The organism is Stenotrophomonas sp. (assembly GCF_050737075.1).
Lineage (GTDB): Bacteria > Pseudomonadota > Gammaproteobacteria > Xanthomonadales > Xanthomonadaceae > Stenotrophomonas.
Genome location: NZ_JBOHXV010000012.1, coordinates 1 through 57,671, shown reverse-complemented (window position 1 = coordinate 57,671; position 57,671 = coordinate 1). Strand labels below are relative to the sequence as shown.

Genomic DNA, 57,671 nt, shown 5'->3' with positions numbered 1-57,671 from the left:
CCGGGGCTGTGCACCAGCGTGCCACTCCAGCGGCCCCACAGCAGGCTGCCGTCGGCGCGGCGGAAGCGCAGCTCGCCAGGCCGCAGTTGGCGTGGCCAGTCGATGGCGCCGGCCTCGTCCAGCACCAGCTCGCCCTCCTCCAGCAGTGCACCCAGTTGCATGCCGGGCAACGCGTCGCGACGGTAGCCAAGGATATCGGCCATGGCCTGGTTGGCTTCGACGATGCGACCGCCCGCGTCCAGTTTGAGCATGCCCACCGTGGCCTGGTAGAAGGCTGCGCGGAAGCGGCTTTCCTTGTCGATCAGGTCGTTGCGCACGCGCCGCGCCAGCAGCACGGCCACCAGCGTGATGAGCAGTACCGACAAACCACCCACGATCAGAGTGGCCATGCGCACGATCGATGCGGTATTGAGCAGCGCCAGCGAGAACGCCTTGGCCTGCGCCTCCAGGCTGCGGTCCAGTGCCTGCAGCTGCACCAGCAGTGCCTCACGCACGGCCGGCGACGGCGTCCCCGACGCATGCATCGCCTCGGCGGCATCGGCCAGTTGTACGAGTTGACTCAAGCCGTGATCGGTCTGCTGCCACAGGCGCACCGCATCACGGAAGTAGCTGACGTGGCCCAGGTAACGGAAGGACACGATCAGCCGGTTGATGTCACCGGGCGCATTGCCGCCCTGCGTGAAACCGCGTCGGGCGCGCGCCAGGTCCAGCTCGTCCTGCTCCAGTGCGATGCGGGCATCGCGATCACCCAGCGGTACTTCCAGCGCGCGTCGTGCCTCGGCCAATGCCGCCGGATCGCCCGAGGCGATGTAGCGTTCCAATGCGAAGCTGGCGCGCTGCTGCGCGCGCGACCAGTGGCTCTGTCCCACGATCCACGCCGTGGAGGCGCCCTGCAGCTCCTGGATCAGCGCTGACAGCGCGACCAGCCCGATCGCCATGCCCGTAAGCAACACGAACCGCAGGGTCAGGCCCCGGGTCACGTACGGTACGGCGGTACTGCCAACGTCCTTGCTGCCTCCCAGCATCGCGTCGCCTCCGGTGCCATCGTGGGGTGCGGTGTGTCCTACCCCTGCAGGCTAGAACCCGCCCTGTTGAGATGGCGCGAAACCGGCGTGACTGCCTTCACCGCGTGAAAACGACAACGCCAGCCCGAAGGCTGGCGTTGTCAGTACTCACCGCGATGTCATGCCGGCCGTGGGCCGGCGGCGGCTCAGCTGCGCGGACCGCGCGGCTTGAAGCCGTCACGGCGCGGCGGGCGGTCGTTGCCGCCCGGGCCGCCACGATGGCCACCCGGCGCACCCGGGCCACCCGGCTTGCCGCCACGTCCGAACTTCGGCTTGAACGGCGGGCGTGCCGACGGGGTCAGGTCTTCACCCGGCTCCACCTTGCGCATCTGAAGCTGCTGGCCCGAGACCCACACCTTCTTCAGGTGGGTGAGCAGGTCGCTCGGCATTTCGGCCGGCAGGTCCAGCACCGAGAAGTCGTCGTGGATGTCGATGCGGCCGATGAAGCGGCTTTCCAGCCCGGCTTCGTTGGCGATCGCGCCGACGATGTTGCCCGGCTTCACGCCGTGCACATGGCCCACTTCGATGCGGAAGGTTTCCATGCCCTGCTCCGGGGCACCGCGCGGGGCGATGTCGCGGCGCGGGGCGCGTTCGCCACCGTCGCTGTTGCCGAAGTCGGATTCCGGACGCGGCGGACGCGGGCCACGGTCGTCTTCACGACGCGGGCCACGCTCGAAACGCGGCTCGAAACGGGCCGGGCGTTCGCCACGGTCATTGCCACGCTCGTTGCGCTGATGCGGCGCACGCTCTTCACGTGCGCCACGCACCGGCGGGGTCAGCAGGAACGGCGAATCGCCCTGCAGCAGCTTGGCCAGTGCAGCGGCGATGTCGATCGCCGGCACGTTCTTCTCGCCTTCCAGCTTCTGCAGCAGGTCGCGGTAGAAGTCGGTGCCGCCGGCGTCCAGCGCGTCGCTGATGCGGCTCATGAACTTGGTGATGCGGGTGTCGTTGACCGCGTCCACGCTCGGCAGCTGCATCTCTTCGATCGGCTGGCGGGTGGCGCGCTCGATCGCACGCAGCATGCCCTTCTCGCGCGGGGTGGCGAACAGGATCGCGTCACCGGTGCGGCCGGCACGGCCGGTACGGCCGATGCGGTGTACGTAGCTTTCGGTGTCGTACGGGATGTCGTAGTTCAGCACGTGGCTGATGCGTTCCACGTCCAGGCCGCGCGCGGCCACGTCGGTGGCCACCAGGATGTCCAGCTTGCCTTCCTTCAGCATGCCGATGGTGCGCTCGCGCTGCGCCTGCTGCATGTCGCCGTTGATGGCGGCAGCGGCCAGGCCGCGGGCCTGCAGCTTTTCGGCCAGTTCTTCGGTGGCCGCCTTGGTACGCGAGAAGATGATCATCGCGTCGAACGGTTCCACTTCCAGGATGCGGGTCAGCGCATCGAGCTTGTGCATGCCGCTCACCCACCAGTAACGCTGGCGGATATTGGCCGACGTGGTGGTCTTGCTGACGATGGTGACTTCGGCCGGGTTCTGCAGGTAGGTCTGCGCGATGCGGCGGATCTGCGACGGCATGGTGGCCGAGAACAGCGCCACCTGGCGGGTTTCCGGCAGCTTCTTCAGCACCGCTTCGACGTCGTCGATGAAGCCCATGCGCAGCATTTCATCGGCTTCGTCGAGCACCAGCGTCTTCAGCTCGGACAGGTCCAGGGTGCCGCGCTCGAGGTGGTCGATCACGCGGCCCGGGGTGCCCACGATCACGTGCACGCCACGGCGCAGGGCCTGCAGCTGCTGGCCGTAGGGCTGGCCGCCGTAGACGGGCAGCACGCGGAAGCCCGGGATGCCCGAGGAGTAGGTCTGGAACGCCTCGGCGACCTGGATGGCCAGTTCGCGGGTCGGCGCCAGCACCAGCACCTGCGGCTTGGTCTGGTTGAAATCGAGGTTGGACAGCACCGGCAGCGCGAAGGCGGCGGTCTTGCCGGTACCGGTCTGGGCCTGGCCCAGCACGTCGCGACCTTCCAGCATGGCCGGAATGGTGGCGGCCTGGATCGGCGACGGGGTCTCATAGCCGACGGCGGCAACGGCCTTCATCACAGCGTCGGAAAGGCCGAGGTCTGCGAACAGCAGCGGCGTGGGGGATTCTTGGGACATGGGGAACTCCGAAGGCACTGCCATTCACATGGGCAGTGCGATAAAAAAAGGGATGGTCCGCGCTTTGGGCGCCCTTTCTTATCGCGTGCCCTGGCGCTGCTCGGTCTGGAGGAGAATTCACTCGCTCAGGGCGCGATGATACCGCATCGTTCCTGAACAACGTGTACAGATTCCCGCATCAATGCCGTGCTGGCGCACAATACGCGCCCTCTTCCGGCCCGGCCGCCCGCCGGCGCCCCTTCACAGGATACCCGCTCCATGCCGACCCTCGAATTTGAACTGGACCGCGACTACGTCGAGCTCAAGCAGCTGCTCAAGCTGGCCGACCTCGTCACCAGCGGCGGCGAAGCCAAGACCGTGATTGGCGACGGCCAGGTCCTGGTCGACGGCGAGGTGGAAACGCGCAAGGCTTGCAAGATCCGCGCGGGCCAGCAGGTCCAGTTCGGCGACACCGTGATCAACATCCTGGCCGATTCCGAGGCCCCGTGATGGCGGGTGTCACGACCAACGGTCGTGACCTACCCCGATGATTGCGTCAAATGGGCCGCAATCAACTGCCGGAACGGCGCCACCCCATGGGCCAGCCGCAGCCCGGCCCGGCGCAGCATGCGCGCCGGCAGGCGGTCGTCGGTGTAGAGCGTAGCGATCGCATTGGTCGCCTCATACAGCGGCCGCGAAGCCAGCCGGTGGCCACGCTCGTAAGCGGCCAGGCCCGCTGGCGCCGCGATGTCGGCGCCCCGCTCCGCCGCCCGGCGCAGCACCGCCGCCAGCCGGTCCTGGCTCTGCAGGCCCAGGTTGAACCCGTGCGCCGTGACCGGATGCATGCCCACCGCAGCATCGCCGATCAGAGCGCAGCGTTCACCCACGAAAGCATTGGCGTACACGCCGACCAGCGGGTAGGCGATGGGACGCGCGGCCGGCGTCATCGCGCCCAAACGGTGGTCGAAGAAGGCGCTGATGCTGCGGCCAAACGCGGCTTCATCCTGCGCCAGCAGCGCCTCGATCTGGCGCGGCGGCAGCGTGATCACCGCCGAGGCCTGGTCGCCGTTGAGCGGCAGCAGTGCCATCGTGCGGCCGTACCCGAACCACTCCCAGGCCGTGTGCTGGTGCGGCACCTCGATCTGCATGCGGCACACCAGCATCGACTTGCCGAAGTCACGCATGCGCGCGCCGATGCCGAGCATGCGCCGGGTCGAGGAGAACCGGCTGTCGGCCGCCACCACCAGGCGCGCATGGAAGCGCCGCCCGTCCGCCAGGATCACCTCGCTGTGCGGGCCCGCGGGCACGATGCCGCGCACGCTGGCCTGGTCCAGCACCTGCAGTCCCTCCTGGCCCTGCACGCTGTCCCACGCCGCGCGACGGATGAGATGGTTGGGTACCAGCCAGCCCAGGTCTTCGCCCGTTGCCGCAGCGGCGGCAAAGGTGAGCGCGAACGGCGAATGGCCGTCCATCACCTTGGCGTCGCGCAGCGCGGAGATCTCGGCAGGATCGAGCCGGTCCCACACCCCCAGCTTCTCCAGGATCTGGCGGGACGCATGGGTGAGTGCGATTTCGCGTCCGTCGAAGGCGGCCTCGGCCAGCGCGGCGCGCGGCTGCTGCTCGATCAGGGTCACGCTCAGGCCGCTGCCGGCCAGGGCGCGGGCGAAACACAGGCCTGCCGGCCCCGCCCCGACCACCACTACATCCACTTCCGTCGCGCTGCAGTGCTGCGCGTCTTCGTCCGTCGTGCGCCCGTCCGGCATGATCCGTTCCTGCGGTTGCTTGTCCACGGACGAGCTTACCCCCGGCAGCGGCACGCGTTCTTGATCTGGATCAGCCGCGTCGGCGGCGGTTCACGCCACGCCGTGCAGCAGCGTCCACAGCAGCAGCGCGATGCCCACCATCGACACCACCCAGACCAGGCTGCGGATATACGGAATGCCGGCGGCATACAGCGGCACGTAGACCAGCCGCGCCCAGAAATACAGCTGCACGGCCAGCGCCGTGGTGCTGTCCTGGCGCTGCGTCAGCACCACCGCCAGCACCGCCGCAGCGAAGAACGGGAATGTCTCCAGGAAGTTGGCCTGCGCACGCTGCAGGCGCCCGGCCAAGGGTCCCGGCGGCGGCGCGGCGCCGTCGCGGGCGGAGGCGTTCCAGGCCAGGCCGCGTTCGCGTGTGATGGCGCCGGCGGTGATCAGTACCTGCGCCAGGCCGAGCACGATCGCCCAGGCCAGCATCTGGATTTCGATACCCATGGAACGCTCCTCGGCAGATCAGGGGGTGGCGGCACGCACGCTGTAGCCGGCCAGGCGCCAGACGCGGTCCTCATCGAGACGGAACGAGACCAGCTCACGCACCGGCTGGGCGCTGTTGGCGAAGCGGGTGGGGAAACTGACGTTGATGTAGAGGCCTTCCGGCACCGTGGCGCCGGGGCCGTACTTCACCCGCGTCACCACCGGCTGGCCGCGCGAGGTGAGCGCGCCCAGGCGCTTGCGGTCGGCGCTCAACTGGTTGACGAAGGCCTGCTCCGTGACCGACTTGCGGGCGACGGCCGATGCGCCTTTCCAGGCCTCGGGGGCGCGGTTGGTGTCCACCAGCTGCGCCACCTGCAGGCCGGCGGCGGCCATTTCGGCATCCTGCTTCTGCAGCTGCGCCTGCTGCGCCGGACTGAGCGCAGGCCGTGCCGGTGCAGCCGGTGCAGCCGGTGCGGTCGGTGCCGGCCGCGCGGGTGCCGGCGCAGGCGTGGCCGGCGGCGGGGTCTGTGCGAGGGCGACGGCGGGAAGCAGGAGCGACAGCAGCAGCGGAACACGCATCGGGACACCGTGGGCTGAAGTGGAGTGCGCTCCAGTCTACGGGAAGCCCGTGAGTGGACCGTCAGTTGCGTTCGGCCGCCTCCGGCGTGGGCTGGTCGGCGTCGCTGGCGGTGCGTTCGGCCACGCCATCGCGCGGCGCGGTCACCGCCGGCGGCAACAGCGTGGAGACATCGATCTCCGACAGCGGGCTCTCGTCAGGACAGGTGGCGTCCGGGAAGCCGAAGCGCTGCTTGAGCGTCTGCCCGCAGCGGGTCACCGCCTCCAGTTCGCTGCCGTCGCGCTTGCACTCCTGGTCGAACGCGATCAGGAAGGCATCCTTGCGCCGCACGAACTCGTCGCCGCACTTGCGCATCTGCTTGATCCGTTCCAGGTCGTCCTGGACCGCATTGGTGCCATCCAGGCCGAACTGGCGCAGCTCGTCGCTGGTCAGCAGGCGCAGGCTGCGGTTGGGCACGGTCATCATCAGGTCGGCCACGCCCACGGCCACGCCGTTGCGCTGCAGGTAGTCCTTGACGTTGTCGTACACCTCGTGGAGTTCGCGGTTGAGCTCGGCGCGCGAGGTCGCCTTGGAGCTGATCCGCATCATGCGGTGGATGCCGACCTTGCCCGACACCAGCCGGTTGTCGCCGGCGGCCAGCACGAACACGCAGGCGCTGTGGCAGACCGAGCCTTCGCGCACCCATATGGTCCAGTTCGACTCGCCGATGCGGTCGCCGGCCACGATCGCCGCTTCGACCTGGCCGCCACTGGAGTCCAGGTCCAGGATCCGGCGCGAGATGCGCTGCGCGTCGGCGACCAGCGCCACGCGCGCGACCAGTTCGGAGAAGCCGGGGTTGATCTTGCCCACGTAGCGCACGCGCAGCAGGCCGCGTTCGGCGCACGGGGCGAGGGCGGCATCGAGGGTGGCGCGGTCCAGCGCCTCCAGCGCGGCGCCGTCGCCGCCTTCCGCGGCGTAGTCGGTGTCGCAGCTGATCCAGGCCTTGCCGTTCTCCAGCGCCATCGCCGGCCAGCCTTGCTCGCCGCGGCGCGGTGGCGGTGGCGCCGGGGGCGGCGCGTCGGCGGCGTTGATCGACACCATGTTGTTGCCGTCGACGGCCTGCGCCCGCACCGCCTTGTCGGCGGCGGTGACATTGCCGGGATTCTCCAATGCGCCGCACGCGGCCAGCCCCAGGCACAACAACGACAACCAGCACGACTTGAGCAACATGGAGTCCCAGGGTTCCCACCAGAGCGTGCGCAATGCGACACGTGAAGACACAGTCTAGTGTGACTCGAGCGGCGTGCGGGAACCGGCCCTGAACCGGGCGGACCCGGCGCTGCATTGATGTCCGAAAACGGCGAGCCACGCGCCCGGCCGGCGCATAGACTGGCCCCCATGGACACCGCCCTGCCCCTCGACCACGCCGCCTGCGAACAAGCCCGCCTGGCCCGCGATGCGCGCTTCGACGGGGTGTTCTTCACCGCCGTGCGCAGCACCGGCATCTACTGCCGCCCCGTGTGCCCGGCGCCGGCGCCGAAGCCGGCCAACGTGGACTACTACCCCACGGCAGCGGCCGCGGCGGCGGCCGGGTTCCGCCCCTGCCTGCGCTGCCGTCCCGAACTGGCCCCGGAGGCGCAGGACGCGCTGAGCGACGAAACGCTGCAGCGCGCGCTCGCGCTGATCCACGACGGCTTCCTGCAGGACGAGGCGGTGGGCGCGCTGGCCGCGCACGTCGGCCTGAGCGCCCGCCAGCTGCAGCGCCTGTTCGTCGCGCGGCTGGGCGCCGCCCCCGCGCAGATCCACGCCACCCGCCGCCTGCTGCTGGCCAAGCAGCTGCTGACCGAAACCGCGCTGCCGGTGACCGACGTGGCCATGGCGGCCGGCTACAACAGCCTGCGCCGCTTCAACGCCGCCTTCCTGGACGGCTGCGGCATGCCGCCCACCGCCATCCGCCGCCAGCGCGGCGTGCTGGCCGAGGGCGCCCTGACGCTGCGGCTCGGCTACCGGCCGCCGCTGGATTTCGAGGCGATGCTGGGCTTCCTGCGCCGCCGCTGCATTCCCGGCATCGAGCAGATCGACGGGCACAGCTACCAGCGCGTGATCGGGCCGGCCGAACGGCCGTCGATCATCCGGGTCACGGCCGATCCGCGCCGCCCGGAGCTGCTGCTGCAGCTGGGCCAGGTCGACCCGCGCGCGATCCCCGGCATCGTGCGCCGGGTGCGGCGCATCTTCGACCTGGACGCGGACCTGCGCATCGTCCACGCCACGCTGGCGCAGGAGCCGGTGCTGGCGCGCAGCATCGCAGAACGCCCCGGCCTGCGCGTGCCCGGCGGCTGGGACGGATTCGAGGTGGCGGTGCGCGCGGTGCTGGGCCAGCAGGTCAGCGTGGCGGCCGCCATCACCCTGGCGCGCCGCGCGGTCGACCGGTTCGGCACGCCGCTGGAGGGCATGCCCGAAGGCCTGGACCGCCAGTTCCCAAGTCCCGAACAGCTGGCCGACGCGCCACTGGAAGGCATCGGCCTGCCGCGCACGCGGGCGGCGACGGTGCGCGCGGTGGCGGCGGCGGTCGCCGACGGCCGCCTGGACTTCAACGCCGGGCAACGCCTGGACAGCTTCATTGAACGTTGCGTGGCGCTGCCCGGGATCGGGCCCTGGACGGCCCACTACATCGCACTGCGTGCCCTGGCCTTGCCCGACGCCTTCCCTGCCGGCGACCTGGTACTGCAGCAGGTCCTGGGCGGCGACAGCCGCCTGAGCGAACGCGCCACCGAGGCCCGCTCGCAGGCCTGGCGACCCTGGCGTGCCTACGCCGTGCTGCACCTGTGGCATCTGGCCACGTCCGCTTCGGAGTCCACCGCATGAACCTGCTCTACGACACCTTCGACAGCCCGATCGGGGCACTCACCGTGGCTGGCAACAGCCAGGGCATCCACCACATCCTGTTCGAGAACAACCGCTACGACGCCAAGGGTCGCGAGCACTGGCAGCGTGACGCCGACGCGCTGCGCGATGCGCGCACGCAGCTGCTGCAGTTCCTGCACGGCGACCGCACCGGCTTCGAACTGCCACTGGCGCCGCACGGCACGGAGTTCCAGCTGCGCGTGTGGAAGGCCCTGGCCGATATTCCATTCGGGGAAACCTGGAGTTACGTGCAGCTGGCGCGGCACATCGGCCAGCCCAGCGCGAGCCGCGCGGTCGGTGCGGCGAACGGGCGCAATCCGCTGCCGATCGTGCTGCCGTGCCACCGCGTGATCGGCAGCAGCGGTGCACTCACCGGTTTCGGTGGCGGGCTGGAAACCAAGGCGGCGTTGCTGAGCCTGGAAGCGCGCGGGCATTCGCTGTTCGCCTGACCGTGCCATTGGTTGTCTTCGCTGCGTCACTGCGGCGAACTATGATGACCGGATGATTTCCGTCCGCTTTTCGCTGGCGCTTGCCGCCGCCCTCACGCTGACCAGCTGTGCCAGCGCCCCCTCCACCTCGCCGGCCGCCGGTGTCGCGCCGACCGCGGCGGTCAGCGCACCCAAGCTGCTGCTGGTGTCGATCGACGGACTGCGCGCGGATGCGCTCGATCGTGGCATTACGCCGAACCTATCGCGCATCGCTCATGAGGGCGTACGCGCGCGGTGGATGACGCCGTCCTACCCGTCGCTGACGTTTCCCAACCACTACACGATCGTGACCGGGCTGCGCCCGAACCACCACGGCATCATCCACAACAGCATGCAGGAAGAGTCGCTCGGCCGGTTCCAGCTCAATCTGCGCGACGCGGTGACGGACTCGCGCTGGTGGGGTGGCGAACCGATCTGGGTCAGCGCGGAAAAGGCCGGCGTGCACAGTGCAACGTGGTCCTGGCCCGGCAGCGAAGCGGCCATCCAGGGCGTCCGCCCGAGCCAGTGGCGCATCTACGACGAGGCGGTCGCGCTGTCGGATCGCGTTGACACGGTGCTGGACTGGGTCGGCCAGACCGATGCGGACGCACCACGGCTGGTAACGCTGTACATGGAGCAGGTGGACAAGGCCGGCCACCACTTCGGCCCCGATTCGCCCGAGTATGCCGCCGCGATCGCACAGGCCGATGTCGCAATCGGCCGCTTGCTGGATGGCCTCACGGCCCGCGGCCTCGCCGCCAGCACCAATGTCATCGTGGTCTCCGACCACGGCATGGCGACGGTACCCGAGGGCCACGCGATCGCGGTCGAAGACATGGTCGATCCCACCCTCGCCAGCAACGTCTCGACGGGCCAGTCGATCGGTTTCGCGCCGTTGCCGGGCAAACAACAAGCGGCCGAAAAGGTCCTGCTGGGCGCGCACGCCAACTACGACTGCTGGACGCGGCAGACGCTGCCGGCGCGTTGGGAATACGGCTCCAACCCGCGCATCCCGCCGATCGTGTGCCAGATGCACGAAGGCTGGAACGCGTTCACCCGCGAGCGCCTGTCCAAGCAGGAGCCCGGCGACCGCGGCTCGCACGGCTACGACAACGCCCTGCCCTCGATGCGCGCGGTGTTCATCGCCCGCGGCCCCTCCTTCAAGCAGGGCGCCACGCTGCCAGGGTTCGACAACGTAGACGTCTACCCCCTCATGACCCGCCTGCTCGGCGTTCCCGCCGCACCGAACGACGGCAACCCCGAAACCTTGCTGCCCGCGCTGCGGTAAGGCCGCGCTGTTTCCTGCATTCCTGTGTCTGATTGCACGCAATCTGGTGGTGCCGGGCTTTGCCCGGCTTCATGCATTTGGGCGGACAGCCGGTGGCCAATGATTCCACTGGTTTGGCGGGACGGTGCCGGTTTGCGGGGGACGCCGTGAACCCATCCATGGGGGCTCAGTCGCCGCATCCATGCGGCTCATGCCCCCGCAAACCGGCCCCGACCCGCCTTTGACAGTGTGCCGTTGCCATGGGACAAGCGGTAGCGCCGGCCGTTGGCCGGCTCTCGTGGTCTCGCCAAATCACACGCGTCACCGGACGTTGCTCGGTTCACGGCAGTTGTCTTGCGACCAACCCTACCGACAGTGGGACAGTGCGCGCGGTCAATGGCGCGTGCGGTCGCCCCGCTTTTCTCTTGGCCACCAGCGCACTGTCAAAGGCGGGTCGGGGTGGGTTTGCGGGGGCATGAGCCGCATGGATGCGGCGACTGAGCCCCCATGGATGGGTTCACGGCGTCCCCCGCAAACCGGCACCGTCCCGCCAAATCAGAGAAACCGCTGGCCATCGGCTGTCCGCCCAAATTCATGAAGCCGGGCAAAGCCCGGCGCAACGTCAGCCCATGCAACCCATGCAATCCAACACGTTGATTGCAGGCAAAAAAAAACGCGGCGCAAGCGCCGCGTTTTTTCGTCAGGCTGGCTGAGAAATCAGCTGGCCTTGGCGACGGCCTTCTTGGCCACAGCCTTCTTTGCCGGGGCCTTGGCCACGGTCTTCTTGGCGACCGGCGCAGCTGCGCCCACGGCCACCTTGCTCACCACGTGCAGGCGCGAATTGCCGTAGCTGGCATTGAAACGCTTGCCCTTGGCGGTCCTGCGGTCACCCTTACCCATGTCGTCAACTCCTTAGTCTGAATTCTGATTACCCCGTACTGACACGGGTTCGGCGGGGCCGTCTTTGCAAACGCCCCCGCGCACGATCAAGAAGCCTACCACAGCGCCTCAGTGCGCACAGCTCGCGTCATGGATATGGCCGTGGTTCAGGCGCAGGTTCACCAGGTGGGCAACGCCCACCAGCACGCCGCCCAGCGTCATCACCACCGCGTGCGGCACCGGCGAATGGTGCAGCGGCGCGTACAGCAGCCCTGCCCACAGCGCTGCCAGGCCCGGCACCAGGAACCCCAGCGCGCGCAACGCGCCGTGCCGGCGGTAACCCCAGACCAGGCTGAACAGGCCCAGCAGCGTGACGAAACTGACCAGCGCCAGCTCAACCCCGTCGCCCAGCCACACCGACAGGCCCAGTGAGGGCGCCGCCGCCAGCAGCACGGGCAGCACCGCGCAATGCACCGCGCACAGCAGCGAACCGGTGGCACCGAAGCGATCCAGCAGATGACGGAGGCGGGCAAATACGGGCATGACTTCCAGCAGGGTCGTTCAATCGTTATGGAATAATATAACATCAATCCCGACGCGCACTCCCCTCCCCCCGTTCCGCCCTGGCAACACCCCGTTCCGATGGGATTCGCGCGCCCCACCATTGATATATTGTAACAATTCGACTGACGGACCTATTGCCCATGCGCTCTCCCCGCCCCCTGCTCACGCCGCACGCCCTGTCCCTGGCCCTCGCCGTGGTCCTGATTCCCTCGATGGCCCACGCCGCCGATGACGACGCCAGCCACCGCGACGGTCATCTCACCGAACTGTCCACCGTGAAGGTCACCGCCTCTCCCCTGCAGGGCGACGCCGAATCGCTCGCCCGCCCGGTCGACGTCCTGGCCGGTGAGCGCCTGGACGAACAGAAGGCCGGCACCCTGGGCGACACCGTGGCCAAACTGCCCGGCGTGCAGAGCACCTTCTTCGGCCCGGGCGTAGGCCGCCCGATCATCCGCGGCCAGGAAGGCCCGCGCGTCGCCGTGCTGTCCAACGGCATGGGCAACATGGATGCGTCCACCGTCAGCGCCGACCACGCCACCAGCATCGAACCGTTCCTGGCCGATCAGATCGAAGTCCTGAAGGGTCCGGCCACCCTGCTGTTCGGCAGCGGCGCCATCGGTGGCGCCGTCAACGTCGTCGACGGCCGCATCGCGCGCGACCTGCCCGACCGCCCCCTCAGCGGCCGTGCGGAACTGCGCGGCAACTCCGTCAATGACGAGCGCAGCGGCATGTTCCGGCTCGACGGCGTCAACGGCAACTGGGTGCTGCATGTTGATGGCCTGGTTCGCAACGGCGACGACTACCGCATTCCCGGCTACGCCGTCATCGATGGCCTGGAAGACCACAGCGGCCACGACCATGACGCGGGCGACACCGACGAACCGCGTCGTGGCACGCTCGACAACAGCTCCGTGCGCACCCGCGCCGGCGGCGTCGGCGCGACCTGGCTCGGTGAAGGCGGCTTCTTCGGCGCCTCGGCGAGTACCTACCGCACCAACTACGGTATCCCCAACGGCGCCCACGTGCATGCCGACGACGACCATGACCACGACCATGGCGATGAAGAAGAGGAAGAAGGCGAGCACGATGTCCGCATCGACATGGTGCAGAACCGCTTCGAGGCCAAGGGCGGCATCTACAACCCGGTCTCGTTCCTGAAGAACGTCAACCTGCGCACCGCCTACACCGATTACGAGCACACCGAACTCGAATCGGGTACGCCCTCCACCCGCTTCACCAACCGCGGCATCGAAGGTCGCCTGGAAGCCGTGCAGCAGCAGATCGGTGGCTGGGACGGCGCGTTCGGCCTGCAGTTCGGCAACAGCGACTTCGGTGCGAAGGGCGAAGAGGCCTTCGTGCCCAATACCGGTACGCGCAACATCGGCCTGTTCGTGCTGCAGGAAAAGCAGTTCGGCCCGTTCAAGCTGGAATTGGGCGGTCGCCACGACCAGGTCAAGCTGGACCCGACCGGTGATTACCGCGCGCGCACCTTCGATGCCACCAACCTGTCCGCCGCCGGCATCTGGAAGCTCAACGATGCGGTCGACCTGCGCTTCGGCGTGGACGGCTCCGAGCGCGCCCCGACCACCGAAGAGCTGTACGCGGCCGGTGCGCATATCGCCACCCGCTCGCTGGAGATCGGCGACGCCAACCTGCAGACCGAGCGCGGCCAGCGCGTCGAGCTGGGCATCCATACGCACAGCGACCGCCTCGACTTCTCCGCCTCGATCTACCAGACGAAGTTCAAGAACTTCATCTACCTGGCCGACACCGGCGTGGTCGAAGACCTGCCCGTGCGCCTGTGGACCCAGCAGGACGCCACGTTCAAGGGCGCCGAGGCCGAAGCCCTGGTCCACCTGTTCGAAGGCGGCAGCGGCGACTGGGATCTGCGCGTGTTCGGCGACTACGTGAAGGCCGAGCTCGATGGCAGCGGCAGCCGCAGCGTGGACATCGCGGTGCCGCATGGCGACCACGACCACAACTACACCGTGGACATCGCCAACAGCGGCTACCTGCCGCGCATCTCGCCGGCGCGCGTGGGTGCCGACCTGCGCTGGTCGCGCGATGGCTGGCGCGCCTCCGTCGGCGCAGTGCGTTACAGCAGCCAGAAGGACACCGCGCAGAACGAGGAGCCGAGCAACGGCTACACCCTGGTGGACGCGCACTTCGCCTACCGCTGGGACCGCACCGACAGCAACAGCTACGAGGTGTTCCTGGACGGCAGCAACCTGACCAACCGCGAGGCACGCCCGCACACCTCGCTGCTGCGCGATTACTCGCCGCTGCCGGGCCGTGGCGTGGCGTTTGGCATCCGCGCGTTCTTCTGATCCCCGCCGGGGTCGATCGTTTCACCTTCGGGGGCCGCAAGGCCCCCGTTTTTTTGGAGCGGCTTCACGCCTCGTTGACCAACCACAGCGGCTTCATACCGGGAACCCCTCGACGGCTTCCGGTGCGGACATTTTTGTCCGAAAATGATCCATGCCCAGTCAACGTGCCGATGCGGCCGCCCGCCGCGCCCTGATTCTCGATGCCGCCGACGCCGTGTTCGGCCAGCATGGCGTCACCGCGCCCCTGGACCTGGTGGTGGAACGCGCCCAGGTGGGCCGCGCCACCCTGTACCGGAATTTCCCCGACCGTACCGCGCTCGTCGAAGCCCTGCTCGAGCGCACCGTCGCGCGCATCCGCCGGCAGGTGGAAACCCTGGGCGACCGCGACGATGCCCTGTTTGAAGTCCTGCAGGGCATGGCCTCGCGCATCGTGCAGTCGCCCGCGCTGGCCGACTACTGGCGCGCCGTGGATCCCGACGAACCCAGCATCAAGGCCGCCCGCCAGACCATCCATGCCCTGCTCAAGGCCCCGATCCAGCGCGCGATCGACGCTGGCCTGTGCCGCGCCGACCTGCAGGTGGGCGACATCACCCTGATTTCCGGCATGCTCGGTGCCGCGCTGCGCGGCAAGACCCGCGATGAACGCGCCCGCCTGGCCACCCGCGCCCTGCAGCTGCTGCGCGAGGGCCTGCGCGGAAACGCCGACGGGGCCGGCTGATGGCCGAGTACCTCAAGCCCGTTCCCGACTGGGAGGAGCACGAAAAGCCCACCCTGCCCGGCTCGGCGTCCATGCCGTGGCATCCGCCGCATCGCCGGCTGGCCTACGCGCTGGTCGCGCTGCTGGTGGGCATCACGGGCGGGCTGGGCAATGCACTGGTCACCGCCAACCTGCCGTTCCTGCAAGGGCAACTGGGCCTCACCCCTACCCAGGGCAGCTGGCTGGTGGCCGCCTACGCGATGGTCAATGTCACCGCCAACCTGATTGCCTTCAAGTTCCGCCAGCAGTACGGCATCCGCCTGTTCGCCGAGATCGGCCTGGGCCTGTATGCCGGCCTGGCGGTGCTGCACCTGTTCGTCGGCAGCTTCGAGACCACCCTGCTGATGCGCGCGGCCAGCGGCTTTGCCGGTGCCGCCTGCAGCACGCTGGGCACCCTGTACATGCTGCAGTCGCTGCCACGGCGCTTCACCGGCAACCTGCTGGTGATCGGCGTGGGCATTTCGCAGATGGCCCTGCCGATCGCGTGGCTGGTCTCACCGGAGCTGGTCGACACCGGCCAGTGGCACAACCTGTATCTGTTCGAGGCCGGGCTGGCGCTGTGCGCGTTCGCGGCCGTGGTGGTGCTCAAGCTGCCGCCGGGCGCGCAGATCAAAGTCTTCGAGCCGATGGACTTCCTGAGCTTCGCGCTGCTCGCCCCCGCGGTGGGGCTGCTGGTGGTGGTGCTGGCCCAGGGCTATCTGCGCTGGTGGCTGGACACCCCGTGGCTGGGCTGGGCACTGATCGCCTCGATCGCGCTGGGAACCACCGGCTTCGTCGTCGAACACTACCGGCGCAACCCGCTGCTGCAGACCCGCTGGCTGGCGAGCCCGGCCACCCTGCACTTCATTGTCGGTGCGTTCCTGCTGCGCTTCCTCACCACCGAGCAGTCGTATGGCGTCATCGGCCTGATGCGCCAGCTGGGCATGGGGCCGGACCAGATGCGGCCGCTGTTCGCGGTGATCCTGGCCGGTGTGATCACCGGTATTGCCACCAGCTCGCTGACCTTCGGGCCCAAGCGCATCATCGCGCAGCTGCTGATGGCCATCCTGCTGCTGGGTACCGCGGCGCTGCTCGACCAGAGCCGCACCAGCCAGGATCGCCCGCACGACTTCTTCGTCAGCCAGTTCCTGGCCTCGATGGGCGCCGGCATGTTCATGGGCCCGTTGATCATGCTGGGCATTACCGAGGCGCTGAAGCAGGGCACCGACCACATGATCACCTTCCTGGTCACCCTCTCGATCACCCAGACCCTGGGCGGGCTGGCCGGCTCGGCGGTGCTGGGCACCTACCAACTGCATCGCGAGCAGGTCTATTCCAGCGCGCTGGTGAGCCAGCTCGATCCGTCCGACGGCGTGGTCGCGCAGCGCCTGAAACTGCAGCAGCAGCTGTACACCCCGCTGATCACCGACCCGGTGCAGCGCAGTGCCCAGGGCACCGCGCAGCTGGCCCAGATCACCCGCCGCGAGGCCAACGTGCGCGGCTTCAACGATGTGTTCTCGCTGAGCGGCCGGGTTGCACTCGGCTTCCTGTGCTGGCTGCTGCTGTTGTCGATCCGCACCGCCGTCCTCAAGCAATGGCGCAAGCGCCATCCGCGCGCGCCCGCCGTTCCCCCCGTCACGCCCGCCGGCGTCACGCCCCGATGAGTCCCGACATGCCCACTACCCCGCCGCGCGACGACGCCCCCGACGACGTCAACCCCGCTCCGCCCACCGACGCCGCGCCGGCGCCGACTGCCGCGCCCGCCGCTGCGGCGGCCGCGCCCAGCGGGGTGCCGAAGTACCTCAAGCCCAGCACGCGTGCCGTGGTGATCATGATCGCCATCGCCCTGATCGGCATCGCGCTGATCCTGCGTGCCTGGGCGCTGTGGCCGTTCAACAGCAGCTGGGTGAGCACCGACAACGCGTACGTGCGCGGGCAGATCACCGTGCTGGCGCCGCAGGTCAACGGCTACGTGACCGAGGTGCTGGTCAAGGACTTCCAGCACGTGAAACAGGGCGCGCCGCTGGTGCGTATCGACGACCGCATCTACAAGGAAAAGGTCGCGCAGGCGCAGGCCAACCTGGACAGCGCCATCGCCTCGCTGGCCAACTCCGATCAGGCGCAGGCGCAGAACCGCGCCCAGATCGCCGCCGCGCAGGCCACGCTGTCGGCCGGGAAGTCCGAACTGTCGCGTTCGCAGGGGGAACTGAAGCGCTACGAGGAACTGGCCGCACAGCAACTGGTGGCCATCAACGACCGCGACAAGTTCCGCGCGAGCACACAGGCGGCGCAGTCCTCGGTGCTGGAGTCGCAGGCGCAGATCCGCATCGCGGAAGAGACGCTTACCTCCACCCAGGTCGCGCGCAAGAGCCTGGAGGCAGGCGTGGAAACCGCCAAGGCGGCGCTGGAGCTGGCGCGCATCGACCTGGCCAACACGGTCATCCATGCCCCGCGCGACGGCCAGGTCAGCGAGGCCTCGGTGCGGCTGGGCCAGTACGTCACCGCCGGCTCGCAGCTGCTGTTCCTGGTGCCGGACACGCTGTGGGTAGTGGCCAATTTCAAGGAAGGCCAGACCTGGCGCATGCGCATCGGCCAACCGGCCTCGTTCGCGGTGGATGCCTTCGACGGTGAACGCCTCACGGGCCACATCGAGCAGATCGCCCCGGCCACCGGTTCGGAGTTCAGCGTGCTGCGCCCCGACAATGCCAGCGGCAACTTCACCAAGGTGGTGCAACGGCTGCCGGTGCGGATCGCGATCGATCCGGATCAGGAACTGGCGCCGCGGCTGCGCCCCGGCATGTCGGTGGTGGTACGGGTGGATACCGCCGCGCGGTAACTTACCCCGCGCAGCGGGCGCACAACCCGTGCACTTCCAGCGTCTGCGCCTGCGGCTGGAAACCCAGTTCCTTGGCGCGCTTCTCGAGCTGGCTGACGATCTCGCGGTCTTCCAGCTCCACGGCGCTGTGGCAGCTGTTGCAGATCAGGAACGGCACCGAATGCTGCGCGCTGCTCGGATGGTGGCAGGCCACGAAGGCGTTCACCGATTCGAGCTTGTGCACAAAACCGTTCGCCATCAGGAAGTCCAGCGCGCGGTACACCGTGGGCGGTGCATCGGCGCCCACGCCCTTGCCGTTGCGTACCCACTCGAGCAGCTCGTACGCCTTGACCGGCTTGCCGGCCTCGGCGATCAGGCGCAGTACGTTGGCGCGGATCGGCGTCAGCCGCAGTCCGCGTTCCGTGCACACCCGTTCGACCACCTTCACGAAGTCGGAGGCGTCGTGAACATGGTGGTGCGGGGCGGTACAAGCGGCTTTAGCGGACATGCGCGGTCTCCAGGGGTCAGGCCGACGGTACCTTAGTGAGTGCGACATCGATGCGTTTCAAGGCCTCTTCACGCCCGGCCAGGTACACGGTCTGCGAAATATCCGGGCTCACCTGGGTGCCGGTGATCGCCACGCGCAGCGGCTGCGCCACCTTGCCCATCCCGATTTCCAAGGCCGCGGCGACATCGTGAAGCGCGGCCGACACGCTTTCCACGGTCCAGACGCTGGCCGCCGCCAGCAGCTCGCGGGCCTTGCCCAGCGCCAGTTCCGCGCCGGGCTTGAAGTGCTTGGCCACGGCGGCCTCGTCGTATTCAACCAGCGGCTGGTACCAGACCACCGCCTTTTCGGCCATTTCCTTCAGCGTCTGCACGCGGTCGCGCAGGGCCACCACCACGTCGGCGGGCGCCGGGCCTGCGGCCAGGTCCAGGCCCAGCTTGTTCAGCTGGTAGACCAGGTGCGGCGCGATGCCGGCCGGGTCTTCGGTCTTCAGGAAGTGCTGGTTCACCCAGCCCAGCTTCGCCATATCCAGCCGCGAGGCCTTGGAATTGCAGTGGGTGACGTCGAACAGGTCGATCAGCTCCTGCCGGCTGAACAGCTCCTGGTCGCCGTGCGACCAGCCCAGGCGGGCCAGGTAGCTCAGCAGCGCGTCGGGCAGGTAGCCGGCGTCCTTGTACTGCATCACATCGGCCGCGCCGGTGCGCTTGGAGAGCTTGGCGCCCTGCTCGTCCAGGATCATCGGCATGTGGCCGAACTTCGGCACCGGCGCGCCGATGCCCTCGTACAGGTTGATCTGGCGCGGGGTGTTGTTGATGTGGTCGTCGCCGCGGATGACCTCGGAGATCTTCATGTCCCAATCGTCCACCACCACCGCGAAGTTGTAGGTGGGGAAGCCGTCCGGGCGGAAGATCACCATGTCGTCCAGCTCGCTGTTGGCGATTTCGATGCGGCCCTTGATCAGGTCGTCGAACACCACCGTGCCCTCGAGCGGGTTCTTGAAGCGGATGACGCGGTTGGGATCGTCACGGTACGGCAGGCCCTGCTCGCGCGCGGCGCCGTTGTAACGCGGCTTTTCCTGCTTGGCCATGGCGGCCTCACGCATCGCGTCGAGCTCCTCGCGGGTCTCGTAGGCGTAGTAGGCCTTGCCGTCGGCGATCAGCTGTTCGGCCACTTCCTTGTAACGGGCCACGCGCTGGGTCTGGTAGAACGGACCCTCGTCGTAGCCCAGCCCCAGCCAGTCCATCGCCTCCAGGATGGCGTCGATCGCGCCCTGGGTGCTGCGCTCGCGGTCGGTGTCCTCGATGCGCAGCACGAACTCGCCGCCACGATGGCTCGCCTCCAGCCAGCAGTACAGCGCGGTGCGGGCACCGCCGATGTGCAGGTAGCCGGTCGGGCTGGGGGCAAAGCGGGTGCGGCAGGTCATGGAAGGCTCGGAGCGGGAAACGGGAATGGGGCAATTTTACCTGCCCCGGCGTCGATGGTGGCCGCCGGTGCGTTCATGGACTGGAAATCCGGTACAGGAGCTGGTTCCAGCGGCGCTGCACGGCCTGCTGGCGCAGCACGTCGGTGCCGACCTGGCGCAGCCCGAACTGCACCTCGCCGCGTTCCGACACGGGGTAGGCGCCGTAGAGGTCGCCCAGGCTCAACGGCCGCGTGGCGGCAGAACCCGGTATCTGGGTGACCGGGCGCAGCTCGAAGTATGCCGGCAGCCAGCGCTCGAACTCGGCGAAACTGGTGAACTCGACCAGGCCGAAGTTGGGGTCGTAGAGGCTGTAGGTGCGGCGACCGTTGCTGGCGACCTTCACCGCACAGGCCATGCTGTGGGACGCGCCGGACAGGACGAACTGGCTGCTCTCGCCCACCCCGCCCAGCAACTGCGCCAGTTCGGCGGCGTCGACCCGCTCGGAGGCCGACAACGCGTAGCGCGGCAGCGCCGCCCCCTGCGCATCGAGCGCCATCTCGCGCACGGTCGTGGCAAGCGTGGAACCCGGGCGGCTGATGGCCGCGCGCAGATTGCGCACCAGCTGCACCTGCGCGTCCTCGCCGAGTGCCACCGCCATGATCCGCGACAGGCCGGTACACACGCCGGCGCCACCGACCGGGAGGTCCTCGAACAGCAGCCCCTGCGACACCGGCATGAAACCGCCGCCCGCGCGATGCACCAGCTTGTCGATGCTGAAGCTGAGCCGGGCGTACCAGCCGTTGCGCTGCAGCGCTTCGAGCCGCGCGATGATCTCGGACATCGCCCCCTTCTGCACCATGTCCAGCCCGCCCTCGAGGAACTGGCGCTTCAGGTCCGCCACCGACATCTCGCCATTGGAGAGCCGCACCCGGCGCCAGTTCACCATGCCCCACCTGAAGTCCGCGGTGGCCGCATCCGTGGCGCCCTCGCGGACCTTGGCCAGGTGGGCGTTCAGCGCGCCACGGTAGCTGCTTTCGATGGACACGCTGCGGGAGACCTCCGGCGCGCGACCACCGCCGCGCAGCCCCACGTCCGGATTCACTTCCCAGGCCCCTTCCGCGTTGAGCCGGACCGGCTGCTCGTAGTGCAGCCCCGCAGCGGGTTGACGCAGCCGCCAGGTATGCGCGGCATCGTCGAAGAACACCTCGTAGGTGTGCTCGGCCTGGCGGATGTACTGCTTTCCCGCGTAGTGGTAGACGCCGTTCTCCGCCGGCCGCACGCCGTCGATGCGCCCCGGCAGCGCGTAGCGCTCGGCCATTCCCCGCAGCGGGTCCACCGCGGCGTCGTCGATCACCACCTGCGCGGTCCATTCCACGCGCGCACCATCGGCCGCCGCCAGGTTGACCAGGCGCGATACCGCGAGCGGGGCCAGCCCGATCGCCGCGCCGGCGACCGAACGCGCACCGGCGCTGCGTTCGGCCTCGGTGCGGCCGTCGATGGCCTGCTCCGCGCCCAACCCCAGCTCGGCCACCGTGCCCACGGCCACCACCGGCAGCAGCGGCGGCAGCACGACGCTGGCCAGCCCCGCCACGACGTTGAAGCGCTGCATGCGCGCCAGCCAGTGGTGCCGGAACGACTGCCAGTTGGACGTCATCAGCACCCGGGCATCGCTTTCGGTACGCGCCTGCAGCCGCGTCACCAGCGCCGACACCAACCGGTTGCCCTCGATCGGCCGCGATGTCCCCTCCACCGGAAACTGCTCGCCATGGGCCAGCCCCAACACGCTCTGCACGCCGCTGTAGAACCAGCCATCCTGCAGGTCGGCAAGGTCGAAGGCAGGCTCGATCCAGGCGCAGCCCGCATCGGTGGCCGTCTGGCCGCGCAACCAGGTGACCATCTCCTGCGGATGGGCGAACTCGTAGAAGCGGTTCTGCTCGTTGGGGTAGTAGAGAATGGTCTCCGGCCCCTGCGTGTCCTGGATCTGGAGGATGGTGGAGGCGATGCCGTACACCTCCAGCCATCCGGCACGGATGCCCGGCCCCATCGCGGGATCATCGCCATGGCCGCCGGTTGCATTGACCGTATCGCCCCCCGCCATCAGCGCAAGTTGCAGACCCCGGTCGGAGAGCGAGCCGTCGCCGTACTGCTGCCAGGCCGAGAACAGGTAGGAGCCGCGCACCGCGTGCTCCACCTCGCGGCGCTGCTGCGTCCAGAAGTCCGCCAGCGCGGCCAGGTACGTGCCCTGCAGGTCCAGTTCGCGGGCGATGGTAAGAAACTGGTCCGGACCGATCTCGGTGGCCTCGGTCTTCTGGTCATACACCTCCTGCTCTGCGGCGAGATACAGGCCACAGGATTCCAGCATGCCATCGCCCTCCGGAAAGCCTTCGGCCTTGCTGAGCGCGCACTCCACCAGCGATTGCGCGCCGGTGCGCTGGGCGGCGTTGTGTACCCAGCCACTGCGCGCCTCGTTGCTGCGCGTGCCGCCTGAGAAGGTGACGATGGAGTAGCGGCTGCTGTCGAAGGCCACGCCATGGCGGGCGAGAACGGCATCGTCGAGCGCCTTCTCGACGAACCGGGGCAGCAACGGGTATTCGCGCTCCAGCAGGCTGCGCGACGCGTTGAGGTCATACAGCGCGCGCACGCCGTCGAAATCGATGTTGCGCAACGCCGCGCCCGTGCCGTTGCCGGCGCCGACATCCGCCAGCCAGTGCACCGGCGTGGCGGCGGCGACCTGCGCCGCGGCCTTCAGGATCGGCAATGCCACCGCAGTGGGCTGCCGCGACATCTGCTGGTCCAGCGCATTGAAGTCGCGCCGGGCCACGGCGGCCGGGCCGCGCAGCAGGTGCTGCAACTGCTGCTGCCGTAGATCCAGCTCCTGCTGGAACAAGCGCTCCATGAAGTCGCCGCGCAGCGGCGCCGCGGTGCTCACCGCCGCAGTCCGGTTCTGCTGCCAGTGGTGATGGTGCTGCATGGCCACCCAGCGCTCCAGGCGTCGCGGCAGCTCCACTTCCAGCTGGGCGAGTGCCTCGTCCATCGACTCAAACTCCTCCACGGCCGGCGTGCGCGAGGTACTGACGACCACGGTGGCGCCGCCGCCTTCGATCACGTCGGCAAGCAGCAGCACCCCGTGCAGGGGCTGCGCCGGACCGCCCGCAGGCGTGGCCTGCAGCGAATACGCATGCAGCACCTTGCCGGGCAGCTTCAGCGCGCGCCCGTTCTCCGGTGCGCGATCATCGAACTGGGCCGGATGCAGCAGCATCGTGCTGACCAGCCAGGCCCCCGCCGGGCTCAGCCGGCCGCCGGCAATCATCAAAATGCTTGCGCCAATCAGCCGCATGGTGGTGCCCCGGCAGAACAGCGACCGGTCATGATCGCGCCCGGTGTCGTTGGCGCCCGCCACGTAACGACCATGCAGGTGGGCGAACTCCTCGATGAACCTGCGCCCGGCAATCGCGGCGTTGAACTGCGCCAATGTGGGACGCTGGCATTCCTGGTTGGGGAAGTAGCTGCTCTGCCCACTGCGGAAGTACAGCGCGGTGCGGTCGCTGTCGCGTTCCGGCGGCAGCACGGCCGCCTCCACCAGGGTGTAGGAACTGGTCAGCCCGCTGCGCACGCGCTGGCCAGGCCTGGCCCGCGGCCGGTTGCCGGGCTGTTCCCGCAACGAAGGTGGCCGAGGGTGCGAGGATTCCCAGCGCTCCCAGACCTCGCTGCGCTGGAAGGTGTTGCGGTAAATCTGGCGCGGATCCACGCGCTCGCCCAGCGTGGCATTGAACGTGGCCGACAGCATCGCCGCGATGTGGTCGTCCAGATGCGGCAGCCCTGCGAGCGCCTGCGCCAGGACCACCTCCGAATCGGCCAACTCGTTCAGCGCCTCCACCATGGCCTCGCGGGCGTCCAGCGGTGCGTCGAGGCTGTTTCCCCAGAAGCTGATCATGCCCGACGCCTCCGCGTCGGGAAGCCCATCGCCCGGCTGGAAGTGGATGGCACCGGGGACGTTCACCGCAGGCTGGTTCTGCTTGGCCGCCTCGATCAGGCGCCGGCTCACGTCGGCAAGGCGCGCCTCGTCGGCCACCTCCTGTTTGACCCGGGCCGCCGGCGCTGCGACGGGATTCAGGTCATGGGCGTTGCGCCGCGCGCGGATGTGCCGGTCGGCAGCGGCGTGTGGGGCGACAGACGCGTTGGCATCCCGCGCGGCCAGCAACCGGTCGGCCACGCCGTTGGCCAGCAGCAGCGCCTCGACCTCGGCCACCAGGTCGTCGCTGCCTGTGGCGTCGTCTGCGGCCTGTACCCGCGAGCGGATGTCATTCCAGACCGTGTCGCGTCCCTGCACGTCCATGACATGGTCGAGCAGGGTTACCAGCGCATCGGTCGTGGCGTGCGACTCGACGTCGCGCGCGCCGTCGCCTTCCGGACCATTGGGGAACGCCCAGGACCAGCCCAGCCGCATCAGGGACACACCGCTGACCAATGCACCGGCGGCGACGCCCAACAGCGCCCCGTCACTGCAGCGTCCCGCCGACGCGGCAACCGGCAAGGGGGCGTCACGCCAGGCATCGTCGCGAACGGGTACGGCGGCGCTGGCGGTCGCGGCCCTCTGTGCCTGTGCCTGTGGCCCGGTGCCGGCGGGCGTCAGCGTCGCGTCAGGGCGTGTGGGCTGCGCCCCCGCTGTACGCGCGCCCAGCCATCCCAGCCAGTGCGTTGCGGCCTCCAGCGTAGCCAGGACCACCGCGGCACGCCCGCCTGCCTGCTGCTGGGTTGCGGCAGGATCCAGCGCTGCGCGGCTGGCGATGTCCAGCAGGCGATGGCCGAGCCGGGAGCCGTCCGAGCCCGCAACCGCCAGCAGCGGGCTGCCCTGCCCGTTGCGCCCCGGGCACTCCAGCTCTGCCAGCGCGTACAGGACGTGCCCGCGTTGAGTGTCGCTGACCGCAGGCCGATGGTCCGCGTCGACCCGATCGAACAGCTCCGCCAGCACATGACGGGGATCCACAAGGCCGTCCTCGCGCGCGGCCCGCGCCACCTCCTGCGTCACCGCTGCCGGGTCGTGCAGCAGAGGTGCCACACCGCGCAAGGCGGTACGCAACCATTCCTCGGCTGCGACCGGGTCGGCATCCGTGCCGGGCGCGTGCAGTGTGCGCGCAATCACGCGGCAATCGGCCACACCGCGCGCGCGCTGTTCGGACAACAGCGCCAGCCACATCGCACTGGGCAGGTCGAACGGCCGGTACAACGCATCGCGGATCGCCTGCAGCGTGCGCGAGCTCCACGCGACTTCTGCGCTCAAGGACGCGCGCAACGGCAGGCATGCCACTTCCCAGCCGGCCCGCGAGCAGATCAGCAGGGAGGCAACGGTCTGCTGCCATGCGTCGCGCTCGGCGCTATCCAGTCCGGGCGGCAGCAGCGTCGCCAGTCCGTCGTTGACCAGCCCTTCGGCCATCGGCGCAGCCAGTGCCGTGTGCGCGAACCTTCCCTGCAGCGCCATGAGAAAGGGCCCGTCCACCGGACCCTCTGCCAGTGCACGCGCCAGGGCGTCGAGTTCACTCTGCGGAACATGGGACAGCTGCAGCACGCGTGCCGGCGCCGGCTTCAGGGCATTGTCCACCGACTGTGGCACGCTGCGAGCGGCGCTCGAGGTTGTTGTACGGGGGGGCGCCGCGCTGCCCGCGGCAGCACGCGGAGGAGACGGTGACAACGGGGGAATCGGAGACATGGGGGCGTCGCACGTAAGGGGGGGGCGAAGCGTAGCCAGCGCCGCCTGCGAACATCTGTGCGGTGCGTGCAGCATCAGAATTCTCGTACCCCGTAACGCGCTGCATGCGTCAGGCCCAGAGCGTTGACGTCCTCCTATCATTTGCGCCGCGAATCAAGAATGCTGGCTCCGATTGATGCGACAGCCAGCACCATGCAGCGCGCCAACCGGACCGCATGGACCCGGCTGGCGCGTTTGGGCAGGCGATGCCGCCCCTCCGTTACCGCAGTCTTACTTCAGGCTCGCGCCGAGCTCGTACCAGTCGATACGGCGGGTGATCCACATCGCCGCAGCCAGCACCGCGAACAGCAGCAGCGAGCCCATCAGCAACGCATTGTTCTCCGATACCAGCAGACCGTAGAGCGCGCCGTAGAGCACGGTCAGCATGCCGGCAAAGCCCAACCCGCGTACCCAGCTGCGCAACACCCCGGACAGGTACACCGCCTGCAGCCCGATGCAGGCCACTGCGGAGACCACGTAGGCGACCCAGAACGGAATGTGTTCGGACAGGCTGAGCAGCAGCAGGAAGAAGATCGCCAGCGCCAGGCCGACCATCAGGTACTGCAGGGGATGGATGCGCAGGCGCTTGATCAGTTCGAACAGGATGAAACCGACGAACGTAAGCAGGATGAAGAGGATGCCGTACTTGCTGGCGCGATCGGCCTGGGTGTAGATGTCGACCGGATTGACCAGCTCCACGCTCACGGTTTCCGGTTCCACGTCGCGGTCGCTGCGCAGCTGGCGCTGTGCCTCGGAGGCCAGCGAGGACACTGCCCACTCCGCATTGAAGCCGCTTTCGCCCACCTTGCGCTCGTTGGGCAGGAAGCTGCCACCGAACAACGGATGCGGCCACGGCGAGCGGATGGCGATGCGACTGTCATCGCCCACCGGCACCACCGCCAGCGAGCGGGTGCCGTCCAGCACCAGGCCCAGCTCGACCTTGCTGGCCTTGAGCTGCCCACCGGCCCTGTCATCGAAATCACGCAGGGGCACATGCAGGCCCTTGCCGATGCCGGTCACATCGCCGATGCCCGGCTGCAGGGTCAGCGCCTGGCCGTCGACCTTGAGGTCCGGGGAACCGACCAGCCCGCGCACATCGGCGATACCCACCGCCAGGTAGGGCGTGCCATACAGGCGGCCGGCCTTGACCGGATAGTCGTCATCGCTGAACTCGGCGGTGACCTTGGCCTTCCAGGTGTAGACCGGCACGCGGAACAGGCCGACCTTGCGCTCGTCGGGTGTCATGCCGCCGTCCACCACCAGCCGCGACGGCATCTGCAGCCAATAGCTCTGCTCCACATGCGTCTCGATCTTCTTGGTGCCCGCCGCGTCCACCACTTCGACCTGGCGGGTCTCGGTCCACGGCACCACCCGGATCGGACCGGTCAGGGTCTGTGCCCCGGCGCGGCTCTGCGCGACACGCAGATAGGCCTGGTCGCGGTACGCCTCGCGCTCGCTGATCACGCCCTTGATCATCATCAACGGAATCAGCAGCAGCAGGATCAGCCCGCCAACGATGGCGAACCGCAACAGCATCTTCAGGGATTTCATCACCCGTCCTCGGTTTGGGAAGGGTGCCAGCGTCGCGCCTGTCGGTGAGCAGGGTTTGTGTTCTATTTGAAGTGAATGTGAAGCGACGCGACGGCCCCACCGCCCTCACGATTGGTCAACGCGACCCGCCCGCCATGCAAGCGGGCCACCTCACGCACGAACGACAAGCCCAACCCCGAGCTGCGCAGGCCGGTGGCGGGCCGCGCCAGCGAATAGAAGCGCTCGAACACCCGCTCCAGCGCGTAGTCGGGAACGCCGCTGCCGCGGTCGGCCACCTGCAGCACCACGCCCTCGCTGTCGGCCACGGCGCCCAGCTCGATCCGGCTGCCGGCACCGGAGAAGGCGAGCGCGTTCTCCAGCAGGTTGTTCAGCGCCTGCCGCAGCAGATAGCCATCGCCCAGCACCTCCAGGTCCGGCGCGACCTCGACCTGCAGGGAAATACCCGCTGCCTGTGCACGCACCGCGACGGCGTCGGCGGCGCCCTGCAGCAGCGGCGCCAGCACGATCCGTTCGCGCTTCTGCAGCCAACCGTGCTGTTCCACTTCGGCCAGCGCCAGCAGCTTGTCGATGGTCTCGGTCAGGCGCTGCTCCTGGCCCTGGATGCTGCGGGCGAAATGCACGCGATCGGCATCGGGCAGCGGCTCCTGCAGCAGTTCGGCCGCGCCGCGGATGGCGGCCAGCGGGCTCTTCATCTCATGGGTCAGCGACTGCACGTACTGCTCCACGTAGGCCTTGCCCTCCAGCTTGCGGCGCATGGTCTCCAGTGCCTGCCGAGGTCGCCGATCTCGTCGCGGCGCGGCTTCGGCGGCGGCACCGGTTCACCGGCACTCACTGCCTTGGCGTAGCGGTTGAGCCGGTTGACCCCGTGCATCAGCCAGCCGGTCATCAGCAACCCGACCAGCGCCGACAGGCCGATCAGCCACGCCCCGCGCTGCAGGATGGCGCGCTGGCTGGCGGCGATGAACGGATCGATGCTGCGGTTGGGCTGGGCCAGGCTGAGCACCCCGATCAGCCGCTTGGGGTCGGCCGGATCATGGATCGGCGCGGCCACGTGCATGACCGAGTGGACCTCGTCACCCGGCGTTTCCGGGCTGGAGCGCGCGCCGTATTCGCCGCGCAGCGTGCGGTAGACATCGTTCCAGCGCGAATTGTCGCGGCCAAGCGCCTGCCCGCTGGAGTCGTACACCACGATGCCGCGCGCATCGGTGATGGTGACCTGGTAGTCCAGCGTGCGCTTGGGGAAACGCCATACCATCGCCTTGGGGTCGCGGCGCTGCGCGCGGGCCAGGTTGGCCACGAACTGGCCATCGCGGATGTGCCCCGCCTTGAGGTCGGCGGCGGCCATCTCCGCCAGCACGTTGGCCGCATCCACCAGCGTCGACTCCATCGCCTGGCGTACGCCTGGCTTCACTTCGTTGACGAAGACGCGCATCACGAAGAATGCGGCAATGCCGACGATCAGGAACACGCCGAGGAACAACTTCAGGCCCAGGCGCACGCTCACACCTCCAGGGCGTAGCCAACACCGCGATGGGTGCGGATCGGGTCGGGTTCGGCGCCGGCGGCGCGCAGCTTGGCGCGCAGCGTCTTGACGTGGGTGTCCACGGTACGGTCGGCGCTTTCGGCGGTGATGTCCCAGCCGCGGTCCATCAGCTGGGCGCGGCTGAGGATCGCGCCGGGGCGCTGCAGCAGCGCTGCCATCAGCGCGTACTCGTATCGGGTCAGCTCCAGCAGCTGGTCGCCGAAGCGGATGCGGCGGCCGTCGCGGTCGATCGCGAAGCGCCCCTGCTGCTGCCAGCCGTCCTGCCCGGCCGCCACCGGCGCGGTCGCGCGGCGCAGGCGGGCGCGCACCCGCGCCACCAGCTCGCGCGGCGAGAACGGCTTGGCCATGTAGTCATCGGCGCCCAGCTCCAGCCCCAGCACGCGGTCGAACTCGTCATTGCGTGCGGTCAGGAAGATCACCGGCACCTCGCTGAAGGTCCGCAGCGTGCGGCACACCTCGAACCCGCTCATGTCGGGCAGGCCCACGTCCAGCACCACCACGTCGAAGGGCTCCTGCCGCAGCGCCTGCAGTGCCTGCCCACCGAGCAGGCAGTGGCGGGCGCCATAGCCCTCGCTGCGCAGCGCATACAGGACGGTATCGGCGATGGCGGCTTCGTCTTCGACGACCAGGACGTTGTGCAGGGGGCGGTTCATGCGCGCAGCATAGCCGCTGGGCCCGCCGCCCCGTACACTGCGCCGATGAATTACCGCCACGCCTTCCACGCCGGCAACCATGCCGATGTGCTCAAGCACATCGTGCAGCTTGCCCTGCTCGACACCTTCAAGCGCAAGGACAGCCCGTTCTTCGTGCTGGATACCCACGGCGGCGCCGGCCGCTACCTGCTGGCCAGCGAGGAAAGCCGCAAGACCCTGGAGGCCGAAGACGGCGTGATGCGCCTGATGGCGCAGCCGCAGCTGCCGGCCGTGGTCGAGCGCTACCTGAAGGCGGTGCAGGCCGACAACCCGGTCGGGGCCATGATCAGCTACCCCGGTTCGCCGCTGCTCAGCGCCCAGACCCTGCGCGAGCAGGACCGCATGGCGGTGTGCGAGCTGCAGGACGCCGAGGCGGCCTCGCTCAAGGCACTGTTCGCCCATGACAGCCGGGTGGCGGTCCTTCACGCCGACGGCTACGCCCAGAACAAGGCGCTGCTGCCGCCGAAGGCCAACGGGGTGAAGATCGGCCGCGGGCTGGTCCTCATCGACCCGCCCTACGAGGGCCAGGATGCCGAGTACCAGCGCATCCTCGCCTCGGTCACCGAGATCCTGGCGCGCTGGCCACAGGCCAGCTTCGCCATCTGGTTCCCGATCAAGCAGCGCCGCACCATCCTGCACTTCCTGCGCAAGGCCTGCGCGTTGCCGGTCAAGTCGGTGCTTACAGTAGAACTACTGGTTCGACCGGACGATTCACCGCTGCGCCTCAACGGCAGTGGCATGCTGCTGCTCAACCCGCCGTGGCAGTTCGACCAGGTGCTGGCACCGGCCATGCCGGTACTGAAGCAGCATCTGGGCGAAACTGGCGCCAGCACCCGCCTGCAGTGGCTGAAGCAGGCCGAGTAAGCCGCGTACCCGGGGATGGACCCCGCCGCCGGCCGCCGCGTCCCGGCACGGCGGATCGGTGTGAGTGTTTCGTTCACGGAACACGCACCCGGGGATGCGAGAATCCAAAGACCACCAAGGAATCACCGGTATGGCTACCCGTAACCGCATGCCGCCCTGGCACGAAAATTTCAAGGCACCCAGCGGTCATGAACTGCTGATCCGCCCGATCCGTCCGGAAGACAGCGAGCCGCTGAAGGCGGCCTTCAGCCTGTTCGGCCCGGAAGAAATCCGCGACCGCTTCCTGCAGTCGGTGACGGAGCTGTCGGCAGAAACCGCGCAGCGCCTGACCCACCCCAACCCCAAGAGCGAGATCACGCTGGTCGCAGCCGAGTCGCTGCCGGCCGGCGAAGCCGTGGTCGGGGCGGTGGCGCGTGCGTCCATCATCCAGGGCACCCGCGAAGCCGAGTACGCCATCCTGGTCAGCCGTTTCCTGGTTGGCCAGGGCCTGGGTCGCCAGCTGATGCGCAAGCTGGTCAAGTGGGCGCGTGGCAAGTATCTGGATCGCCTCTATGGTGACGTTGCCGAAGAGAACGAGCCGATGAAGCAGCTCGCTGCATCGCTGGGGTTCAAGCCCATCGCGCATCCGCAGGGTACGCCGGGCCTGGTGCGCATGGTGCTGGAACTGGATTCGTAGCGCCGGTTTCGTAGCGCCGGGCTCTGCCCGGCGGGTTGCAATGTTTCCGGCCAACGGCCGGGGCTACCCGCCGCGGTTGCGGTACGCGTTGTTGCCGGGCAGAGCCCGGCACTACAATTGGCGGTTCATGGCACTTTCTTCATTCCCTGCTCCGCCGCTGCCGCGTTCCGGCCAGCTCCGCGCCTGGTGGCGCGCTCCCGCATCGGCCACGGCGCTGGCCTGGTATGTCGCGCGCGCCGCGCAGGCCCATGACGGGCCGTTGCTGGTCATCGCCCGCGACAACCACGGTGCCAACCAGGTCGAGACCGATCTGCGCACGCTGCTGGGTGCCGATGCAGACCTGCCGGTGGTCGCGTTCCCGGACTGGGAAACCCTGCCCTACGACGCCTTCAGCCCGCATCCCGACATCATTTCGCAGCGCCTGGCCGCGCTGCACCGGTTGCCGACGCTCAAGCGCGGCATCGTGGTGGTGCCGGTACAGACCCTGCTGCAGCAGCTGGCGCCCCTCAAGTACATCATCGGTGGCAGCTTCGACCTGAAGGTCGGCCAGCGCCTGGACCTGGACGCCGAGAAGCGCCGTCTTGAAGCCGCCGCGTACCGCAACGTGCCGCAGGTGATGGACCCGGGCGACTTCGCCGTGCGCGGCGGCCTGCTCGACGTGTTCCCGATGGGCGCCGATGCACCGCTGCGCGTGGAGCTGCTGGACGAGGACATCGACTCGATCCGCGCGTTCGACCCGGAAAGCCAGCGCTCGCTGGACAAGGTCGACGCGGTGCGCATGCTGCCCGGCCGCGAAGTGCCGCTGGACGAACTGAGCGTATCGCGGGTGTTGGCCATCCTGCGCGAGCGCTTCGATGTGGACACCCGCCGCAGCGCGCTGTACCAGGACCTCAAGTCCGGGCTCGCGCCGGCCGGTGTCGAGTACTACCTGCCGCTGTTCTTCGACCAGACCGCTACCCTGTTCGACTACCTGCAGCCCAATGCGCTGCCGGTGGTCGCGGCAGGCGTCGGCGAAGCCGCAGCGGCCTTCTGGGCGCAGACCCAGAACCGCTACGAGCAGCGCCGCCACGATGTGGAGCGCCCGCTGCTGGCACCGTCCGAGCTCTACCTCAGCCCGGAAGCGTTGAACACGCGCTTGAACGCGTTGCCGCGGATCGAGGTCTGGAACGCGGACCACCCGCGCATCGCCGAGGCGCAGCCGCTGGGCGACCAGCCGTTGCCGCCGCTGCCGGTGGCCGCGCGCGACGCGCCGGCCGGTGAAGCGCTCAAATCCTTCATCGGCCACTACCCGGGCCGGGTGCTGATCGCCGCCGATTCGCCCGGCCGCCGCGAGGCCCTGCTCGAAGTGCTGCTTGCGGCAGAGCTGAAGCCACCGGTGGTCGCCGACCTGCCCGCCTTCCTGGCCGACCCCGCCCTGCGCTTCGCGATCACCGTCGCGCCGCTGGAAGACGGCTTCGCCTTGGACACGCCGGCGCTGGCGGTGCTCACCGAACGCCAGCTGTTCCCCGAGCGTGCCGGCCAGACCCGCCGCAGCCGCCGCGTTGGCCGCGAGCCGGAAGCGATCATCCGCGACCTCGGCGAGCTCAATGAAGGCTCGCCGATCGTCCACGAAGACCACGGCGTGGGCCGCTACCGCGGGCTTATCGTGCTGGACGCGGGCGGCATGCCCGGCGAGTTCCTGGAAATCGAATATGCCAAGGGCGACCGGCTGTATGTGCCGGTAGCCCAGCTGCACCTGATCAGCCGTTACTCCGGCGCCTCGGCCGAAACCGCGCCGCTGCATTCGCTGGGGGGCGAGCAATGGACCAAGGCCAAGCGCCGCGCTGCCGAAAAGGTCCGCGACGTGGCGGCTGAACTGCTGGAGATCCAGGCGCGACGCCGCGCACGTGCCGGTCTGGCGCTGCATGTGGACCGGGCGATGTACGAGCCCTTCGCGGCCGGCTTCCCGTTCGAGGAAACCCCCGACCAGCTCGCCGCGATCGATGCCACCCTGCGCGACCTGGCCAGCAGCCAGCCGATGGACCGCGTGGTCTGCGGTGACGTCGGCTTCGGCAAGACCGAAGTCGCCGTCCGCGCCGCGTTCGCGGCCGCCAGCGCCGGCAAGCAGGTCGCCGTGCTGGTGCCGACCACGCTGCTGGCCGAACAGCATTACCGCAACTTCCGCGACCGCTTCGCCGACTGGCCGCTCCGGGTGGAAGTGCTGTCGCGCTTCAAGACCACCAAGGAGATCAAGGCCGAGCTCGAGAAGGTCGCCGCCGGCACCATCGACGTCATCATCGGCACCCACCGGCTGCTGCAGCCGGACGTGAAGTTCAAGGACCTCGGCCTGGTGGTGGTGGACGAAGAGCAGCGCTTCGGCGTGCGCCAGAAGGAGGCGCTGAAGGCGATGCGCGCCAACGTGCACCTGCTGACCCTGACCGCCACGCCGATCCCGCGCACGCTCAACATGGCCATGGCCGGCCTGCGCGACCTGTCGATCATCGCCACGCCGCCGCCGAACCGGCTGGCGGTGCAGACCTTCATCACCGCCTGGGACAACGCGCTGCTGCGCGAGGCGTTCCAGCGCGAACTGGCCCGTGGTGGCCAGCTGTATTTCCTGCACAACGATGTGGAAAGCATCGGGCGCATGCAGCGCGACCTGGCCGAGCTGGTGCCCGAAGCGCGCATCGGCATCGCCCACGGGCAGATGCCCGAGCGCGAACTGGAACGGGTGATGCTCGACTTCCAGAAGCAGCGCTACAACGTACTGCTGTCGACCACGATCATCGAGTCGGGTATCGACATCCCGAACGCCAATACCATCATCATCAATCGCGCCGACCGCTTCGGCCTCGCCCAGCTGCACCAGTTGCGTGGCCGCGTCGGCCGCTCGCACCATCGCGCGTATGCCTACCTGGTGGTGCCGGACAAGCGCTCCATGACCCCTGACGCGGAGAAGCGTCTGGAAGCGATCGCCTCGATGGACGAGCTCGGCGCCGGCTTCACGCTGGCCACGCACGATCTGGAGATCCGCGGTGCCGGCGAGCTGCTGGGCGAAGACCAGAGTGGCCAGATGGCCGAAGTGGGCTTCAGCCTGTACACCGAACTGCTCGAACGTGCGGTGCGCAGCATCCGGCTGGGCAACCTGCCCGACCTGGACGCCGGCGAAGAGGCGCGCGGCGCCGAAGTGGAACTGCATGTGCCCGCGCTGATCCCCGATGACTACCTGCCGGACGTGCACACGCGCCTGACCCTGTACAAGCGGATCAGCAGCGCGCGCGACAACGAGCAGCTGCGCGAACTGCAGGTGGAAATGATCGACCGCTTCGGGCTGCTGCCCGATCCGGCCAAGCACCTGTTCGCGGTGGCCGAACTCAAGCTGCGGGCCAATGAACTGGGCATCCGCAAGCTGGAGCTGGGTGAGAATGGCGGTCGCATCGTGTTCGAGGCCAAGCCGCGTATCGACCCGATGTCGGTCATCCAGATGATCCAGAAGCAGCCCAAGCTGTACACCATGGACGGCCCGGACAAGCTGCGCATCAAGGTGCCGCTGCCGCTGCCGGAAGACCGCTTCAACGCGGCCAAGGCCCTGCTTGCCACGCTGGCCCCGGGCTGACCCCCGCAATCACCCCGCGCCGCCCCCCGGCGCGGTCGGACTACCATCTTGCCCGACGCCGTACCCGCTCCCGACCTGCTGCACGCGCAGGCCTGCCTTATCGACGCGCTATCGCTCACGTTGCAGATGCGCGACGCCTATACCCGCCACCACTGCGACCGGGTCGCGCTGCTCGCCCGTCAGGTTGCCGTGCAGTGCGGGCTGGATACCGCCGCATGCGAGGAAGTAGCGCTCGCCGCGCGCTTCCATGACATCGGCAAGATCGGCATTCCCGACGCGGTGTTGCTCAGTGAAGCGCACCTGGACGATGACCAGCGCGCGATCATGCGCGAGCATTCGACACGTGGCGAGCACATCTTCCTCGCCACGGGTCGCAGCGATGCCGCCGCTGTGGCGCGCATCATCCGTGCCCACCATGAAGCCTTCGACGGTAGCGGCTACCCGGACGGACTGCGTGGCGACGCGATTCCCCTCGGCGCGCGCATCGTCGCGGTGGCCGATGTCTACGACGCGATGACAACCACCCGCCCATACCGCGGTCCGATGGAACATGAAGCGGTACTGCGACAGCTCCAGTCGCAGGCCGGCACGTTGTTCGACCCGGTGGTGCTGGGTGCCTTCGAGGCAATGCTGGGGCGGAACGGACAGCACCGGTGAAACTGGAAACGTCACCTGCGCTTGCGCCGCCGCGCCAATCCCGGGATTCTAGTCGCCGGCCCCTATGGCCATCACCGCCTCCCAGGAGATTTACCCATGAAAGGACGTCTTTGCCATGCGGCCCCGCTCGGGCTGCTGCTGCTCAGCCTGACCACCGTCGCTCACGCCCGCCAGGACAGCATGAAGGCCCCACCCGCCTGTCTGTCCCGCGCCGAGATCACCGCAGCCGTCACGCCTGCGGCGATGATGGCCGCCCTTCCCCGCTGCGTGCAGGAGGGTCGTACCCAGGACGCCATCGACCTGTACAACATCTCCGGGGTATTCGCCCACTTCGATCGCCAGCGCGTGGCCGACCAGTCCGCGCATGGCGCCTACCAGGCGATGAAGATGGCCGCTGGCAGTGCCATGGATGAAGAGACACTGGCCCGCTTCGATACCGCGCTGAAAGCACAACTTGCGCCGGACAAAGCACCGGCCTACGTCGCGGGCATCTGCACCGACGTCAAGCGTCTTGGTCCGCCGACGTACACGCCCACCTACATGCTGTCGCACGGCATGTCGAACTTCACCGGCACGGGTGGCGGGCTGGTGCCGGACTTCAAGCCGGCCGAAGCATGGAAGACCACACTGACGCAGTACCTGAAGTGTCCTGCCTGAGGTGGTAACGAAAAGGCCCGGCAATTGCCGGGCCTTTCAGTTCCATCGGTTGCGCTGAGTTACCAGATCACCACGCGCTTGTCGTCGGCACGCACCATCGCGTCGCCCGGCTTGCATTCGAACGCCTGCGCGAACGCCGGCATGTTCGACGGCGCGCCGTTGGCACGGAAGTTCGCCGGTGCGTGCGGGTCGGTGTTCAGGCGCACGCGCAGCTCGCCATCGGTGAAGTTGCGGCGCCACACGGTGGCCCAGTTCATGAAGAAGCGCTGGTCCTGGCTGTGGCCGTCCACCGCCACATTGGCCTTCGGGTTCTCCTTCAGCGCCATCTGCAGCGCGTCGTAGGCCACGGTCAGGCCGCCCAGGTCGCCGATGTTCTCGCCCAGGGTCAGCTTGCCCTTGACGTTCACGCCCGGCAGCGATTCATAGCCGTCGAACTGTGCCACCAACTGGTCGGTGCGGCCGGTGAAGGCCTTGCGGTCGCTGTCGGTCCACCAGTTGTCGAAGTTGCCGTTGGCGGCGAACTGGCTACCGGAATCGTCGTAGCCGTGCATCATCTCGTGGCCGATCACCGCGCCGATGCCGCCGTAGTTCAGCGCCGGGTCTGCCTTTGCGTCGAAGAACGGTGCCTGCAGGATCGCGGCCGGGAACACGATCTCGTTCTTGGTCGCGTTGTAATACGCATTGACCGTCTGCGGGGTCATGCCCCACTCGGTCTTGTCCACCGGCTTGCCGACCTTGTCGAGCATGTAGCGGTAGTTGAATGCACGCGCCGCCTGCATGTTGCCCAGGTAGCTGTCGGCATTGGTCTCCAAGCCCGACCAGTCACGCCACTTGTCCGGGTAGCCGATCTTGGGGGTGAAGCTGGCCCACTTCTCCAGCGCCTTCTTGCGGGTGTCTTCGCTCATCCACTCCAGCTTTTCCAGGCGCGCCTTCAGCGCAACCGAGAGGTTCTCCACCAGGTGCTGCATCTGCACCTTGGATTCGGCCGGGAACACCGCGTCCACGTACAGCTGCCCCAGGCCTTCGCCGATGGAGCTGTTGACCGATTCCAGCACCCGCTTCCAGCGCGGCTGCATTTCCTTCTGGCCGCGCAGCGTGCTGCCGTAGAAGTCGAAGTTGGCCTTCTCGAACGCGCTGCTCAGGTACGGCGCCGCGTCGTCCACGGTGTGGAAGCGCAGGTAGGCCTGCCAGGTCGAGGCCGGCACCTCGGTCAGCATCGTGTTCACTTCGCTGAAGAACGCGGGCTGGGCCAGCGAGAACTTCTCAGCTGCCGGCACCTTCAGGGTGTCGAACAGCGCGGTCCAGCTGAAGTTCGGGGTCAGCTTGTCCGCTTCGGCGGCGCTGACCGGGTTGTAGCGCTTGGCCGGGTCGCGCAGTTCGATGCGCGACAGCGAGGCCTTGGCCAGGCGGGTCTCGAAGTCCATCACCGCCTGCGCCTGGGTCTTGGCCTGCGCGGCGTCCACGCCCGACAGCGTCAGCGCCTGCGCGATATAGGCCACATAGGCCTCGCGGATCTTCGCCTGCGATGCGTCGAAGTAGTAACCCTTCTCCGGCAGGCCCAGGCCACCCTGGCCGACGTAGGCGATGACGTTGCCCGAGTCCTTGTAATCGGCATTGGCGAACAGCGAGAACAGCACGCCCTGGCCCTGCGCCTGGCTGTCGCGCAGGTAATGGGTAATGGCGGCGGTGTCGTTCAACGCGGCGATCTTGTCCAGCTGCGGCTGCAGCGGCGCGATGCCGGCCGCTTCGATCTTGGCCTCATCCGAACCGGTCTTCCAGATATCGCCGATCTTCGCTTCCACCGAGCCGGCCTTGGCCTGGCTGGCGGCCGCCTGTTTCACCAGCGCGTGCTGCACTTCCAGCGAGCGCTCGCGCAGGATCTCGAAACTGCCCCAGGTGGTCTGGTCGTTCGGCACCGGGTTGGCCTTCAGCCAGCTGCTGTTGACGTAGCCGTTGAGGTCCTTGCATGCCGCGATGGACGGATCCAGGTCGGCGCTGTTGAGCGCGATCAGCGGGGTCTTGATCTGCGACAGATCGAACGCCGGCTTGGCCTCGGCGGTGGTGGCCGCAGGCGCGGTCTCGGTCTTGCCACAGGCCGCCAGCGACGCGGCGATGGCAACGGTCAGGCCCAGCGGGGCCAGCTTGGACAACTTCATTCGACTCTCCGGCTACAGAAGGGTGCATCGCCCGGAATGCGGGCAATCTGTGAGCGTAGCGCGGGAGGGCGGGCTCGGGACCCGCCAAAGGTCACAGGGGAGTTCTGGATGTGCGCAGAAGGCGTGGAAATGCAAAACCTTGCACGCGTACGCAATCCTGCCGAGCCCAGGGCTGTTTGCGACACCCAACCGCGGCCGGGCAGAGCCCGGCGCTACGGCGTCGTGCAATCAGACGACCATTGAGCAATACCTACCAACGGTGGGTATTTACCGCGCCTTGCCCTGGTTCGCCACGGCCTCGGCGGCCTTGCGCGCCGCTTCCGGGTCGCCCAGGTAACGGAACGACTGCACCGTCAGGTCATCGTTGAGTTCGAACAGCAGCGGGATGCCGGTCGGGATGTTGAGCTCCAGGATCGCTTCCTGCGAGACGTTGTTGAGGTACTTGTACAGCGCGCGCAGCGAATTGCCGTGCGCGGTGACCAGCACCGTCTTGCCGTCCTTCAGCTGCGGCGCGATCGCATCGAACCAGTACGGCAGCACGCGTTCCAGCGTGGTCGCCAGCGACTCCGTGCCCGGCAGCGCATTGCGGTCCAGCGTCGCGTAGCGGCGGTCGTGGATCGGGTGGCCCGGATCTTCGCGGTCCATCGCCGGCGGCGGGATGTCGTAGGAACGGCGCCAGATCTTCACCTGGTCCTCGCCGTGCTTGGCAGCCGTTTCGGCCTTGTCCAGGCCCTGCAGCCCGCCGTAGTGACGCTCGTTCAGGCGCCAGCTCTTGCTTACCGGCAGCCAGTCCTGGTCCAGCTCGGCCAGCGCGCCCTGCAGCGTGTGAATGGCGCGCTTGAGCACCGAGGTGTGCGCCACATCGAACTGCAGCCCCTCCTCGCGCATCAGGCGGCCAGCAGCGGCAGCCTCGCGACGGCCCTGCTCGGTCAGTTCCACGTCCACCCAACCGGTGAAGCGGTTGTCCAGGTTCCACTGGCTCTGGCCGTGGCGCAACAGTACGAGTTTCCGGGTCACTGCGGTTTCTCCGAGGGGATGGCAAGGCAGACTGCCATTGTAGCGGCAACCCTGCCGCCGCTGCCCTGCCTGCCCACGGCCGCCGATTCAGGGATGCGGATGGCCGTGGTGGCCCTGCGCATCGGGACTGCTGCGGCGCGGCTCGTGTACGTGCCCATGCGCGTGCCCGGCATGTGCCGCATGGTCATGGTCATCCTCGGCCTGCCGCGAAGGCGCCGCAGGCGTTCCATCGCCACAATCATCGCCGCAGTGATCGGCTTCGATCTGCAACGTCACGTGGTCGATACCGAAGTCCTCATGCAATGCAGACCCCAGCCGCCGGCGCAGCACGTCCGGATCCATGCCCTCGGCAATCACGACGTGTGCGGTCAGCGCTGGCGTGCTTGAAGCCAGTGCCCACACGTGCAGGTCATGCACGTCGAGCACGCCATCGTGCGCACACAGGCGCGCGCGTACTGCGTCCACCTGGATGCCCTTGGGCACGCCCTCCAGCAGCACATTGATCGCCTCACGCATCAGCACCCACGTGCGCGGCAGCACCCACAGCCCGATCAGCACCGCCAGGATCGGGTCGATCGGCTTCCAGCCGGTCCAGCGGATCAGCAGCGCGCCGGTGATCACCGCCACCGAGCCGAGCATGTCGGCCCACACCTCGAGATAGGCGCCCTTGACGTTGAGGCTCTCGCCGCTGCCGGCCCGCAGCAGCCGCATCGAGATCAGATTGATCACCAGCCCGAACGCGGCGATCATCAGCATGCCGGTGGAGGCGATCTCCTGCGGCTGGCGGAACCGCGCGACCGCCTCCCAAAGAATGTAGGCCGCCACCACGAACAGCATGCCGCCATTGATCATCGCGCCCAGCGCTTCCAGGCGCGCGTAGCCATACGTGCGCCGCGCGTCGGGCGGGCGCCGGCTCAGGCGTACCGCCACCAGCGCGATCATCAGCGCCAGCGTGTCGGTGGCCATGTGCGCCGCGTCCGACAGCAGCGCCAGGCTGTTGGTCCAGAAAGCACCCAACACCTCGACGACGAGGAAGGTGGTCGTCAGGCCCAGCGCCCACCACAAGGGTTTTTCATGGCGAATTTCGCTGGGCAGGTGATCGTGGTCGTGACCCATGGAAACGGCTCCTGTGCAATGGGACAAAGCCTACTGCGGCGGCGCAGGGGAGACTATTACGCTGTTTATAACATTGCAGTCCGTGCCACATCCGGCAACGTGGGCTGACCAATGGGGCATACCCGCGGCCGGAGCCGGCGGGTAGCATCGGGCGGGCGGTGCATTGCCGCCTGCCCCGTTCCGCTGGAAGTTCCCGATGCCGCCACGCCTTCGTTCCGCTCCCGCCCGCCTGATTCTGGCCGGGCTCGTTCTGGTTCCCCTGCTTGCCGCCGCCCGCGAGGTTCCGCCGCCGGCCGAGCATGTGGATGCCGACGGCCCCTACGTGTTCATGACCAGCAAGGGCCACCAGGCGCAGTGGATCTGCAATGACCACGTGGTGGAACGCGACCTACCCGCACGCGGCGACAGCACCGTGGTGCTGCCCGAATGCGGCTACCCGCATCCGCTGACCGTGGCCGCGCCGCAGCAACCCACCGCCGCACGCTACCCGGCCGCGCCGCGCATCGTGGCGGTGTCGGACATCCACGGCCAGTACGGGCTTCTGGTCAAGCTGCTGCGCGCGCATCAGGTGATCGACAACGATGACCAGTGGTCACTGGGCACCGCCACGCTGGTGGTGGCCGGCGATGTGTTCGACCGTGGCCCACAGGTGACCGAGGCGTTCTGGTTGCTCTACAGCCTGCAGCAGCAGGCTGCCGCGGCCGGTGGCGCGGTGCACTTCGTGCTGGGCAACCACGAGACCATGGTGCTGTACGACGACCTGCGCTACGTCAACCCGAAATATCTCAAGAGCGCGGAACTGCTCGGCCGCAGCTATCCGGCGCTGTACGGTGCTGATTCGGTGGTGGGCCAGTGGCTGCGTACCCGCCCGGTGATGCTGCAGATCGGCGATACTCTCTTCCTGCATGGCGGCATCGCACCCGAGAATTTGGACCTGGTGCGCAACCTGGAGGCCACCAATGCCCTGTACCAGGCCTCGGTCGGCCTGCCCCGCGACCAGGTCAAGGCCGCACCGGATACCGCCCGCCTGTTCGACGGCAAGACCAGCCCGATCTGGTTCCGTGGCTACTTCGACGGGCAGATGGATACCGACCAGGTCGATGCGCTGCTCAAGCAACTGGCGCTCAAGCGCATCGTGGTTGGCCACACCTCGATGCCGCACGTGAGCAGCTTCCATGGCGACCGGATCATCGCCATCGACAGCAGCATCAAGAATGGCGAAAACGCCGAACTGCTGTTCATCGAAGACGGCGCGGTCAGCCGTGGCCTGCTGGATGGCTCGCGCGTGCCGCTGGCCGAGGGCCAGATGGGCCTGGAGGACTGACCGGCCGTCGCGGACCGGTCAGTCGAGCGTTCTATCTGCTGCGCTTGGCCAGGTTCTCGCGCAGGGCTTCAAGCCGGCCCTGCAGGTCCTTCAACGCGCTGCTGCCCTTGCCCACCAGCCACGACGCTTCATCTTCCAGCACCGCGCCCAGATTCCGCTCGTTGTCGGGCAGCGGCGGCAGGATGTGCGCGAAGTAGGTCTTGTCCAGTACCCGGTGCAGCAGCCGCTCGCCCGGGAAGGGCTCACCATTGTTGAGTGCACGTGCCGCGCGGATCAGGTTGCGCACGTCGTACTGCACCGGGCTCAGGTCGGGCACCTGCTTGGCCAGGTCCAGCAGCGTGTACACCGCCACCCGCGCGGTGCGCACCGAGCTCTCCATGGTGAACACCACATCGTTGCGGGTTTCCACGAACTGGCCGAGCAGGCCCAGGTTGGTGCAGCCCGTCGGCACCACATGCGGGCGGTCGCCTGCCGCGCGCGGCATGAACTGCGCGGTGATATAGGGCATCAACGCGGTGCGCACCTTGGTGTTGGCCGCGATCGCGTCGAGCTGGTCGGCGATGCCCAGGTGGTAGCAGAGCTCGGCGAGGATCTCGCGGCCGGTACAGGCCGGCATCGGCTTGGCCACGTGGTTGCCGTTCTGGTCCATCAGCAGCGCGTAGACCCACACCACCAGCACATCCCCGGGCTGGCCGATGAAGTGCGGCTGGCGGTTGACGGTAAAACTCAACACCCAGTTGGAGTCGGTGAAGGTGATCACGCCGCCGGTGGCCGTCTTGCCCGAATACGGATCATTGACCGACAGTTCCCGGATCTTGTCCGTCAGCGGCGATGGGCGGCAGGTCAGCGTGGCCGACTCCCACATCGAGCCGTCCACGTTGCTGTAGAACTTCTCCGGCTTGCCGAAGACCGGCGACTGCGCGGCAAGGTTGCGCCACAGCGTCCAGTCGCTGTCCTCGCCCGGGGTGCTGGGCCCGCGCTGCAGCACCGGTGCCGTGTCGAGATCACCGTAGGCGGTGCCTTCGGTGATGGACCCGGTCAGCGCGAACACCAGGTCACCCTCGGCGACCGGCAGCAGCGTGTCCTTGCCGCCGACGCGACAGCGCAGCCCGGTGACGGTGCGCGATTCACCCTCCACGCGCATCTCCATGTCGACCACGCGCGTTCCGAAGGTCACCTGCACGCCCTGCCCACGCAGCATGTTCACCAGCGGTTTGACGAAGCTCTCGTACTGGTTGTACTTCGGGAAGACCAGCGCGGACATGTCGTTGAAGCCATCCAGCGCGTCCAGGAAGCGATGCATGTACAGCTTCATCTCCAGCAGGCTCTGCCAGTTCTCGAAGGCGAACATCGAACGCCAGAAGAACCAGAAGTTGCTCTGCAGGAAGCCCTTGCTGAAGTAGTCCTCGATGGTCACATCATCCAGGTCTTCCTTGCGCTTGAGCAGCAGCTTCACCAGCTCCCACTGCTGCGGCTTGCTCAGGCCGAAGCTGGAGAAGTCCTTGATCTTCCCCTGCTGGTGCATCAGCCGGGCCTTGGAGAAGTTGGGGTCGGCGTCGTTCACCGCCCGGTACTCGTCGAGCACGCTGTAGCCCTCGGGCAATTCCAGCGCGGGCACGTCCTGGAACATGTCCCAGAAGTTGTCGTAGTTCCAGTTCATCTCGCGGCCGCCGCGGATCAGGTAGCCCTGCTCCGGGTTGCCCGCACCGTCGAGCGAGCCGCCTTCGATGTCCAGGCTGTCGATCAGGGTGATGTTCGCGGCCGGCATGCCGCCGTCGCGGATCAGGTAGAAGGCGGCGGCCAAGCCGGCGATGCCGGTGCCGATGATCCACGCCTTGCGCGTGGCGATGCCGTCGGGGGCCAGCGGGCGGTTGCGCATGTAGGCGCCCATGGTATCGGGCGGTGGCAGCGTATTCAGCGGCCGGTTGGACCAGTAGCCGGCCGTGGCATCGGGCTCTTTCTCGATGACGGGTGCGCGCCGCGCGCCGTTTTTCTCGACAGCCATATCAACACTCCTTCGTGGGGATGGGACCTACGCTGCTTCAGCATGGTACCCACCCCACCCGTGAAGGCGGTTGATCGTCGTCAATGCGGGCGGCGAGCCGTTACGCGCCCTGTTCGGCGGTCACCAGCGGCTTCACCCGTGCCGGGCGGCTCGGGAAGGCGTGGCGCACGATCCGCCACATCACCTGGCCGAACTGCTTCGGCAGCGAGCCGTTGTTGTAGTGCTGGCCGTAGCGCGCACAGATGTCCTTCACGTCCACGGCGATCGCCGCGTAGCGGTTGGCCGGCACGTCCGGGAAGAAATGGTGTTCGATCTGGTGGCTCAGGTTGCCGGTCATCAGGTTCATCACCTTGCCGCCGGCAATGTTCGACGAGCCGCGCAGCTGGCGCAGGTACCAGTGGCCACGCGTCTCATCGCGCACGCAGTCCTTCGGGAAGGTTTCCGCATCGGCGGTGAAGTGGCCGCAGAAGATCACCACATAGGTCCACACGTTGCGGATCAGGTTGGCCACCACGTTGCCCAGCAGCACCGGCAGGAAGAACGGGCCGGCCAGTGCCGGGAACAGCAGGTAGTCCTTGAACACCTGCGTACCCATCTTGCGACCCACCGGGCGCGCCTGCGCCAGCAGCTGCCGGAGCGTGATCTTTCCGGCGAACAGACGGCCCACGCGCAGGTCCTGGATGGCGATGCCCCATTCGAACAGCAACGCGAATACCACCGCCACCACCGGCTGCATCAGGTAGAACGGACGCCAGCGCTGCTCGGGGAAGATCCGCAGCAGGCCGTAGCCGATATCGTCGTCCAGCCCGCGCACGTTGGTGTAGGTGTGGTGGCGGAAGTTGTGGGTCTTGCGCCAGTTGTCGGCGGTGCCGGCGATGTCCCATTCGTAGGTGCTGCCCTGCAGCTGCGGATCGCCCATCCAGTCGTACTGGCCATGGATGACGTTGTGCGCCAGCTCCATGTTTTCCAGGATCTTGGACAGCGCCAGCAGTACCACGCCGGCGATCCACGCCGGAATCAGCACGCTGTGCACGAACGCGCCCAGGAACAGCAGCGCGCGACCGGCCACGCCGGTCCAGCGCACACCGGCAACCACGCGGCGGATGTAGCGCGCATCGGCCGCACCCAGCGTTTCCAGGTGACGCGCGCGCACGGCGTCGAGTTCATTGCCGAACGACTCCAGTTCGGCGGCGGACAACACGCGGTTCTGCACGGCAGGCATGCTCAGAGCTCCAGGATCAGGTCGGTGCTGGCGCTGTTCACGCACAGCTTCACTTGCGTGGCCGGTTCGGCCGCGTATTCGCCGGTCAGGGTGTGGCGGGTTACGCCACTGGCCTTGCCGCATACGCAGGTATTGCAGATGCCCATGCGGCAGCCGCTGGCCGGGCGCAGCCCTTCGGCCTCCAGCGCCTGCAGCAGCGAGGTGCCGCGCGGCAGTTCCAGCGTGCGGCCGCTGCGGCGCAGCTCTACCCGCACCGAGCCGGTTTCCGCATCCGGCAGCACCGGCGGGGTAAATGCTTCGGACTGCAGCAGGGCCACCTGGCCATGCAGGCGCGCCTGCGCGGCTTCGACGAACCCGCCCGGGCCGCAGACCATCGCGTGTGCGCCGGCGAGGTCGCCCAGCGCGCTGAAGTCATAGCTGCCCACGCGTGCGGCCGGCGCGGCCGGATCGCGGGTCAGCGCCAGGTGCACGCGGAACCCGGGATGGCGCGCGGCGATGTCGGCCAGTTCCTCGGCAAAGCACAGCGCGTCGCGCTGCTGCGCCCAGTACACCAGGTCGACCTGCACCGGCATGCCGGCGCTCTCCATCTGGCGCACCAGCGCGCGCATCGGGGTAATGCCGCTGCCAGCGGCAAGCAGCAACACGCGCGCGGCGGGCGCCGCCGGCAGAGTCATCTCACCGAAGGCCTGGCCCAGCTCGAACACCTCGCCCACCCGGGCGTGCTGCGCCAGGTACTGGCTGACCTTGCCGCTGGCGACCGTCTTGACGGTGATCGCCAGGCAGCCGTCATCCAGCAGCGTCGGGCTGTAGCTGCGCGACAGGCGGCGCCCATCGACCTCCACCCCCAGGTTCACGTGCTGGCCCGGCGCCACGCCCCGGAAATGCCGGTTCGGGCGCAGCACCAGGGTCACCGCGTCCGCACTGGCAGCGTGGCGGGACACCAGCCGCGCGCGGGCGCGGCGCAGGGTCCACAGCGGGTGCACCCGGCCGGCCCAGAAGTCGAAAAGCTCCTCTGACACCCACTGGCGGGGCGAGAGGGACGAACGGCGGGCGGCGGGACGAGGGAGTGCGCTCATGCCGCCACTATACGGCCGAGCATACATATGTGTATACACTTGTATATTGCCCAGACCGGCTATGATTCAGGGACTTGACTGTCTGGCCTCTGGATGACCCCGCCCGATTCGCACCTGACCGTCCCCGACGACGCCCTGCCGGCCCGCAAAGCCTCGATTTCACGCGAGGATCTGCTGGCCGCTGCCCTGACCCTGATCGGCCCGCACCGCAGCGTGTCGACCCTGAGCCTGCGCGAGGTCGCACGCGAAGCCGGCATCGCCCCGAACTCGTTCTATCGCCAGTTCCGCGACATGGACGAACTGACCGTGGCCCTGATCGACCTGGCCGGCCGTTCGCTGCGCACCATCATCGGCGAATCACGGCAGCGCGCCGCATCGTCGGACCGCAGCGTCATTCGCCTGTCGGTGGAAACGTTTTTCGAGCAGCTGCGTGCCGACGACCGCCTGCTGCACGTGCTGCTGCGCGAAGGCAGTGCCGGCTCGGACGCCTTCAAGCAGGCTGTCGAGCGCGAACTGAACTACTTCGAAGAAGAGCTCTGCGTCGACCTGATCCGCCTGGCCCACGCAGACAATGGCGCCGTGCTGCATGAGCCGCACCTGGTGGCCAAGGCGATCACCCGGCTGGTGTTCGCCATGGGCGGCACCGCACTGGACCAGCCGCCCGAGCGCGACCCGGAGATGATCGAACAGACCGCCCAGATGCTGCGGATGATCATTACCGGCGCACGGACGATTGCGGGATATCCGCCGACGCGTTGATGGCTCCACGTGCCCGGGGCGCGCTGGGGCACCCCGGCGCCCATCACGCACAAGAAACTCTTGGCCGAATAGGATCAGGGCCGAAATCGGGGGATTTCATCAACAGACATGTAGATGAGGCCCGCCATGATGAGCGCACGCTCCTCCATTTTCATTCTCGCTGCCGCCTTGGGTATGTCCGCAGTCGGATGCCGGGGGGTTGCCGAACGTCCTCCGACGCCATCCACATCATCCACATCGGCCGGAACACAACTGGCCGAGCGCTTGAACGCACGCTACTTCGACACGCGCACTGCGTGCACGAACGGAGAAGCTGCGTACCACTGCAACGGCATCCTTGTCCGCGGAACGGAAGCCAGCGAGAGCCACCATGCATGGAATCCCAGTGCACATTCCGTTGCAAACGGCGCAACCGCCTTCTCCTATCTCCGCTTCGACGTACGCAGCCGATTCCTCTTTCGTGCTCAAGGCATCATCTTCAGGCCACTGGGCATGCTCACGCCGGACGAGTACCCGCTGATACTTCGCTGCATCTATCCAAAGGACGCCGGTACGGCCAACGAAAAAAGCCCGTGTACATTTAGAAAAGTGTGCGTAATGGAAGGCGTGACCACTGTTGATGCGTGGCTGGAGTTTGTGAACGTACACCTCAACAGTTGCGCATTCACCAGCGCACCTGAGCAATTCCAGTTGAGCATCGATGTCAGGCCGTCCTCGACCCAGCCTCACGCCTTCAACGAAGCAATTGTGGGTACATGGCCCCAGAACATTCCACAGCGGTTGCCGCTGGAAGCCCTCTTCTACCGGAACGATATGGAAGGCGGGCTGGAAGGCGCGCGGTTCATCCAGCGGGACCTGCTCAACGCCATGGGATCTACAGTGCCCATCGTTGCCTATAACCCGAAGGCCGAAAGAGAGGAGCTTCCTTTCTCCTACCGCGAAGAAGATCAAGCTGTTGAGGTGACTTCGGGGGGCCGGCAACCCCGACGCTGAGCGCCCAGTCCGCCGACCCAACCAAGAGAAAGGGCCGGCCCATGGCCAGCCCTTTCGTATTGCTTACTGCGGATTCAATACCGTCGCATCAGCGGCGATAGCACTGGCGTTCGACGACACGGTCGCCGTTCTTGCTCTGCGAGTTGCCCTGGATATGGCGACCGGCTGCGCCGCCGGCGACCGCGCCGGCCACGGTGGCCACCTTCTTGCCGTTGCCGCCGCCGACCTGGTTGCCCAGCAGGCCGCCGACGATAGCGCCGGTGGCGGTACCCGCGATGCGATTCGGGTCCTTGCTGTTGCGCTGCACCTCAACGTTCTTGCAGACCACCTTGGTGCCGTCATTGAAACGGCGTCCTTCGTCCTTCGGCCCGTAGGTCTGGGCGCTGGCGCTGAACGCCGATGCCATCAGGGCGGCCGCGCACAGCAGGTTGCGGGTGGAAAGATTCATGGTCGGCTCCTCGCTTCATCACGTGCAGCCAGTGTCTGCGCCCACCATGGAAACTCCCGTGAAATGGCGTCGACGTCGCGTCAACGCCGTAATGCCTGTTCAGTCGGCAGCCATGGGAGCGGATCCGGTACGTCGATCAGTGGTTCGCCCCGGCATATTTCTTCTCGCCGGCAAGCACCGCCAATCGCGTGCGTTGCCCGTTGGCGTCCTGCAGGGCCAGACGGTTTTCCGGTGGCGGCAGCGGGCAGGTGGCGAATTCCGTGTAGGCGCAGGGCGGGTTGTGGGCACGGTTGAAGTCCACCACCACCGATCCGTCTGCCGCGACCGGATCGGTGCGCAGGTAGCGCCCCACCCCGTAGGTGAGCCGACCCGTGGTCTGGTCCTGGAACATGAGGTTCAAGCCTTTGGCCGGGTCACCCAGCGCCTCCAGCCGCCACTCATGCCCTTCTTTCTCGAACACCACATAGCCGGGATTGGGGTTGTCGGCGACCTCACCGAGCACGTTGACGATGGGGAGCGTCCTGCCGGCCGGGTGCGGCACGAAGCGCGCCTGCACGCGCCAGCGTTCATCGGCCGGGAAGAAGCTCAGACCCGCGAAATCACGGCGCGCCGGCGCATCCGCGTGGCGCACCCGCAGGGCAAGGCGCTGACTGCGTTTGATCGCGGTGATCTGGCCCTTGCCCTGGTCATAGCCCAGCTTCGTTCCACCGTCCGCCCCCTCTGGATCCAGGCGTACTTCGCCCTGTACCGGCTTGCCGTCAACGGTGACCGGAACGCCTGCGGCGACCTGGAAGTACAGGCCATCGGCACGCTGCTCCACCTCACCCAGTCGATCCGGCGCGATGGACAGGCGGATGGCGTTGTCCGCGCCGCCGCCCACGCTGCGCTTGCCTGCTTCGATCCAGTGCAACCCGATCAGGCTGGTCCAGCCATCCGGTTTGCTCAGGTCCGCGCTGCGTTGACGCACCCACTGCGTGTGTTCGTCCTGAAAATCCAGCGCTGCGGACGCGGCCGCGGACGGTACAACCGATGCCCTGTCCTGCGGACTGCAGGCGGCCAGAAACAGCGTGACCGCGAACAGCGAAACGAATGCGTGCGTCTTCATGGTGCTCACCAGTTCTTGGAAATGCCGAGGTGGAGGTAACGTCCGTAGGACTCGTGCAGCGCGCTCAGGTAGTTGCCGCTGGCGTTGAGCGGCGGCGCTTAGTCGAACAGGTTGCGCGCCCCCACTTCCACTGCGGTTCCACTGAGCCGCCCCCGGTTGAATTCCTTCTTCACCGACAATGCCCAGCGCTGCGTGGACCCCACCACGAACGGCCGCCGGTCGGAATAAGCGCCCGCCGTCACGCTGCCGATGTAGTCGTCGCGTAGCCGCACCGTCCAGTCCTGCAGATTCCAGATCAACGTGGCGCTGGCGCGCCATTCGGGCTTCGCGCCGTTGATGCCCACCTCGTTGGCCGCCCCGAGGTCGGGCGCGATGATGTTCAACTGCCCGCTGGCGATCGCCGCAGCCACCTGCTGCACTTCGGCAGGCTTCTGCCGCGTGTATTCCTTGAGCTGGCTGGCACTGACGAGGAGCGAGAAGTTGCCCCACGTCGTGTCCGGCAGGCGCCAGCCGAGGTTGTAGTCCACGCCCGAGGCCGTGAGCGGCCGGCGGTTCTGGTAGCGGTTGTAGATGTGCGTCACCACGCCCGCCGGTGCCAGGCCGGACCCTTCAAACTGCGCGATGTCCTCCGCCGTCACCGCCGCCCGTACCACGTTCGGGTTGCTGCTGCCTTCCACTACGCGCAGGTAGGCGTCATACAGCAGCTCCTCGCCCAGGGTGCTGATGGGGTTCTCCACTTTCACCCGCCACGTATCCACGCTCAGGCTGACCGCCCCCAGCCGTTCGGGCAGGAACTGCGGCTCGAACACCACGCCCCACGACGACTGCCGGGTGGTTTCCGGTTTGACGTCGTCGCCGTACGAAGTCAGAGCGCTCACCGACGGCTTCACCGACGAACCGCTGCTGAAGGCATTCAAGCAGGCGCTGTAATCGGGCTGCGCGCCCTTGCTGACCAACGCATGGCAGCGGATCGCGTCGTTGTTGAAGCCGAAGCCATAGGTCGGCGGTGAGTTCACCAGCTCCAGGCCGGGCGCACGGAAGCCGCCGCTCACCGAGCCGCGCAGCAGCAGGCTGTCCACCACCTTCCAGGCGGCCGCCAGTTTCGGCTTGCCCACCTTGCCGGCATCGCTGTAATCCTCCCAGCGCCCCGCAATCTGCAGGTCCAGCGACTGCACCAGCGGAATACCCTGTGCCGGAGACACCAGTGGCACCGCGAATTCGATCAACGCCGATTTGACGTTGCGGCTCCCGTGCACGTCCGGCCGCGGGCTGTGGGTAAAGAAGTTGCTGGCTGCAACCGTGCCGGTATACCAGTCGGTATAGGGGTTGCTGCCATCAATGTTCTCGTCGCGATCATCCGTGCGGCTTTCATAGCGGTACTCCACCCCTGCCGCCATGCCGATGTCACCGGCGTACCAGGTCAGCAGGTCGGAGCGGTTCACCTTGAAGTCCCACAGCGCCAGTTCGGTCGTGCCTTCGCGGGTTGCCTCGCCGATGAATGACGACGTGTCGTAGGGCGTGGCATCCCCCACCCGGATGCTGGCGGGGTCGCCGCCACTGAACGGGTTGTAGGCGCTGGCGTCGGTGCGGTTCACCGCGTCGATGAAGGCATCGGTCAGCCCGCCCTGCTGCGTGTCGGTACTGCGCGCACGCGAGTACAGCAGCGCGGTTTCCCAGTTCCAGCCGCCTTCGGTCCAGCCGCGCCCCCCCAGCAGCACCCGCGACTGATCGTTGTCCACCTTCACCCGGCGGATCCCAGAGTCTGCGAACTGGTAATTGAGCAGCCGGATCGCATCGGCACCACGCAATGCCTGCGGAACCCAATAGGCATCCGGGCGGATATGCAGCAGGAAGCCGTCACCACCGAAGCCCGACTCGCTGCTCACCCAGGATTCGGAGGTGGCACGGTAGTAGCCCAGCTCGCCGAACAGCTGCAGGGTGTCGTTGACGTCGAAGCGGCCAGTGGCAAACACGTTGCCCTTGCGGATCGACGGTGACGAGGTGATGCCCGGCTCGGCGGCCGAATCGTAGTGATAGCGCGTGGGCACCGTGCCGGAGGTCAACGCACCCGTGCTGGGATTGACGTACCAGCTGCCGGTGCGGCGGCTGCCGGTATAGGTATCGAAATGGCCCCACGGCGTTCTGGTGCTGAACCCGGAGGTGCCGTTCGGGTCCGGCACGCTGGTGCCGTCGCCCAGCGGACGGCGGCCATCGGTGGCGGTGAACCAGGCATCGGAGTTGAGCTGCGCCGTGCGCCTGGAGAACCCATAGAGCACCGAGAGGTTGCCACGCCCCTCGCTGAAGTCGCTGCCGAAGTACCCGTCCAGCGATACCTCTTCGCGGTGGCCATCGGCCACCTTGCCGTAGTTCAGGCGGACGCCGCCGCCATCGGCGAGGTTGCTCGGCATCACCAGGTCGACCACGCCGGCCACCGCATCGGAACCGTAGATGGAGGCCGCGCCGTCCAGCAGCAGGTTGACGCGCTCCAGGCCGAAGACCGGAATGGCGTTGGCGTTGTAGGTCGTGTCGTCGCCGCTGTTGCTGATCGGGTGCTGCACGGTGCGGCGGCCATTGACCAGCAGCAGCGTGTACTTCGAGCCCAGGTTGCGCAGGTTGATGGAGCCCACGTCACCGCGTGCGACGTTGGAATTCCGCCCTGCGTTGGTGGTGCCCTTTTCAGTCACGGCCACATCACCGAACTGCGGCAGGCTGCGGAACAGCTCGTTGCCGTTGGTGGCCAGGGTGGCATCGATCTGCTCGCGATCCACCGCCACCACCGGCAGCGCGGCCTGCGCCCCGCCACCGGCGATCTGCGAGCCGAGCACCGAGACCTTGTCCAACGTCCGTGCGTTGGAACCGGATGCCTGCGACGCCGTCGCAGCGGCCTCCTCCGCAGTCTCGACAGGCTCGGCGGCCTCTGCAGCCTCCCCGGCCGGCGCAAGCAGCGTGCACAGGGCAAGCGCCAGATGACTGCGGCGCCATGGCAGGCCGTGCCGGGCGTGACGTGCAGGCTCGCGCTTAGCGTGCGGCTTCGGCATACGCGCCTCGCACGATGCTGCCTTCCAGCTTCTGCTCGTCCTTGACCAGGTTGTAGAGCGGGCACGTCGCCTCCACCGACTGACGCAGCGCATCGATCTCCTGCTCCGAGGCCGGCGATTCGATCCGCACCTTGTAGCGGATGTCGCTGTACCGCGCAGGCGAGTGCACGTTGCTGCCGAAGCGCGGCCCCACCTGCCCATCGACGGTCAGCTCCAGCGAATCCAGCAGCACGTTGCGCGACGCCGCCTGCACCTCGAAGATGTGGGTCAGGCAGGTACCGGTCACACCCAGCAGGTGTTCCTCCACCGTAGGGGCCAAGCCATAGCCCAGCAGCTCCGGCGCGCTGTCGTGCAGCTGCTGGTGGTAGCCATCCCTGCCCAGGAACACGCGACGCAGGCCGGTACGCGGCTCGACGTGGGCGCGCGCGACCAGGGTTTCCGGCTCGGCCGGTTTTGCCTTGGCGCCCGGCTTCACCTGCCGGGCGAGCACCGCCGGGCGCTTCTCCTCGGTGATGAAGTCACGCAGGCCCGGCGGCAACTTCGGATCGCGCTCGGCCGCGCTGTGGATGTATTCCACATCGGCATGGCTGACCTGCTGTGGCCGGGTGACCAGGTCGATGGCTGAGGAGTTCTCATGCACCGCCCGCTTGAGCGCCTGCAGCTGCGTGTCGGTGGCGGGCGAATCAACGTAAGCCACATAGGAAAGGTTGTTCGGGTACGCCAGGCTCTCGCTCTTGCGTTCGGGAATACTGGTGAACACCACGTCCAGGCCATCCAGCGGCACATTCTGCACGGCCGCCTGCACGATGTACTCGTCGGCCACGGCGCTGGCCAGCGTGCCCACCAGCGAATCCCACGAGCCGGCGCCGAGGTTGTAGCCGGCGTAGTTCCGCCCGCTGTCGCTGATGTACTGGAATTCGCCGGTCTGCCCGATGCGAAGGCGCCGCACGCCGGAACGGCTTTCCGCGGTGACCTTCGCGTGGATTGCGGTGGGCGTAGCGGGCTTCGCCGACTGGGCCTGGATGGCCTCGCGCTTGGCGGCCAGATAGGTGTGCAGCGGCGAAGCCTGGTCCTCGGCAGAGGCGAAGAGCGGTGCCAACAGAAGCATGGCGGACAGCGCGGTGGCACCGACAATCTTGAGCGGCGACGTATAGCGGGCGATGGACATGGGCGGACGGCCTCCGAATGGGATCGTGAACAGAACCCCACTCTTTCATGTCGCTTCGCCGCATTTAAATAACCGTTGGCAATTCCCATATAGCAGCCGCTCGGCGATTCCGAAGCAGGCCACTAAACCGCCAACTGAAGGCGGTTGGCATGCACTTTACTAAAACGGCATATCGACTCAACGTGGGCTCTGGCATCGGGAGACATCCACCCCAGGAGCTCGACCAGCGCCCGGTGCCTGGCGTGCAGGTCCTGGAACTGGAATATCGGGTGGTGATGAAAAGCGCGATTGCGCAACAGGCGCGCCGATTCCAGTCGAACCCGGATCTTCTCGCGGGTTGCCCATGACTTGGGCACCCTCGGGAACACCGAACGCAACAATGCCGGCCACGGTCCTTCTCCCCGCTCGTAGCCAGCATGAAACATGCCGCACCAGAACCCAAAGCTGAGCTCGGCAATGACCCGATTGGCGTCTTGCGCAACACCGCGCTGCCGAAGCTCTGTCTTGGCCTCCTCAATCAACCGCTGATGCGATGCTTTGAGCCATGCATCCTCAAACCACCGGGAGGAACTGAAGTGAGTGGAAAATGCTTCGTGTACGCGATTGCGTAACACCAGCTCCAGCATATGCATGACAGTATAGAGCGCCTCACACAGCACCATGTTGATTCCGTGCCTGGACACTGCCCCCACGAGATTCGCAGTGGAATGCACCGCTGCGTCGCCCACCACGTGATGCTGCTCCAACCCGAAGGCGCCCAGCCGGGCATGCGACAGTGCGGAAGCCACCCCACCTGCCGTCTTCACATCTATAAGCGCCGCCCACTCAGGGTTGTTGAACACCGGTTCTGCATCCTCTATATTGCCGGCACACACCCCGGGCCGGCTCCTCTCCTCACATGCTGTACGTGAGTGACGGGTTCCGGGGTTTTTTTTGCCTGCTTTTCGAGTCTACGAGCCAAAAGAGGGGCGTGAGCAGGTTGGTCTCCATCCTGCGACCGCGTTCACGGCTCGCGTATGAATTTCGCGCTTTTCGGTCGTGCAACTGGGATGGATGCGTCATCGGCACTCATCGAACAGCGCCGCTCTTGTCCCGCTGGTAACGTGCATGGAGACACACAGGCATGACTACCGATGACTCACTCGTGCTCGTGCTGGCCGGCAGCGCGATCAACGACATCCCAAGCTTCTATGCCGAGGTCAACCGCGTCTTCATGGCCCACGAGGGCTGGCAGCTCGGGCACAGCCTGGATGCGCTGGATGACATGCTGTATGGCGGCTATGGCGTGTTGGCCGGGCACGAAAACACGACGTTGATCTGGCTGGACATCGAGCAGACCCGCAGCGCGCTCGGCGAGGAAACTACCCGCGCATGGCTGAAGGCCAAGCTGGATGGAAACGGTGCGTTCAACGTGCCCGCCCTCGCTGCTCAACTGCAGGCGCTGGAGGCTGGCGAAGGCCAGACCTACTTTCAGATCGTCATGGAGATCTTCGCGGCCCATCCCCGGATCCACCTGGAAAGTCGCTGACCCCATGGCCATCGGGCCGCGGTTGCTTGCCTGGTAGGGTCGATTCCCAAACGACTGCACGTAGACGAGCAACGCCCGGTGACGCATGGGGGCTACCGGAGCAACGTTTCCATTCAAGATCATGCGTTATCGGGCGTGGATCCGCCGTCGGCAGTCGTCTTGCGACCGACCCTACCATTCAGTCGGCCAACCGTTCAGATGCTCAGGCCGCAGCCACAGGTCCGACCCTCCCCTACAATGTGGAGTCCGGCCTGCCCAGGGCCTTGCCACCGATGGACCCCGCGTGACCCAGAAGCCCGCCGAACACACCCCGCTGATGAAGCAGTTCTTTGCCGCCAAGTCCGAATTTCCGGACCTGCTGCTGTTCTTCCGCATGGGCGACTTCTACGAGCTGTTCTACGACGACGCCCGCAAGGCGGCGCGGCTGCTGGACATCACCCTGACCCAGCGCGGCAGCTCGGGCGGCGCGCCGATCCCGATGGCGGGCGTGCCGGTGCATGCCTATGAAGGCTATCTGGCACGGCTGGTGGCACTGGGCGAATCGGTAGCCATCTGCGAGCAGATCGGCGACCCCGCGCTGGCCAAGGGCCTGGTCGAACGCAAGGTGGTGCGCATCGTCACCCCCGGCACGGTCACCGACGAGGCGCTGCTGGACGAACGCCGCGACACGCTGCTGATGGCGCTGTCGCGCGGCAAGCACGGCTACGGGCTGGCCTGGGCCGACCTGGCCGGCGGCCGCTTCCTGGTCAACGAGGTCGATTCCGACGATGCGCTGGAGGCCGAACTGGCCCGATTGGAGCCGGCCGAACTGCTGATGCCGGACGAAGAAAACTGGCCCGAATTCCTCAGGCACCGCAGCGGCATCCGCCGCCGTGCGCCGTGGCTGTTCGACGCCGACAGCGGCCGCCGCCAACTGCTGGCGTTCTTCAAGCTGCATGACCTCAGCGGCTTCGGCATCGACGACAAGCCGCGTGCCACGGCGGCTGCCGGTGCCCTGCTCGGCTATGTCGAAGAGACCCAGAAGCAGCGCCTGCCGCACCTGACCGCGATCGCCACGGAGTCGGCGAGCGAGGCGATCGCGATGAACGCCGCCACGCGCCGCCACCTGGAGCTGGATACGCGCGTGGACGGCGACACCCGCAATACCCTGCTGGGCGTGCTGGATACCACGGTGACGCCGATGGGCGGGCGCCTGCTGCGCCGCTGGTTGCACCGCCCGCTGCGCCTGCGCGACGTACTGGTGCAGCGCCACGATGCGGTGGCGACGCTGATCGACCGCGGCGCCGACCGCGACGTGCGCGAGGCGTTCCGGGCGCTGGGCGACCTGGAACGCATTCTTACCCGCGTGGCGCTGCGCTCGGCGCGCCCGCGCGACTTCTCCACGCTGCGCGATGGCCTGGGGCTGCTGCCCGAGGTGCGCGCGGTACTGGCGCCGCTGGATTCGCCGCGCCTGGTCGCGCTGCACGACGCACTGGGTTCGCATGATGAGTGCGCGCACCTGCTGGCGTCGGCCATCGCCCCTACCCCGCCGATGAAGCTCAGCGACGGCGGCGTGATCGCGGAAGGCTTCGACGCCGAGCTGGATGAGCTGCGCCGGCTGTCCACGCATGCGGACCAGTTCCTGATCGACCTGGAGCAGCGCGAACGCGCCAGCAGTGGCATTGCCACGCTCAAGGTCGGCTACAACCGCGTGCATGGCTACTACATTGAGATCAGCAAGGGCCAGGCCGACAAGGCGCCGGTGCATTACACGCGCCGCCAGACCCTGACCAATGCCGAGCGCTACATCACCGAAGAACTGAAGTCGTTCGAGGACAAGGTGCTGTCCGCGCGCGAGCGCTCGCTGTCGCGCGAGAAGCTGCTGTACGAGCAGCTGCTCGATACGCTGGGCGGCGGGCTGGAACCGCTCAAGCAGTGCGCCGCCGCGCTCAGCGAACTGGACGTGCTGGCCGGGTTTGCCGAACGCGCGCAGGCGCTGGACTGGGCCCGACCGGAGCTGGACACCGCCCCGTGCCTGCGCATCGAACGCGGCCGCCACCCGGTGGTGGAAGCCGTGCGCGAGCAGGCGTTCGAGCCCAACGACCTGGACCTGCACCCGGACCGCCGCATGCTGGTCATCACCGGTCCGAACATGGGCGGTAAATCCACCTACATGCGCCAGAACGCGTTGATCGTGCTGCTGGCCCACATCGGCAGCTTCGTGCCGGCCAGCCGTGCGGTGATCGGCCCGATCGACCGCATCCTCACCCGCATCGGCGCGGGTGATGATCTGGCGCGCGGGCAGTCGACCTTCATGGTCGAAATGAGCGAAACCAGCTACATCCTGCATCACGCCACCGCGCACTCGCTGGTGCTGATGGACGAGATCGGTCGTGGCACGTCCACCTACGACGGCCTTGCCCTGGCCGACGCGGTGGCGCGCCACCTCGCGTACGAGAACCGCTGCTACACGCTGTTTGCCACGCACTATTTCGAACTGACCACGCTGGCCGACGAGCAGCACGAAGGCGGCAGCAGCGGCATCGCCAACGTGCACCTGGACGCGGTGGAACATGGCGAGGCGCTGGTGTTCATGCACGCCGTGAAGGACGGCCCGGCCAACCGCAGCTTCGGCCTGCAGGTGGCTGCGCTGGCCGGCCTGCCGAAGTCGACCGTGGCACAGGCGCGGCGCCGGCTGGCCGAACTGGAGCAGCGCGGCGGCGAGACCGTGGCCGCCACCATGGCGCCGCAGGCGCTGGACGCGCCGCAGCAGTTCGGGCTGTTTACAGCGCCGTCGAGCAAAGCGCAGGAGGCGCTGGCCGCGATTGACCCGGATGAGCTGACCCCGAAGCAGGCGCTGGAGGCGCTGTACCGGCTCAAGGCCCTGGTGTAGCCGGACGCCACGCTATCGGGTTGGCACGCCTCCGGTAGCGCCGGCCGTTGGCCGGCCCAGGCAACCCG

At 67.7% G+C, this 57,671-nt stretch carries 42 protein-coding genes and 1 pseudogene (1 of these 43 running past the window's edge); 18 read left to right on the top strand and 25 right to left on the bottom strand.

What is annotated here, in order from left to right; all coding sequences use genetic code 11:
• Both ACREPD_RS04555 and ACREPD_RS04550 read right to left on the bottom strand, forming a co-directional pair.
• A protein-coding gene (locus ACREPD_RS04555) for a putative bifunctional diguanylate cyclase/phosphodiesterase (RefSeq protein ID WP_431598198.1) crosses the window boundary here: on the bottom strand, positions 1 to 1,025 show its start. 1,384 nt of this gene lie to the left of the window's left edge; only the first 1,025 of its 2,409 coding nucleotides appear in the window; the start codon lies at positions 1,023 to 1,025; the stop codon falls past the left edge of the window.
• Between the two features lie 185 nt (positions 1,026 to 1,210).
• The gene (locus tag ACREPD_RS04550) at positions 1,211 to 3,160 is read right to left on the bottom strand and encodes a DEAD/DEAH box helicase (protein WP_431598197.1); all 1,950 of its coding nucleotides are present in this window, start codon (positions 3,158 to 3,160) and stop codon (positions 1,211 to 1,213) included.
• Positions 3,161 to 3,418: 258 nt separating this feature from the next.
• Between ACREPD_RS04550 and ACREPD_RS04545 the strand changes: the two genes are divergently transcribed.
• Positions 3,419 to 3,649 carry an RNA-binding S4 domain-containing protein gene (locus ACREPD_RS04545; protein WP_431598196.1) on the top strand — a complete coding sequence of 77 codons (231 nt, stop codon included), beginning with the start codon at positions 3,419 to 3,421 and terminating at the stop codon, positions 3,647 to 3,649.
• A 29-nt stretch (positions 3,650 to 3,678) separates the two neighbouring features.
• Here ACREPD_RS04545 and ubiM read toward each other — a convergent pair whose 3' ends face one another.
• The 4 genes from ubiM to ACREPD_RS04525 form a co-directional block, all read right to left on the bottom strand.
• Entirely contained in the window at positions 3,679 to 4,902 is a 1,224-nt protein-coding gene (ubiM, locus tag ACREPD_RS04540) for a 5-demethoxyubiquinol-8 5-hydroxylase UbiM (RefSeq protein ID WP_431598195.1), read from the bottom strand.
• 90 nt (positions 4,903 to 4,992) lie between these two features.
• Positions 4,993 to 5,394, bottom strand: a complete 402-nt coding sequence (locus ACREPD_RS04535; protein WP_431598194.1) for an MAPEG family protein — start codon at positions 5,392 to 5,394, stop codon at positions 4,993 to 4,995.
• 18 nt (positions 5,395 to 5,412) lie between these two features.
• On the bottom strand, positions 5,413 to 5,952 hold the full coding sequence (locus ACREPD_RS04530; RefSeq protein WP_431598193.1) for a DUF4019 domain-containing protein: 540 nt from the start codon (positions 5,950 to 5,952) through the stop codon (positions 5,413 to 5,415).
• Between the two features lie 61 nt (positions 5,953 to 6,013).
• The gene (locus ACREPD_RS04525) at positions 6,014 to 7,156 is read right to left on the bottom strand and encodes a hypothetical protein (protein ID WP_431598211.1); all 1,143 of its coding nucleotides are present in this window, start codon (positions 7,154 to 7,156) and stop codon (positions 6,014 to 6,016) included.
• A 171-nt stretch (positions 7,157 to 7,327) separates the two neighbouring features.
• Between ACREPD_RS04525 and ACREPD_RS04520 the strand changes: the two genes are divergently transcribed.
• From ACREPD_RS04520 to ACREPD_RS04510, 3 genes are read left to right on the top strand one after another with little or no spacing between them, the layout of a single operon-like run.
• The gene (locus tag ACREPD_RS04520; RefSeq protein ID WP_431598192.1) at positions 7,328 to 8,794 is read left to right on the top strand and encodes an AlkA N-terminal domain-containing protein; all 1,467 of its coding nucleotides are present in this window, start codon (positions 7,328 to 7,330) and stop codon (positions 8,792 to 8,794) included.
• Positions 8,791 to 9,282 (top strand): methylated-DNA--[protein]-cysteine S-methyltransferase, encoded by a 492-nt coding sequence (locus ACREPD_RS04515; protein WP_431598191.1) that lies wholly within the window; start codon positions 8,791 to 8,793, stop codon positions 9,280 to 9,282. The genes ACREPD_RS04520 and ACREPD_RS04515 overlap by 4 nt, the downstream gene beginning before the upstream one ends.
• A gap of 52 nt (positions 9,283 to 9,334) precedes the next feature.
• Complete coding sequence (locus ACREPD_RS04510; protein WP_431598190.1) at positions 9,335 to 10,588, top strand: ectonucleotide pyrophosphatase/phosphodiesterase; 1,254 nt, start codon at positions 9,335 to 9,337, stop codon at positions 10,586 to 10,588.
• A 696-nt stretch (positions 10,589 to 11,284) separates the two neighbouring features.
• Here ACREPD_RS04510 and ACREPD_RS04505 read toward each other — a convergent pair.
• Both ACREPD_RS04505 and ACREPD_RS04500 read right to left on the bottom strand, forming a co-directional pair.
• Positions 11,285 to 11,467, bottom strand: coding sequence for a 30S ribosomal protein THX (locus ACREPD_RS04505; protein ID WP_421568960.1), 183 nt, complete (start codon positions 11,465 to 11,467; stop codon positions 11,285 to 11,287).
• Positions 11,468 to 11,575: 108 nt separating this feature from the next.
• Positions 11,576 to 11,989 carry a MerC domain-containing protein gene (locus tag ACREPD_RS04500; RefSeq protein WP_431598189.1) on the bottom strand — a complete coding sequence of 138 codons (414 nt, stop codon included), beginning with the start codon at positions 11,987 to 11,989 and terminating at the stop codon, positions 11,576 to 11,578.
• A gap of 161 nt (positions 11,990 to 12,150) precedes the next feature.
• Between ACREPD_RS04500 and ACREPD_RS04495 the strand changes: the two genes are divergently transcribed.
• The 4 genes from ACREPD_RS04495 to ACREPD_RS04480 all read left to right on the top strand — a co-directional run bounded on the left by ACREPD_RS04495 (position 12,151) and on the right by ACREPD_RS04480 (position 17,909).
• Complete coding sequence (locus ACREPD_RS04495; RefSeq protein ID WP_431598188.1) at positions 12,151 to 14,337, top strand: TonB-dependent receptor; 2,187 nt, start codon at positions 12,151 to 12,153, stop codon at positions 14,335 to 14,337.
• 151 nt (positions 14,338 to 14,488) lie between these two features.
• Positions 14,489 to 15,055: a TetR/AcrR family transcriptional regulator gene (locus ACREPD_RS04490; RefSeq protein WP_431598187.1), complete on the top strand. Its 567-nt coding sequence runs from the start codon at positions 14,489 to 14,491 to the stop codon at positions 15,053 to 15,055.
• Entirely contained in the window at positions 15,052 to 16,737 is a 1,686-nt protein-coding gene (locus tag ACREPD_RS04485; RefSeq protein WP_431598210.1) for an MFS transporter, read from the top strand. The genes ACREPD_RS04490 and ACREPD_RS04485 overlap by 4 nt, the downstream gene beginning before the upstream one ends.
• A gap of 8 nt (positions 16,738 to 16,745) precedes the next feature.
• Complete coding sequence (locus ACREPD_RS04480) at positions 16,746 to 17,909, top strand: HlyD family secretion protein (RefSeq protein WP_431598186.1); 1,164 nt, start codon at positions 16,746 to 16,748, stop codon at positions 17,907 to 17,909.
• A gap of 1 nt (position 17,910) precedes the next feature.
• Here the strand turns inward: ACREPD_RS04480 and ACREPD_RS04475 are convergent, their stop codons facing one another.
• The 6 genes and pseudogenes from ACREPD_RS04475 to creB form a co-directional block, all read right to left on the bottom strand.
• Complete coding sequence (locus ACREPD_RS04475; protein WP_313348694.1) at positions 17,911 to 18,396, bottom strand: Fur family transcriptional regulator; 486 nt, start codon at positions 18,394 to 18,396, stop codon at positions 17,911 to 17,913.
• Between the two features lie 16 nt (positions 18,397 to 18,412).
• Positions 18,413 to 19,816: a glutamate--tRNA ligase gene (gltX, locus tag ACREPD_RS04470; protein ID WP_431598185.1), complete on the bottom strand. Its 1,404-nt coding sequence runs from the start codon at positions 19,814 to 19,816 to the stop codon at positions 18,413 to 18,415.
• Positions 19,817 to 19,889: 73 nt separating this feature from the next.
• Positions 19,890 to 25,394: a dermonecrotic toxin domain-containing protein gene (locus ACREPD_RS04465; protein WP_431598184.1), complete on the bottom strand. Its 5,505-nt coding sequence runs from the start codon at positions 25,392 to 25,394 to the stop codon at positions 19,890 to 19,892.
• A 378-nt stretch (positions 25,395 to 25,772) separates the two neighbouring features.
• The gene (creD, locus tag ACREPD_RS04460; RefSeq protein ID WP_431598183.1) at positions 25,773 to 27,092 is read right to left on the bottom strand and encodes a cell envelope integrity protein CreD; all 1,320 of its coding nucleotides are present in this window, start codon (positions 27,090 to 27,092) and stop codon (positions 25,773 to 25,775) included.
• A 62-nt stretch (positions 27,093 to 27,154) separates the two neighbouring features.
• Positions 27,155 to 28,590: pseudogene (creC, locus tag ACREPD_RS04455) on the bottom strand (two-component system sensor histidine kinase CreC).
• 2 nt (positions 28,591 to 28,592) lie between these two features.
• On the bottom strand, positions 28,593 to 29,288 hold the full coding sequence (gene creB, locus ACREPD_RS04450; protein ID WP_431598182.1) for a two-component system response regulator CreB: 696 nt from the start codon (positions 29,286 to 29,288) through the stop codon (positions 28,593 to 28,595).
• Between the two features lie 45 nt (positions 29,289 to 29,333).
• On the opposite strand from creB, the gene ACREPD_RS04445 reads away from it, so the two are divergent.
• The 5 genes from ACREPD_RS04445 to ACREPD_RS04425 all read left to right on the top strand — a co-directional run bounded on the left by ACREPD_RS04445 (position 29,334) and on the right by ACREPD_RS04425 (position 35,776).
• Positions 29,334 to 30,191 (top strand): 23S rRNA (adenine(2030)-N(6))-methyltransferase RlmJ, encoded by an 858-nt coding sequence (locus tag ACREPD_RS04445; protein WP_431598181.1) that lies wholly within the window; start codon positions 29,334 to 29,336, stop codon positions 30,189 to 30,191.
• Positions 30,192 to 30,321: 130 nt separating this feature from the next.
• Complete coding sequence (locus ACREPD_RS04440; RefSeq protein WP_431598180.1) at positions 30,322 to 30,867, top strand: N-acetyltransferase family protein; 546 nt, start codon at positions 30,322 to 30,324, stop codon at positions 30,865 to 30,867.
• Positions 30,868 to 30,994: 127 nt separating this feature from the next.
• Positions 30,995 to 34,462, top strand: coding sequence for a transcription-repair coupling factor (gene mfd / locus ACREPD_RS04435; RefSeq protein WP_431598179.1), 3,468 nt, complete (start codon positions 30,995 to 30,997; stop codon positions 34,460 to 34,462).
• 45 nt (positions 34,463 to 34,507) lie between these two features.
• Positions 34,508 to 35,119, top strand: a complete 612-nt coding sequence (locus ACREPD_RS04430) for an HD-GYP domain-containing protein (protein WP_431598209.1) — start codon at positions 34,508 to 34,510, stop codon at positions 35,117 to 35,119.
• A 96-nt stretch (positions 35,120 to 35,215) separates the two neighbouring features.
• The gene (locus ACREPD_RS04425; RefSeq protein ID WP_431598178.1) at positions 35,216 to 35,776 is read left to right on the top strand and encodes a hypothetical protein; all 561 of its coding nucleotides are present in this window, start codon (positions 35,216 to 35,218) and stop codon (positions 35,774 to 35,776) included.
• Between the two features lie 59 nt (positions 35,777 to 35,835).
• Here ACREPD_RS04425 and ACREPD_RS04420 read toward each other — a convergent pair whose 3' ends face one another.
• The 3 genes from ACREPD_RS04420 to ACREPD_RS04410 all read right to left on the bottom strand — a co-directional run bounded on the left by ACREPD_RS04420 (position 35,836) and on the right by ACREPD_RS04410 (position 40,065).
• Complete coding sequence (locus ACREPD_RS04420) at positions 35,836 to 37,932, bottom strand: M13 family metallopeptidase (protein WP_431598177.1); 2,097 nt, start codon at positions 37,930 to 37,932, stop codon at positions 35,836 to 35,838.
• A gap of 267 nt (positions 37,933 to 38,199) precedes the next feature.
• On the bottom strand, positions 38,200 to 38,949 hold the full coding sequence (gene gpmA, locus ACREPD_RS04415; RefSeq protein ID WP_431598176.1) for a 2,3-diphosphoglycerate-dependent phosphoglycerate mutase: 750 nt from the start codon (positions 38,947 to 38,949) through the stop codon (positions 38,200 to 38,202).
• Between the two features lie 87 nt (positions 38,950 to 39,036).
• Positions 39,037 to 40,065, bottom strand: coding sequence for a cation diffusion facilitator family transporter (locus tag ACREPD_RS04410; protein WP_431598175.1), 1,029 nt, complete (start codon positions 40,063 to 40,065; stop codon positions 39,037 to 39,039).
• A 196-nt stretch (positions 40,066 to 40,261) separates the two neighbouring features.
• Here ACREPD_RS04410 and ACREPD_RS04405 point away from each other — a divergent pair, with 196 nt between their 5' ends.
• Positions 40,262 to 41,389, top strand: coding sequence for a metallophosphoesterase (locus ACREPD_RS04405; RefSeq protein ID WP_431598174.1), 1,128 nt, complete (start codon positions 40,262 to 40,264; stop codon positions 41,387 to 41,389).
• Between the two features lie 31 nt (positions 41,390 to 41,420).
• On the opposite strand, the gene ACREPD_RS04400 is transcribed toward ACREPD_RS04405, so the two are convergent.
• The 3 genes from ACREPD_RS04400 to ACREPD_RS04390 form a co-directional block, all read right to left on the bottom strand.
• Complete coding sequence (locus ACREPD_RS04400) at positions 41,421 to 43,394, bottom strand: oleate hydratase (RefSeq protein WP_431598173.1); 1,974 nt, start codon at positions 43,392 to 43,394, stop codon at positions 41,421 to 41,423.
• A 100-nt stretch (positions 43,395 to 43,494) separates the two neighbouring features.
• Positions 43,495 to 44,616 (bottom strand): fatty acid desaturase family protein, encoded by a 1,122-nt coding sequence (locus ACREPD_RS04395; protein ID WP_431598172.1) that lies wholly within the window; start codon positions 44,614 to 44,616, stop codon positions 43,495 to 43,497.
• Between the two features lie 2 nt (positions 44,617 to 44,618).
• A complete protein-coding gene (locus tag ACREPD_RS04390; RefSeq protein ID WP_431598171.1) occupies positions 44,619 to 45,692 on the bottom strand; it encodes a ferredoxin reductase in 1,074 nt (357 codons plus the stop codon).
• Positions 45,693 to 45,785: 93 nt separating this feature from the next.
• On the opposite strand from ACREPD_RS04390, the gene fabR reads away from it, so the two are divergent.
• Both fabR and ACREPD_RS04380 read left to right on the top strand, forming a co-directional pair.
• Complete coding sequence (fabR, locus tag ACREPD_RS04385; RefSeq protein WP_421568940.1) at positions 45,786 to 46,451, top strand: HTH-type transcriptional repressor FabR; 666 nt, start codon at positions 45,786 to 45,788, stop codon at positions 46,449 to 46,451.
• A gap of 126 nt (positions 46,452 to 46,577) precedes the next feature.
• Positions 46,578 to 47,444, top strand: a complete 867-nt coding sequence (locus ACREPD_RS04380; RefSeq protein ID WP_431598170.1) for a hypothetical protein — start codon at positions 46,578 to 46,580, stop codon at positions 47,442 to 47,444.
• 88 nt (positions 47,445 to 47,532) lie between these two features.
• On the opposite strand, the gene ACREPD_RS04375 is transcribed toward ACREPD_RS04380, so the two are convergent.
• The 5 genes from ACREPD_RS04375 to ACREPD_RS04355 all read right to left on the bottom strand — a co-directional run bounded on the left by ACREPD_RS04375 (position 47,533) and on the right by ACREPD_RS04355 (position 54,045).
• Complete coding sequence (locus ACREPD_RS04375; RefSeq protein ID WP_431598169.1) at positions 47,533 to 47,892, bottom strand: glycine zipper 2TM domain-containing protein; 360 nt, start codon at positions 47,890 to 47,892, stop codon at positions 47,533 to 47,535.
• A 136-nt stretch (positions 47,893 to 48,028) separates the two neighbouring features.
• Positions 48,029 to 48,997, bottom strand: coding sequence for a DUF1684 domain-containing protein (locus ACREPD_RS04370; protein ID WP_431598168.1), 969 nt, complete (start codon positions 48,995 to 48,997; stop codon positions 48,029 to 48,031).
• 98 nt (positions 48,998 to 49,095) lie between these two features.
• Entirely contained in the window at positions 49,096 to 52,035 is a 2,940-nt protein-coding gene (locus ACREPD_RS04365; protein WP_431598167.1) for a TonB-dependent receptor plug domain-containing protein, read from the bottom strand.
• Entirely contained in the window at positions 52,016 to 53,203 is a 1,188-nt protein-coding gene (locus tag ACREPD_RS04360) for an OsmC family protein (protein WP_431598166.1), read from the bottom strand. Before ACREPD_RS04360 ends, ACREPD_RS04365 begins: the two co-directional genes overlap by 20 nt.
• A 122-nt stretch (positions 53,204 to 53,325) precedes the next feature.
• Positions 53,326 to 54,045, bottom strand: a complete 720-nt coding sequence (locus tag ACREPD_RS04355) for a hypothetical protein (RefSeq protein ID WP_431598165.1) — start codon at positions 54,043 to 54,045, stop codon at positions 53,326 to 53,328.
• A gap of 281 nt (positions 54,046 to 54,326) precedes the next feature.
• Between ACREPD_RS04355 and ACREPD_RS04350 the strand changes: the two genes are divergently transcribed.
• A complete protein-coding gene (locus ACREPD_RS04350; protein WP_431598164.1) occupies positions 54,327 to 54,731 on the top strand; it encodes a barstar family protein in 405 nt (134 codons plus the stop codon).
• 316 nt (positions 54,732 to 55,047) lie between these two features.
• Positions 55,048 to 57,603 (top strand): DNA mismatch repair protein MutS, encoded by a 2,556-nt coding sequence (gene mutS / locus ACREPD_RS04345; protein ID WP_431598208.1) that lies wholly within the window; start codon positions 55,048 to 55,050, stop codon positions 57,601 to 57,603.
• The last annotated feature ends 68 nt before the right edge of the window (positions 57,604 to 57,671 follow it).

What these genes read in the sequence shown, in the direction of transcription:
- ACREPD_RS04550 (WP_431598197.1), bottom strand. Translation starts at nt 3,160, where the DNA reads ATGTCCCAAGAATCCCCCACGCCGCTGCTGTTCGCAGACCTCGGCCTT.
- ACREPD_RS04545 (WP_431598196.1), top strand. Translation starts at nt 3,419, where the DNA reads ATGCCGACCCTCGAATTTGAACTGGACCGCGACTACGTCGAGCTCAAG.
- ubiM (WP_431598195.1), bottom strand. Translation starts at nt 4,902, where the DNA reads ATGCCGGACGGGCGCACGACGGACGAAGACGCGCAGCACTGCAGCGCG.
- ACREPD_RS04535 (WP_431598194.1), bottom strand. Translation starts at nt 5,394, where the DNA reads ATGGGTATCGAAATCCAGATGCTGGCCTGGGCGATCGTGCTCGGCCTG.
- ACREPD_RS04530 (WP_431598193.1), bottom strand. Translation starts at nt 5,952, where the DNA reads ATGCGTGTTCCGCTGCTGCTGTCGCTCCTGCTTCCCGCCGTCGCCCTC.
- ACREPD_RS04520 (WP_431598192.1), top strand. Translation starts at nt 7,328, where the DNA reads ATGGACACCGCCCTGCCCCTCGACCACGCCGCCTGCGAACAAGCCCGC.
- ACREPD_RS04515 (WP_431598191.1), top strand. Translation starts at nt 8,791, where the DNA reads ATGAACCTGCTCTACGACACCTTCGACAGCCCGATCGGGGCACTCACC.
- ACREPD_RS04510 (WP_431598190.1), top strand. Translation starts at nt 9,335, where the DNA reads ATGATTTCCGTCCGCTTTTCGCTGGCGCTTGCCGCCGCCCTCACGCTG.
- ACREPD_RS04505 (WP_421568960.1), bottom strand. Translation starts at nt 11,467, where the DNA reads ATGGGTAAGGGTGACCGCAGGACCGCCAAGGGCAAGCGTTTCAATGCC.
- ACREPD_RS04500 (WP_431598189.1), bottom strand. Translation starts at nt 11,989, where the DNA reads ATGCCCGTATTTGCCCGCCTCCGTCATCTGCTGGATCGCTTCGGTGCC.
- ACREPD_RS04495 (WP_431598188.1), top strand. Translation starts at nt 12,151, where the DNA reads ATGCGCTCTCCCCGCCCCCTGCTCACGCCGCACGCCCTGTCCCTGGCC.
- ACREPD_RS04490 (WP_431598187.1), top strand. Translation starts at nt 14,489, where the DNA reads ATGCCCAGTCAACGTGCCGATGCGGCCGCCCGCCGCGCCCTGATTCTC.
- ACREPD_RS04480 (WP_431598186.1), top strand. Translation starts at nt 16,746, where the DNA reads ATGCCCACTACCCCGCCGCGCGACGACGCCCCCGACGACGTCAACCCC.
- ACREPD_RS04475 (WP_313348694.1), bottom strand. Translation starts at nt 18,396, where the DNA reads ATGTCCGCTAAAGCCGCTTGTACCGCCCCGCACCACCATGTTCACGAC.
- gltX (WP_431598185.1), bottom strand. Translation starts at nt 19,816, where the DNA reads ATGACCTGCCGCACCCGCTTTGCCCCCAGCCCGACCGGCTACCTGCAC.
- creD (WP_431598183.1), bottom strand. Translation starts at nt 27,092, where the DNA reads ATGAAATCCCTGAAGATGCTGTTGCGGTTCGCCATCGTTGGCGGGCTG.
- creB (WP_431598182.1), bottom strand. Translation starts at nt 29,288, where the DNA reads ATGAACCGCCCCCTGCACAACGTCCTGGTCGTCGAAGACGAAGCCGCC.
- ACREPD_RS04445 (WP_431598181.1), top strand. Translation starts at nt 29,334, where the DNA reads ATGAATTACCGCCACGCCTTCCACGCCGGCAACCATGCCGATGTGCTC.
- ACREPD_RS04440 (WP_431598180.1), top strand. Translation starts at nt 30,322, where the DNA reads ATGGCTACCCGTAACCGCATGCCGCCCTGGCACGAAAATTTCAAGGCA.
- mfd (WP_431598179.1), top strand. Translation starts at nt 30,995, where the DNA reads ATGGCACTTTCTTCATTCCCTGCTCCGCCGCTGCCGCGTTCCGGCCAG.
- ACREPD_RS04425 (WP_431598178.1), top strand. Translation starts at nt 35,216, where the DNA reads ATGAAAGGACGTCTTTGCCATGCGGCCCCGCTCGGGCTGCTGCTGCTC.
- ACREPD_RS04420 (WP_431598177.1), bottom strand. Translation starts at nt 37,932, where the DNA reads ATGAAGTTGTCCAAGCTGGCCCCGCTGGGCCTGACCGTTGCCATCGCC.
- ACREPD_RS04410 (WP_431598175.1), bottom strand. Translation starts at nt 40,065, where the DNA reads ATGGGTCACGACCACGATCACCTGCCCAGCGAAATTCGCCATGAAAAA.
- ACREPD_RS04405 (WP_431598174.1), top strand. Translation starts at nt 40,262, where the DNA reads ATGCCGCCACGCCTTCGTTCCGCTCCCGCCCGCCTGATTCTGGCCGGG.
- ACREPD_RS04400 (WP_431598173.1), bottom strand. Translation starts at nt 43,394, where the DNA reads ATGGCTGTCGAGAAAAACGGCGCGCGGCGCGCACCCGTCATCGAGAAA.
- ACREPD_RS04395 (WP_431598172.1), bottom strand. Translation starts at nt 44,616, where the DNA reads ATGCCTGCCGTGCAGAACCGCGTGTTGTCCGCCGCCGAACTGGAGTCG.
- ACREPD_RS04390 (WP_431598171.1), bottom strand. Translation starts at nt 45,692, where the DNA reads ATGAGCGCACTCCCTCGTCCCGCCGCCCGCCGTTCGTCCCTCTCGCCC.
- fabR (WP_421568940.1), top strand. Translation starts at nt 45,786, where the DNA reads ATGACCCCGCCCGATTCGCACCTGACCGTCCCCGACGACGCCCTGCCG.
- ACREPD_RS04380 (WP_431598170.1), top strand. Translation starts at nt 46,578, where the DNA reads ATGATGAGCGCACGCTCCTCCATTTTCATTCTCGCTGCCGCCTTGGGT.
- ACREPD_RS04375 (WP_431598169.1), bottom strand. Translation starts at nt 47,892, where the DNA reads ATGAATCTTTCCACCCGCAACCTGCTGTGCGCGGCCGCCCTGATGGCA.
- ACREPD_RS04370 (WP_431598168.1), bottom strand. Translation starts at nt 48,997, where the DNA reads ATGAAGACGCACGCATTCGTTTCGCTGTTCGCGGTCACGCTGTTTCTG.
- ACREPD_RS04365 (WP_431598167.1), bottom strand. Translation starts at nt 52,035, where the DNA reads ATGCCGAAGCCGCACGCTAAGCGCGAGCCTGCACGTCACGCCCGGCAC.
- ACREPD_RS04360 (WP_431598166.1), bottom strand. Translation starts at nt 53,203, where the DNA reads ATGTCCATCGCCCGCTATACGTCGCCGCTCAAGATTGTCGGTGCCACC.
- ACREPD_RS04350 (WP_431598164.1), top strand. Translation starts at nt 54,327, where the DNA reads ATGACTACCGATGACTCACTCGTGCTCGTGCTGGCCGGCAGCGCGATC.
- mutS (WP_431598208.1), top strand. Translation starts at nt 55,048, where the DNA reads ATGAAGCAGTTCTTTGCCGCCAAGTCCGAATTTCCGGACCTGCTGCTG.